Consider the following 53,823-nt stretch of genomic DNA (forward strand, 5'->3'; position numbering starts at 1 on the left):
GTCTTCTTTTTCGTGGTTTAGGAAAGAGAAGAATTCGTTAAGTCCTTGGGTGATTTTTGATAAAGGTTTTAAATAAAAATTAATAATTAAACTTAAAAATCCTATTACTATTATTAAAAATATTAAAAAGCTTATTAAAGTAGCATTTCTAGCATCATTTACACTATTATTTATTACATCTTCTAAAATAATGGTGCAAATACTAAATCCACTTATATCATTAATAATACAATAAGCTAAGTAATTTTTATTATCCTTTGTAAAAACAATATGATTTAAATTCTTATTAGTTTTTAGCGTAGATAATTTTTGATTTAGACTATCAAGCCATTCAGGTTTGCCTAATTCGTTTGCGTTTTCACTAGCTATTATCTCATTATTTTTATCAAGAATTAAAGTGCTAATATCATTATGAGATTTAATTTTTGTAATGGTATCGCTAAAATCATTTATTAGTATATTTCCACCAATTACAGCTACGATTTTATCATTTTTAAACACAGGTGCAAAAATAGTTGTGGCTGATTTTTTGCTTGAGACATCTTGATAAATTGATGAATTACTAGCCTTTTTTAAAGCTACTGCTTCTTTATACCAAGCTCTAGTTCTACCATCAAAATTAGGGATTAATCTAAAAGTTAAATCAGGTTCAGCCTTATAAACATTTCCATTTGCTAAGCCTATAAATAATCCTTGAAAATCTAAAACCCTATTATCACTACTAATGATTTGTTTGATAAATTCTGGGCTTAAATCATCAGCATCTTCAAAAGTTTTTGCAATTTTTTCAATTTGCTCAATACGGGTTTTGATATATTCATCAACATAAGCATTTCTTAATTGCAATTCTCCTGCTATTGAAGAATCGTAATTATTTATGATTATATCTTCTGTCTTATTGCTTTGCATATAAGATAAAGCTAAAAGTAAAACTACAAATAAACTTGCAGTTGTTAATGAAATTTTGAAAGAAAGTTTCATTTGGTAATCCTTTTTTTAATTGAAATCGAATACCAATTTTACCCCCCCCAACCTTAAATAAAAATAAAATTATAAAATAAATTATTAGATGATAAAAATTATTTACATTAATTTAAATTCTTATTTTAAATATCTTAAAAAAATACAAAAAAGTTTTTAAGCTTAAAAATTAATAAATTTAATAAATCATTAAGCTAAAAAAGAGATAATCAAACTTATTTTTTTTAAAGGACGAAAAGATGAAAATTATAGATTTAATCAAGCACAACAAATATCTTACTATCCGTCATCATCTTCGTCATCTACATAATACTCATTAATTTATAATCGTTTTTTTAGTTGTGTTTTTACACTTTTTATTATTTTGTTTAAAGGAAAAAAATTGAAGAATTTAGAAAATATTTTTAAAGTAATTTTTCCACTTGCAATAGTGATTATTACTACTTATTATTGTTATCCATTTAAAGAACTTAGCGAAGCAGAGCATTTAGCTTATCTTAAAAGTTATGGCACTACTTTAGGACTTACTTCACTTGGTTTGATTATTGGTCTTACTGGTGGATTTTTATTAGCGTTTTTATTAGTGCTTAGGAATAGATTTTTAACAATGTTAATCAATGAATATTTAGATTTAATTAGGGGTATGCCATTAATGCTGCTTTTAATGATATTTGCATTTGTGGTTTTTGCTCAAGTTGAAAATGTATTTTTTGTAGCTGTTATTGCTTTAGGACTTAATTCTAGTGCTTATGTTGCAGAGATTATTAGAAGTGGGATTGAAAGCGTTGATAAAGGTCAAATGGAAGCAGCAAGGTCTATGGGTTTATCGCACTTTCAAGCTATGAAAATGATAGTTTTTCCACAAGCTGTTAAAAATATCATTCCTGCTTTAGCAAATGAGTTTATATCGTTGTTTAAAGAAACTTCAGTAGTTGCGTTTATAAGTGTTGTTGATTTGACTTTTCAAAGCAAGATTTTTCAATCACTTTTATACGACCCTAAGCCTTATATTTTCGCAGGTGTTGTGTATTATGCTAGTGTTAAAGTATTTACTTGTTTTGTAAGATTATTAGAAATGAGGCTAAAAAGAAATGATTAAGATATCTAATTTATGCAAAAATTACGGGAATTTAGAAGTATTAAAAGATATTAGTGTAGAGATTAATAAAGGCGATATTATTGCTATTATTGGACCTAGTGGCGGTGGAAAAAGCACATTTTTAAGATGTTTAAATAAACTTGAAGTTGCAAGTAGTGGAGAGATTTTAATCAATAATGAAAATATCTTAGATGAAAAAATTGATATTAATAAGCACAGACAAAAAGTATCAATGGTATTTCAACATTTTAATCTATTTGCAAATAAAAATGTATTGGATAATTTGATTTTAGCCCCTGTTAGTTTAAATATTTTAAGCAAAGATGAAGCTATTAAAAAAGCTAGAAATCTTTTAGCTAAAGTTGGTTTAGCTGATAAAGAAGAGTTCTTTCCACACAAATTAAGCGGCGGTCAAAAACAAAGAATAGCAATAGCAAGAAGCCTTATGATGGAGCCTGAAGTTATATTATTTGATGAGCCAACTAGTGCGCTTGACCCTGAAATGGTAGGAGAAGTTTTAGGACTTATTAAAGAAATAGCAAGTGGAGATAATGCTCCTATTATGATATTAGTAACTCACGAAATGGGTTTTGCAAAAAATGTAGCTAATAGGGTATTTTTTATGGAAAGTGGCAAAATAGCAGTAGATGATACGCCACAAGTTGTATTTAACTCTAGCACAAATGCTAGATTAAATGAGTTTTTAAACAAAGTTTTAAATCATTAGGATTAGATATGAAAAAGATTTTTTTAGCTTTATTTATAACTTTATTTGCTTATGCAAATGAAGTTGTTAAGGTTGGTATTTCGGCAAATTACGCTCCATTTGATATGATGGTTGATGGTAAATTGAGTGGTTTTGATGTTGATTTAGTAAATGAGATTTCAAAGGTTGCTAATCTTAAGATTGAATTTGTTAATATGAGTTTTGATGGGCTTATTCCATCTTTAGTAGCTGGTAAAATCAATATGATAGCTTCAGGAATGAGTATTAGCGAAAGAAGAATGAAGAATTGTGATTTTTCTAATCCTTATTTTTTTGGAAAAACTATGTATCTTAAAAGAAAGGGCGATATTTTCACTACAAAAGAAGATTTAAAAGGTGTTAAAACAGGAGTTAAACTTGGCACAATTCAAGAAAATACTGCAAGAAATTTAGGTGCTAATGTGATTTTACACGAAGATTCAGCAGTGGTTGTTATGAGCCTTGTGAATAAGCAAATAGATGCGGTTGTTTTTGATTCTTTTGTGGCTAAGAAATTTATGGCAAAAAATCCTGAAATTGAGAGTTTTTATGAAGAAAATGACGGGGCTTTAGGTTTTGCATTTGCATTTGCAAAGGATAAAAATAAAGACTTAATTGATATAATTAATAAAGCCCTTGAAGAAGTAAAAGCAAGTGGTAAGTATGATGAGCTTATCAAAAAATACGGGCTATAAGGAGTAGTTATGAAAAAGTTTTTATTAGTAGTGTTTGCACTGATTTTTAGTGCTTGTTTATATGCAAATGACAAGGTTTATAAAGTTGGGATTTCTCCTGATTATCCTCCATTTGATATGTTAGTTGATGATAAGATTAGTGGTTTTGATGCTGAATTATTTGATAATTTAGCAAAAATTGCTGGTATAAAATATGAGTTTAAAGCTATGAGTTTTGATGGACTTATTGCAGCACTTAAAGCAGGTAAGATTGATGCTATTATGAGTGCTATGAGTTCAAGCGAACAAAGAAAAAAAGCTTGTGATTTTAGCAATGTTTATTATAAAGCTAAGACAATTTATCTAAAGCATAAAGATAGCAGTATCGCAACCAAAGATGATATAAAAGGTAAAAAAGTAGGAGTGCAATTAGGCACGGTTCAAGAAGCAGCAGTAAAACAAGTAGGTGCATTAGTACAACCTAATGAAAATCCTGTTGTTTTAGTAATGGCTTTAAATGATAAAAAATTAGACGCTTTAGCATTTGATGCACTTGTGGCAAGAGAATATTTAGCAAAATATCCTAATTTAGCTGAATTTTATAATGAAGATGATGGCACAGAAGGATTTTCTATAGCGTTTAGCAAAAATGAAAATGTAGAGCTAAGAGAGAAATTAAATAAAGCTTTAGAAGAATTTATAAAAACTAGCGAATATGAAGCTTTACTTAAAAAATACAATATAAATTAATATGAGAAGTGATTTTTTTAAGCCTAGATTTAAAACTAGGCAAATTAGTGTAGGCGGGGTTAAAATCGGTGGCGATGCTCCAATTAGCGTTCAATCAATGCTATTTACAAAAACTCAAGATATTAATGGATGTTTAGAGCAATTAATTGAGTTAAAATTAGCAGGTGCTGATATAGTAAGAGTTGCGTGTTTGGATATAAAAGATGCAAGGGCTTTAGCAGAACTTAAAAAGCAAAGCCCACTGCCGCTAATTGTAGATATTCATTTTAATCACAAATTAGCTTTATATTGTGCTGAATTTATAGATGGTATTAGAATAAATCCAGGAAATATCGGTGGCAAAGAAAATATAAAAGAAGTAGTAAATGCTTGTAAGCAAAGAAATATTCCTATAAGAATTGGTGTAAATCACGGAAGTATTGAAAAACAATTTGAAAATAAATATGGCAGAAGTGTAAAAGCCTTGCTTGAGAGTGCTGTTTATAATATTAAATTACTTGAAGATTTTGATTTTAGGGATATTAAAATAAGCATTAAAACTTCAGACGCACAAAGCACAATAGAAAGTTATACGAGATTAAGAGAATTGTGTGATTATCCGTTTCATTTAGGAGTAACTGAAGCAGGAACTAAGTTTCATAGCACGATAAAAAGCTCAATTGCTATAGGTCAGTTATTATTAAATGGCATAGGCGATACTATTCGTGTTTCTATGACAGGAGAGCTTAGCGAAGAAATAAGAGTCGCTAAAGCGATTTTGCAAGATAGCGGAGTGCAAAAAAGCGGTATAAATATAATCTCTTGTCCAACCTGTGGAAGAATTCAAAGCGATTTGTTAAGTGCTGTTAAAGTGGTTGAAGAAAAGACAAAACACATTAAAGCACCATTAAATATAAGTGTAATGGGTTGTGTTGTAAATGCTTTAGGAGAAGCTAAAGGAGCTGATGTAGCGATTGCATTTGGCAAAAATGAAGGCTTAGTAATAAGACACGGCGAAGTGGTTGCAAAATGCAAATATGATACTTTAGTAGATAGATTTTTAGATGAAGTATTAGACGAAGCAAAACTTTATGAAGAATAGAATTTGAAATTCCTATTTCAAATTCTTATTTTAATTTCTTTAATTTTTAAGAGAGATTAAAATAAGAATTAAGGAAGAATTATGAGTAAGTATTTTGATATTGAATTAGAGCAAAGTATTTTATTAGCTTGTATAGAAAATAATGAAAATATAGATATAGCCGCAAGTATTATTAAGCCAAGTGATTTTTCATATAGATTACACGCTGATATATTTGAGTTTATATTAAATAAAAGAAGACTTAGAGAGAGTGTGGATTTAAAATTAGTAAAAATCTCTTTTGCAAGTGCAAAGGATAGTTTTTGGACTGCACTTGAGCAGCAAAATTCTTTCATAGAAGTTGATGAATATTCAAAAATGTTAAGGAATTTAAGTGTAAAAGACCAGCTTAATTCTTTAATGAATACAAGCACACAAGAGCTAAGCAGTGTGCAAGATAGTATTGATTATACGCATAATTTAAATGCTAAGATTTATTCTTTAGTATCAGGCGTTAGTGATAATACTTTAAAAAGCTCAAGAACTGCTGTTAATGAGTTTTATGAAGAATTAAATAGGGTTAGTAAGATAATTGATAAAGATGTAATCGGAGTTGATACAGGTTTTTCTTTATTAAATCATTATACAAAGGGCTTTAAAGCAGGGGAGTTAATAATTCTTGCAGCTCGTCCTGGTATGGGTAAGACTACATTTGCTTTAAATATTTTATTAAATGCACTTAAAAAAGATGTTGGAGTGGTGTTTTATAGTCTTGAAACAGAAGCTTATAAGATAATGGCTAAATTAATAGCACAAGATACAGGAATAGGTTTGCAAAATATCTTAACAGGAGATAGATTAACAGAAGATGAGATAAATAATATGCAAATGAGTGCGAATATGCTTAGTGAAAAGACTTTATATATTTATGATAAGGGTAATTTAAATATAGAATTTCTTCGCTCATCTTTAAGAAGATTAAAAGAAGAGCATAACAATATAGGTTTATGTGTATTAGACTATATTCAGCTTATGAACTCACTAAATACAAGGGCTGATAGACATATTCAAGTAAGTGAGATTAGTAGGGGGTTAAAATTACTTGCATTAGAATTAAAAATCCCTATTTTAGCACTTTCTCAAGTTAATCGTTCGGTAGATTCTAGAATGAATAAAAAACTTATGCTCTCAGACATTCGTGAGAGTGGTAGTATAGAACAAGATGCTGATTTGATATTATTTATTAATAAAGCTGATGATGATCCGACTATTTTAGCAGAACGCCACGCTATACTTGATATTGCTAAGAATAGAAGTGGGGAATTAAAAGAAATTCATTTTGATTTTAAAGCTTCTAAAGCGAAATTTTTACAACTTGAGTTTAGAAAAGACAACGAACCAAGCGAGACTGAAGAATTTTAATTTAGGAAATAAATTCCTAAATTATTCAAGTATTTTTAGATTTTCACAAGCTATATTATTTCCTAAATCACAAGATTTTTTATAATACAATTTAGCCATATTTTTATCTTTTTTATGATACATAACGCCTAAATTATTACACGCATATGCGTCTTTATTATCGCAAGATTGATTCCACAAACTAGCTACTTTATCATAATCTTTTAATTCATAATATACATTACCTAAATTATAACAAGCATTATAATCTTTAGCAGAACAAGCAATTGATAGATATTTAATAGCTAAGTTATTATTTTTTTCATTAGCATATAAATTGCCTAAGCCATAACAAGCTGGGATTAAATTATCATCACAAGCTTTTTTTAGATATATTTTTGCATTATCAAATTCTTGATTTTTCTTAAATAATATTCCTAAATTATAGCAAGCGTCTTTATGGCTATTTTCACAAGCTCTTGCTAAATATTCTTTTGATTTATTAAAATCTTGAGTATTAATCCCTGCATAAAAGCAAGCTTCATAATTTCCATTATCGCAAGATTTTTCATAATATTTACTTGCTTTATCTTTTTCGTTATTTTTACTATAAATTACCCCTAAATTGTAGCAAGCATTATAAATATCGCCATCACAAGCTAGGGTAAAATGTCTTATAGCAAGACCTAAATTATCTTGATTATATTCAACTACACCTTGATTATAACAAGCAGCAGGGATTTTGCTATTTTCACAATCACTTAAATAATCAGCCATTGATACTAAACTCATACTAATTAAAAATAATATCTTTTTCATGTTCTAAACTCTTGTAATTTTTTATTTAGCTCTTCAGTCATTTCACTAAGGTGATTTGCTGCACCAGCTATTTCTTCAACGCTTCTTGCGTTTTCGTTCGTTATTGTATTCATATTGTTTAAATTATTTAGAATTTCTTCCATATCTTTACTTGTATTTATATAATCATTCACGGTTTTTTCACTTGAGCTAATAGCTTCTGCTACGCTATTTTTCATAATATTCATATTATCTTTAGTAGAATTTGCAATATTACTTAAATCTTGCATTTGGTTTGAGTTAATACTCATTTGCTCGCTTGCGTCTTTTATACCTTGAACTATAATGCTTATAGTAGCATTTACCTCGCTAAGACTTCTTTGTGTTTTTTCAGCTAATTGTCTAACCTCATCAGCTACTACGGCAAATCCACGACCTTGCTCTCCTGCACGTGCAGCTTCAATAGCAGCATTTAGTGCAAGAAGATTTGTTTGGTCTGCAATTTCGTTAATGATTTCTAATACTGATTTTACATTATCAGCATCTGTGCTAAGCTTTTCTATTTTCATAGCAAGTTCGCTTTCAATACTTGCACTATTTATAATTTTATTACTTAATATATTAATTTCTTTATTTGAAGTTTCCATCATATTTAAAGCTTCATCTAATTTTATAGTAGCTTCTTTAGCCTTTTGAACTCCTATTTCTAAGCTTTCTTTGGTATTTTGTCCTTTTTTAGCTATTTGATTTACTATTTCACTGCCTTCTTCAGCGCGTTTTCCTGTTTGAAGACTAGTATTGCCTAATTCACTTGCTATTGAAGCATTTTCGTTAGAAATATTTTTAGCTTGTTTGATTAAAATTCTTATTTTTTCTAAAAATTCATTAATAGCACTTGAAGCGTGAGCTATTTCATCATTTCCTTTTACTTCTAATTTATTAGTTAAATCCCCATCTCCACTGCTTAAATCTCTTGCTTTAATCTCTAATATTTTTAAAGGTTTTGATATAAATAAAGTTGCGAAAATATATGCAATAAGCATTAAAACTATGAAAATAATTGCACTAATAATTATAAATTTTATTAATTCTTTAAATTGTTCTTCGCCTAATTCTTTTGCGTTTTTATCTAAAAATGTATAAACACTATCTAAATCAACTGCAGTGCTAAATATCAAGCCACTTGCTTTATCTTGTAATGAATATGCTAAGAATTTCTTAGTAGTTTTATCTTTATATTTAAACTCATATTCGCTAAAGCCACCACCATTTTTTCCAGCATTGATTATATCTTGTATGAAAGCTTTATTATTGGTATCAACTGAATTAATTTTATTAGTTCCAATCCAATCTTTTAGTGTGTGATACACAACTAAACCATCTTCTTGAAATACTAAAAATCCTTTAGTATTGTTATCGTATCTTACTTCATCTAATTTGTTTTTTAATATGTCATTAAATTCTTTTAATTTGTTTTGATTTTCTAAATCTTTATATGTTGTTTTTGTATATTGAACCATACTTTCTACTAAAGTTTTTACTTGTTCTTTTCTAAGATATATGCTTTCGTTTTCAATTTCAGTTAGCATTTTGTTTTCTAACTTATCAAACATTAAACTAGAATTAAAGCTAAGTGATACTACTAATAGCAATAATGAACAAAATACCAATATACTAATCTTAAGTGAAATTTTCATTCTAAATCCTTTTAATTTTTTGTAAATAATAAATATATTAGATAAATTTTTATTAATTAAATTTTATTTTTTTTACATTTTTCATTCTTTTTAATTTGTATTAATTATTAAATAAGCAAAATTTGATTAAATCCTAAGAAAAAACCTAATGGAGGCAGTATGATTACAGGTGCAAAGATGATTTGTGAAGCTTTAAAGCTAGAAGGTGTTGAAGTAGTTTTTGGTTATCCTGGTGGAGCAGCTTTAAATATTTATGATGAAGTTTATAAGCAAAATGATTTTAAACATGTTTTAGTTCGTCACGAACAAGGTGCAGCTCACGCAGCAGATGGCTATGCAAGGGCTAGTGGTAAAGTTGGAGTTGCTATTGTTACAAGTGGTCCAGGATTTACAAATACTTTAACAGGGATTGCTACAGCTTATGCTGATAGTATTCCTATGGTTTTAATTTCAGCTCAAGTTGCAAATTCACTAATAGGAACTGATGCGTTCCAAGAAATTGATGCAGTTGGAATGAGTAGGCCTTGTGTAAAGCATTCTTATTTAGTAAAAACTATTGAAGAATTACCAAGAGTTTTAAAAGAAGCTTTTTTCATAGCAAGAAGTGGTCGTCCAGGGCCTGTTCATATTGATATTCCAAAGGATATTACAGCTATTAAAGGCGAATTTAAATATCCTAGTGAAGTAAATATGAAAACATATAAGCCAACTTATAAAGGCAATCCAAGACAAATTAAACGCCTAGCAAGTGCTTTAATGGAAGCTAAAAAACCACTTTTATATATAGGTGGTGGTTGTATTAGTTCAAATTCTAGTGAGGCTATCCGTAAATTTGTAGAAAAAACTAAAGTTCCTGCGGTTTGCACTTTAATGGGTTTAGGGGTATTAGAACACGATAATCCGTATAATCTAAGAATGGCAGGAATGCACGGAAGTTATAGAGCTAATATGGCTATGAGTGAATGTGATTTATTAATTTCATTAGGTGCTAGATTTGATGATAGAATTACAGGTAAAACTAGCGAGTTTGCAAAATTAGCAAAAATTGCTCATATTGATATTGACCCAACTTCAATTTCTAAAATCATTAAAGCTGATTTTCCTATAGTTGGAGATGTTGGTAGTGTTATTAGCGATCTTTTAGATGAGGTAAAAGAATTTGAATTTGATTTATCAACTTGGCATAGTGTTTTAGATAGACACGAGAGTTTATATCCATCATTTAGCTATGAAGATAGCGATGAAATCTTAAAACCACAATGGGTAATTAATGAATGTGCGAAAATTACTCCTAATGCAAATATTATTACCGATGTAGGGCAACACCAAATGTGGGTAGCACAATTTTTTAAATTTAGTGAGCCAAGAAGACTTAGTACAAGTGGTGGTTTAGGAACTATGGGATATTCAATTCCTGCTGCTTTAGGAGTTGCATTTGCAAAAAATAATGAAGTAGTTCTTAATTTTGCTGGCGATGGTTCGTTTTTGATGAATATTCAAGAATTAATGACGCTAACTGCAGAGCGTAAAAAAGTAATTAATATTATTTTAAATAATGCTTATTTAGGAATGGTTCGCCAATGGCAAACTAGATTTTATAATGAAAGATATTCAGAAACTAATCTTGAAGATGTGCAACCTGATTATGAAATGTTAGCAAGAAGTTTTGGCTGTGATAGCTTTAGAGTAAAGAGTAAAGATGAATTTATTAAAGCATATCACGAATGTTTAAAAAGCCCTAGAACTTGCGTGATTGATGTTGTTATTTCAAGATTTGAAGATGTTTTACCAATGGTTCCAGCAGGTGCTGCAATTTATAATATGATATTACCACAAAAATTAATCACAAAGGATAGCAAATGAGAAGGGCGTTAAGCGTTATTGTAGAAAACCAACACGGGGTTTTAAGTAGAGTAGTAGGGTTATTTTCTGGTCGTGGTTATAATATAGATAGCTTAACTGTTGCTCCTATTGCAGGGACAGAGTTTTCAAGAATTAATATAATTACAAGTGGAGATGAAGCTGTGTTTGAGCAAATTACTAAACAACTTCACAAATTAATTTCTACTTATAAAGTTTTTGAAGATTGCGAATTTGTTGAGCGTGAATGTGTTTTGGTAAAAATCAATATAGACCAAAATCTAGCTGGTCTTGATAGTTTATTAAAAGGCTATAATGGAACAATAGCTCACTCAAATGATGAATATATGACAATTTGCGTAAATGATACTAGCGATAGAGTGGATAATTTTTTAAAGACGATTAAAAAATACAATCCTAAAGATTGTGCTAGAAGCGGCGTTGTTTTGATGGAAAATTAATATGAAAAGTTTAAAAGAATTATGTGAAAATATAGGAATTAAAATAGAATTTGAAATGCAAATTTCAAATCTAAATTCCTTAGAAGATGCAAATGAAAACGAGCTTAGTTTTTGTATAAAAGAATGTGATGCTTTAAAAACTACTAAAGCAGGTGCAGTATTAATTAGTGAAAAATTAGCAAATCTTTTACCAACAAATGTAAAAGCAGTTATTTGCGAAGACCCAAAATATATTTTTGCATTGTTTAGTAAGGTATTTTCTAAGGATTTAATTAGAGTTGGTAAAGACGCAATCATAGGCGAAAATACAACAATAATGCCAAATGTTTATATAGGTAAAGATGTTAGCATAGGAAGTAATTGCACTATTTTAGCAGGTGCTTATATTGGCGATGGAGTTTGTATTAAAGATAATGTAATAATATACCCAAATGTTACAATTTACAATGATAGTGTAATAGGAAATCATTGTATAATTCATGCTGGAAGTGTTATTGGAAGCGATGGTTTTGGCTATGCAAGTAATAGCAAAGGACATTTTAAAATCTATCATAATGGTTATGTAGAATTACAAGATTTTGTTGAGATTGGCTCTTGCGTTTGTATTGATAGAGCAGTGTTTTCAAAAACACTTATAAAAACAGGCACTAAAATTGATAATTTAGTTCAAATAGGACATAATTGTGTTTTAGGTCAAGGTTGCTTAGTAGTATCTCAAACAGGACTTGCGGGTTCAAGTGAGCTTGGAAATGCTGTCGTAATGGGCGGTCAGAGTGCAACGAGTGGGCATTTAAAAATTGGCGATGGTGCTATTATTGCTGCTAGGGGCGGAGTTAGTAAAGATTTAGCTGGTGGTAAGGTTTATGGTGGATTTCCTATAATGGAGCAAAGTGAGTGGCTAAAAATGCAAGCAAAATTAAAAAGGATTAATAAATGAAGGCTGAACTAATTAGTTCAATTTTACTCAAAGGCACTCAAAGTGGCAAAATATCATTAGCTAATATTAAAAACCCTTATGGAGATGGTAGCAATGATGTTTTAAGCATAGCTGTGTGTTTAAAAGAAAATATTCCAGAATGGAAAGTTCATATTCCTTATGAAAATTTAGATGAATTAATAATAGCTTTACAATCAATTAGTGGCAAAAGGCAATAAAATTGATTAAAACCCATTTAAGAATTTTTGAAATAGTGCTAATACTTATGATGTTTAGCATAGTTTTTGTTTTTTCTATGGGTTTTTTTAACTATGGGGGACAAAAATCTCCTTATGGTTTTTTATTTTCTCAAACCCTTTTTGCGATTGTTGGAGTGCTTATTATTTTTACCTTTCAATTAATTAGCGAAAAGGCTTGTTATAGAATTTTATATGTTATTTTAGGTTGCAGTGTTTTAGCTTGTTTTGTCTTACCATTTTTACCTGCTTCGTTAGTTGTTGAAACTAAAGGAGCTAGAAGATGGATTAGGCTTTTTGGTTTTTCCATTGCACCATTAGAATTTGTAAAAATTTCTTTTATAGCTTTTTTGGCTTTTACATATTCAAGAAAGATTGATGAAAATAAAAGAAAATTTTTACAAGATTTGCGATTATTAGCTCCAACTATAGCTATATATTGTTTTATTTTTGGCTATGCTTATATTACTCAAAATGACTTAGGACAATGTGTTGTAACTGCTGTTACATTGTTTATTATGGCATTAGCTGCTGGGGTTAGGTTTAGAAATATTTTATATTTATTTTTAGCTGCAATTGCTGCTGGAATTTCATTAATAGCTTATAATCCTAGAAGACTTGAAAGAGGGCTTGAGTGGTGGGGTAGTATTCAAGATTTTGTTTTACCAATTTTCCCTGAAAGCATTCAAGAAAGTCTTAAAATAGCCCATTCAAGTGAGCCTTATCAAATATCACATAGTTTAAATGCTATTACAAATGGAGATTTATTAGGGCAAGGATTTGGATTAGGGGTTTTTAAATTAGGATTTTTAAGTGAGGTTCATACTGACTTTATCCTATCAGGCATTGCCGAAGAAATAGGATTTTTAGGATTTTTGTTTGTTTCTTTATTGTTTGGTTTTTTAATAGCTTCGGTATTAAAACTATCAACTTATATGAAAAATAAGCAAAATTATTTGTTTTGTATAGGCTATGGTGTTTGTATTATGGCTACTTTTTTAATGAATATTGGTGGAATTATTTCTTTAATTCCTTTAAAAGGAATTGCAGTGCCGTTTTTAAGCTACGGGGGTAGCTCTATGTTGGCTAATTCTATAGCTATTGGAATATTATTAAGTATTTTTAAAAATACAGGAGAAAATATTAATTTGGAAAATAAAGAATGATAGCAATTACTGGTGGTGGAACAGGCGGGCATTTAGCAGTAGCTAAAGCTGTGTCAAAAGAATTAGATGAGTTTGTTTATATAGGTAGCACTAAAGGACAAGATAGTTTATGGTTTGAAGGTAGCAATTGCTATTTTTTAAAAAGTAGTGGTTTCGTAAATCAAGGAATTTTAGGCAAGATTAAAGTTTTATTTTCTTTAATAGCTTTAGTATTTGAATGCCTTAAAATATTTAAAAAGCATAAAATTACTTGTGTTTTAAGCGTTGGTGGATATTCAAGTGTGCCTGCTAGTATAGCTGCAATTATTAGTTTTAAAGCACTAATAATTCACGAACAAAACTCAAAAATGGGTCTTGCAAATCGCCTTACAAAACCATTTGCTAAAAGGTTTTTTTCAGCTTATGAAAAAGAGTTTTGCCCTTACCCTGTGCAAGAAAAATTTGCACTCAATAAAAGAAAAAGAACCGAAATTAAAACGATTTTAATAATAGGTGGCTCTCAAGGAGCTAGATTTTTGAATGATTTTGCATTAGAGCTTTATCCTGAATTATTAAAATTAAATATTAAATTAATTCATCAATGTGGTGCTAAAGAGTATGATAAATACGAAAAAGCGTATGAGAAATACGAAATTAAACCAACACTAATAGGTTTTTCAAAAGAGATTGATAAATATATGCAAGAAGCTGATTTTGCTATTAGTAGAGCAGGTGCTAGTGCTAGTTTTGAGCTAATAAACATAGCTTTACCAACACTTTTTGTGCCGTATAAATATGCTTATAAAAATCATCAATATTTTAATGCCTTGCATTTAGTAGAAAACAAACTAGCATTTATTTGTGAAGAAAAGAATTTAAATAAAGAATTTGTATTGAATTTGCTTAAAACAAATGCCTTAGAATACGCTAATAATTTATATGAATATGAAAATGTAAATGGTGCTAAATTCTTAGCAAATGTTTTAAAGGAATATTGATTTGAGCTTTTTTTCTGTTGAGTTTTTAATATTAATATTTATATTTTTCATTGTATTTAATTTGCTAGGCAAAAATAAGCAAAATGCTTTATTGTTAGGGTTTAATATACTAATACTATATTTATTTAATCCTTATTGCTTATTAGTAGTGCTTGTTTTTAGCTTTTTTATTCATTTTTTTGCTTTGAGCGTTTATGTTAGAAATACTAAAAATATCTTTTATACTGCTATATTTTTTATAGTGTTGAATCTATGTATATTCAAATATTATTCAAGTATTAAAGATAGTGTTGATTATGTTCTAAGCTATTTTGATATTATGATTGCTGATATAATTTTTCCTTTAGGGCTTAGTTTTTATACTTTTAATGCAATTACTTATATTGTTTGGGTTTATAAAGAAAAACAAGAGCCAGTTGGTTATTTAACGCTTTTTACTTATCTTAGTTTTTTTGCTACTTTTGTTAGTGGTCCTATATTTAGATATGTTGATTTTATTAAGCAATTTAATACTTTAAAACGCTTTAAACACAAGGATTTAATACTAGCTAATTTATTGTTTGCTTTAGTAAAAGTATTTTTGATTTTACCTATTGTGGATAAGTATTTTTACGCATTTTTAAATGATTTAAATAATTTAAGTTTTTTAGGTTTATTAAATTGTTTTTACTTGTATTCAATCAAATTATATTTAGATTTTAGTGCTTATATTAATTTAGTTTCTGCATTTGCTTTAATGATTGGCTTTAAATTGCCTAAGAATTTTAATAATCCATTTAAAGCTAGAAACATTCAAGATTTTTGGAAAAGATGGCATATTAGTTTATCAAGTTTTATTCGCGATTATATTTATATTCCACTTGGTGGAAATAGGGTAAATAGAACAAGTTTAAATATTATTATTGCCTTTGTTATTTCGGGTATTTGGCACGGAAATTCGTATAATTTTGCTTTATGGGGTTTAGCTCACGCTTTAGGGCTGATTTTTATTTCTTTATTTTCTTATAGGTTTAATAAATTTGTAGCTTCATTTATAACTTTTACTTATATTAGCATTGTTTGGAGCTTTTTTTATTTTGTGAGTTTTGATGAGGTTAGAGAATATTTTTCATTTTTCTTGAAATTTAATTTCATTGATAAAAGAGAAATTTATATATTTTTAGTAGTATTTGTTTTATTTATAATTAATTTTTATTCTAAAAACCACTTAGCATTGGTTGTAAATATTTTAAGACATTTAAATATTTTTATAAAAATTATTGTAATTAATCTAGTTTTATTAATTGTGTTTATTTATATGCCAAGTGGAATTCCTAACTTTATATATGCAGGGTTTTAATGAGAGAATTTGTTTTAATAATTATTAGTTCAAGCATTATTTTTATTAGCTTATTTAACGACTCTTTAAAAGAATATTATGAAGTAAATTATCATAAAAATATAGATTTAGATTTTGCATTTTTTAAAAAAAGCAATGAATTTAAAGAATATCTAGAATACAATGTGTTTTTTACAAAGGTAAAAGAAATAAAACCACAAATAAGCAATGAAAATAATAATAAAATAAAGGTATTTCATAAATGCTATCTTGATACTTTATATATGATTAAGCTAATTGCTAAGCAAGAAATTCACAATAATCAAAAATTAGTTTTAAGTAAAGATAATGGAGTAATTTTATTAGGCGATAGTCTAATGCAAGGTGTTGGGCTAAGTATATGCAATTCTTTAAAAAAACAAAATATTAAATGTGAGAATTTAGCAAAGCAAAGCACAGGATTACTTAGGAAAAAATACTATGATTATGCAAAGGTTTTAAAATCTTCTTTACAAGAAAGTGCAATTAAAAATGTAGTAATTTTAGTAGGTGTAAATGATTTATGGAACGCTAATGAAAACAACAAGGTATTAAAATTTGGCGATAGTGAATGGAAGAGTTTTTATACAAAAAGAATTGATGAACTTGTAAAAATTACAAGAGATTATAACGCTAATATTTTTTGGTATGAATTACCTGTAGTTAAAAACGATGAGCAAAATGAAAAAATAAAAATATTAAATGAAGTATTTTATGAATTGGCTAAAAAAAATAATTATCAATTTATAAAATTAGATTCTGTATTAACCGAGCATTTTGATTTTTATATCAAGATAGATGGCAAAAGCAAAAGGATTAGGTCAAATGATGGCATACACTTTACTCCACTTGGGTATGAGTTGATTTCACAAGATTTTTTTAAAACAGTTGAAATACAATGAGAATTATTATTTATCTTAGTATAGTTATATTTTTTTCATCTTGTAGTTATGTGGATAGTTTATTTATAAAAGAGATAAAAACAGATAAGATTTATAAATCCCCTAAAATATCTCAAAAAAGCCAAAATGAAATTCTTGTAAGCAAAGAAGCAAAAGTTAAAACAAATTTAGTTAATTTTCAGTCTGATAAACCAAAAGAAATCCAAGTAAAACCTAAAAGCAATCTTTTAATTCCTTATAAAAAAATAGCATTTATAGGAGATTCTCATTTAGCAAGTGATTATATTCCCGAATATTTTAGAAAGGCTTTAAATATTCACTCTTTAGGATTTGTTCCTGCGATTTTACCTAAATGGCACAATCAGTATTTAGCAGATTATAATAATTTAGGATTTAATGTAGAGTATTTGATAAATACAAAAACTAATTTAAGTTTTGGTGGAATTAATGCAAATTGCAATGCAAAATGTGAAATTAATATAAATCTTAAATTCAAGGCTAATAATGTTGAGTATTTAGAATTTAAATCAGGAATTTGGAATATAAAAAATTATCAAAAAAATACAAATCAGATTAATTTTTCTACAACGGCAAATAAAATCGGTGGTTTTATTACTAATAATTCTAGTTATATTGATAATTTAGGTATTAATGGAGCTAGTATTTTTAATTATTCAAGAATAGATTATAACTTAGCTAAAAGTGTTGCTAAGAAATTAGATTATGATTTAATAATATTTTCTTTTGGCACAAATGAGAGTGTGTCAAATAAGATTAATCAAGAGAATTTCATTAATAACTATTTAAATATTATAGAACTTTTCAAAACAAAAAAATCAAAAATAATATTATTAATCCCGCCAGAACCAACATTATTTGTGAATAAAAACTATGTTAAAGGAGAGAATAATGCTTTAGTAAAAACTTTAATCAAACAAGTGGCAAAGACAAGTGGTGTTTATATTTTTGATATAGATAATTTAATGCAAAAAGAAGGGGGAAAAATTGCTTGGATAAATGATAAAAAATCATTAAAAAATACACATCTTACTAAGTCGGGCTATGAGTATGTAGCATTTAGGTTATTAGAGTTTTTAAAGATTACAAAGGAATAAAATGAAAGATGAATTAATATATAAATTAGAAGATAGGCCTCCGTTTGTGCGTGCTGTTTTAGCTGCACTTGTTCATTTATTAGCTATGTTTGTAGCAGTAATAACTCCTTCATTATTAATAGGAAAAGAATTAGGACTTAGCCCTGAAAATGCTACTAGGATTATTTCTATGTCATTATTTGCTAGTGGGGTAGCTGGATTTATTCAAATGATGACTTTAAAGGTCGGAAAATTTCAAATTGGTTCAGGATTATTAAGTGTTCAAGGAACAAGCTTTAATTTCGTTTCAGCAATCATTACAGGTGGTTTAGTATTAAGAAATCAAAACCTAAGTGATGCAGAGATTTTAGCAGCAATTTTTGGAACTCTTATGTTATGTAGTATCACTGAAATGCTAGTATCTATCAGTTTAAAATATGTAAAAAGAATTATTTCAAATCTAGTTTGTGGCATTGTTGTAATGATAATAGGTCTTACTTTAATTAGTGCAGGGCTTATTAGTGCAGGCGGTGGATTTGCTAGTATGAGCAAGGATATTCCTGCGAATTTACAATTTGCAAGTTTAGAAAACTTAGCTTTAAGTGGGGTAGTATTATTATCAATTGTAGTATTTAACTCTTTTAAAAAGCCTATTTTTAGAGTTGGAGCTTTATTTTTCTCAATTATTATTGGTTTAATACTTGCTACATTTTTAGGTAGATTTGATTTAAGTAATGTGCATTCAGCTAATTTATTTATAGTTCCTGAACCATTGTTTTATGGTCTTAGCATAGAAACTAGCCTAATTTTGCCATTTGCGATAATATTTTTAGTTACTTCACTAGAAACCATTGGCGATATTAGTGCTACAAGTGAGCTAAGTCATCAGCCAATGAAAGGCGAAATATATGAAAGAAGATTAAGGGGTGGGGTATTTGCTAATGGGTTTAACTCTTTAGTATCAGCATTTTTTAATACCTTTCCAAATTCTTGTTTTGGTCAAAACAACGCAGTAATTGCACTAAGCGGGGTTGCAAGTCGTTATGTTGGATATATTGTTTGTATTATGCTTATGATTTGCGGGATTTTTCCTATTGTTGCAGAGTTTGCTTTAAGAATACCTGAACCTGTAATTGGCGGTGCTATTTTAGTAATGTTTGGAACAATTGCTGCAACTGGAATTAAAATAATTTCAAGAGAAGAATTAAATAAGCGTTCTGTTATGATACTTTCAATTTCACTTGCTCTAGGTTTAGGAGTAAGCACTCAACCACTTATTTTAGAGCATTTACCTGATGTGTTTAAAAATCTATTTGGCTCAGCAGTTGCGACTGCAGGATTTAGTGCTATATTGCTTGAGATTTTATTACCTAAGGATAATAAATGAGAAAACTACTAATATTATTAATTCCTAGCTTTATTTTTGCTAGGATTTTAATTCAAGGTGCAATGCCTATTGAGATTGATACTTTAGTAAATGCTATGAGTGATAAAAAGGTAGTTAAAATAGGTAGCTATATATTTTATGAAGGCAAAATTAAAGGAAAAGATATTGTAGTATCAAGGACTTTAATAGGTCTTGTAAATGCTTCAGCAGCCACAACTTTAGGCATAACTTATTTTAAGCCTGATATTATTATAAATCAAGGCACAGCAGGTGCTATTGTAGAAGGTCTTAAATTAGGAGATATAGTTGTAGGAGATAGAATTTATAATGCAAATTCTTACAAAACTCCTAAGAGTTTATATACTATCAACCCTTTAGCAAAAGAGCCAATGATAGCTCCACTAACTTTGCTAGATACAAATAATGAAGATTTAAAAAATGAGTATTTTACAAGTGATGAAACTTTAGTAAATAAATTTATAAGCCTAGCTCCTAAAGGGGTTTTAAAGGTAAATATAGCTAGTGCTGATGCGTTTAATAAAGAAATCTTAATGCTTCATCTTTGGAATAAAACCTATAATGCAAGCGTTGAAGAGATGGAAAGTGTAGCTGCTGCTCAAGTTGCTAAAGCTTTTAATGTGCCGTTTTTAGCTATTAGAATTGTATCTGATAATTTGATTGAAGATATTGATTATACTCCTAGTATTGCTATTAAATTACAAGAATTATTAATAAAGATTATTGATAAGTTTTGATATTTAATTTTTATCCTAGCAAAAACTAGGATAAAAATCTTTTTATATTTTAAAATATTTTATATGTTGTGTTAAGGTATTTGCAATTTCTTTTAAGCTATTTGCTGCGTGTGTGTTTTCTTGCATAGATTTATTGGTATTTTCAGAGCTTTTTGTGATACTTATCATATCGTTATTTAGGCTTTGAAGTTTTTCTACTTGTGCGTTAGCAGCATTACTTACTTCATTAGCTTTTAATAATGAATCATTTGCTTGATGGCTGATTTGCTCTAAAATCAAATTAGCTTCATTAGCTAGTCTCATTCCGCTTTCTACTTGTGGAACTGCTGTTTGAATAGCATCAACCGTTGCTTGAGTTTCGCTTTGTATTATTGAAATCATATTTGATATTTCATTTGTTGCTGTGTCAGTTTTTTCTGCTAATTTTCTAATCTCATCAGCTACAACTGCAAATCCACGCCCATGCTCTCCTGCACGAGCTGCTTCAATTGCAGCATTTAATGCAAGAAGATTTGTTTGCTCTGTGATTTCTTTAATTAATTCTGCACTATTGCTAATTTCGGTTGAGTGTTTATCTAGCATTTTGATTTGCTCTGAAGAATAATGCACGGTTTCTGTGATTTTTTCTATTTCTTTAATTGTAGTTCTCATAGAATTAATTCCATTATTTGATAATTCAACCGTTTTTTGAGAATTTTCTTTAGTTTGATTTGCTATATTTAATACATCTTGCATAGCTATTCTAGCATTGTTTATATTTTCTAAAGATTCTCTTGATTTGTTTTGTTGTTCGTTTGATAATTTGCTAGCATTATTTGAAGCATTTGTTACTTCTTTTGCACTATTTTCTAATTCTTTTGAAGAATGAATTACTTCTCCTACAATATCTTTTAATTTATTTTCCATTTCTTTTAAAGCATATAGCATACTATCTTTATACTTAGTATCAATTTTAGTATCTAAATTCCCGTGTGATATGCTAATTACTGCTTTAACTGCGTCTTTTACTTCTCCACCAAGTGAGCTAATAATCAATCTTGTTATATAAAGTGCTAAGAAAATCGCTACTAAAAATGCAACTATGCTAATTGCTATACTACTACTTAAAAAGCTGCTAATTGTCCCTCTTGCTTGTTTTGTTAATGCTTGATTTTTTGCTTCTTGATAATCAATAAATTCATTAATAACATTTAGCCAAGTAACAAAACTATCTCTTGCTTGAGATAATAATATTTCGTGAGCTTTGTTTGTATCATTATTGTTTTTATATTGAATTATTTCTTTTATTAAAGGAAGAGTTTTTGCTTCTACGCCTTTAATTTTTTCTAAAATCAATCTATCTTTATCATCTACCAAATTAGCATTTGCGAATATTTTTGCCATATTATTAGCTGCTATATTGTAATTGTTTTCTAATTTATCAATTAAAGATATAGCATTATTTATCTCGTTTTTATCACTTAATAAAACAACATCTCTAATAGCTATTGCTCTATCATGCACACTACCTCTAAAATCAACTGCATACCTTTGTTTTACAGCATTTACATCGCTAATTTCGTTTAAATCATTATTTACGCTATTAATTTTAATATATCCGCTAAAAAATATGATTAAAATAAATGCAAGAATACTAGCAAAACCAATGAATAATTGAGCTTTTAAAGAAAGATTTTTCCCTAACATTTTATTTCCTTTTAAATTAAATTTATTTTATTATAATAAAAATTATTAATTAGCAAAATAAAAATTAGAAAAATTATAATGATAATTTAATATATGAATTAATTAAGTTTTATTTAAGCATATAAACTAGAAATTTTAGTTGAAATTCAATCTTGTGATGATTTTATATTTTAAAATTAAAAGAATTTAAATTAGGAATTAATATGAAAGCTAGTGTTATAACAGCACTTAATATGGATTTAAAATCAAAAATCAGTTCAACAACTCATATTTTATCAAGTATAAATATCGTAATTTTGTGTCTTTTGTCTTTTTTCGTTTTAAAATGCACTGGGGTTTTTGTCCGTTTTATCTTAGCTAAATACACTATTTTTACATTTAATAATGACCCGTTTTTTAATCTTGCTAGTGATGTTTATTCTTGTTTGTATTTATATTTATCCTTTGTGATTAATTTATTTTTAACAATAACTAATATTCAGAGATTAAATGCGGTTATTGCTAATAAATATTTAAGGTTTTTTGTGATTTTTGGATTTATTATTTTTAATATTTGTAGTTTTATTTTATTCTTTATTTTAACTTTTGTTTTAAACATAATTTTTATGCTAATTTTATCGTGCTTTAAAGATAAAAACATAAGCGAAATACAAGCTTCAAGCTCATTTGCAAATGCATTTATGCTTAATTTTGATACTAAAATCAAGCCTAGATTTTTCATATTTTTTAATTTTTTTGCAATCTTGCTAATTTTGATAACATTGATTGAGAAGAAATATGGTTTTGCTATTTTCATATTAGCTTCACATTTATTCGTAGTTTTTACTCCGTTTTTGTATTGTGAGATTTTTTATATTTTTAATGATTTTTCTAAGCTAAATAAGAGATTTTTTAGATTTGTTTTTGTTATTTCAATTCTTTCTTATTATATTAGTTTTATTACCCTTGATAGGATTGGATTGTTTTATGATATTGTTAATGCAATAGCTGTTTTTAGCTTTTTGTTTTTATATTTTATAGCTTGTATTTATGTGATTATTGCTCTTTATTGTAAGAAATATAACTACTAGCTTAGAATTTAAATTAAAAAAATTATTTAATAGAGTATGGATTTTCCTAATTTATAGCTAAATTAGGAAAATTTATTAATTAGATAGTATCTCCGTTAAAGATTGAGTTTTTAACCACTACATAATCAACTTTTCTAATATCACGAAGTTCTTTTCCACCTGCATAAGAAATTGAGCTTTGCAAATCTTCTCTCATTTCATTTAAGGTATCAAAAATATTTCCCCTAAATGGAACATACATTTTTTTACCTTCTACATTTTTACGCTCACCTTTTTGAAATTCACTTGCCGAGCCATAATATTCTTTCATTTTTTTGCCATCAATTTCTATGGTTTTTCCAGGACTTTGCTCGTGTCCGCTAAATAATGAGCCTATCATTACAAAAGTAGCTCCAAAACGAATTGATTTTGCTATATCTCCGTGATTTCTAATACCACCATCAGCAATTATTGGCTTTTTAGCACTTTTAGCACACCAGCGAAGTGCTGCAAGCTGCCAACCGCCAGTCCCAAAACCGGTTTTAAGCTTAGTAATACACACCTTACCAGGTCCAATACCAACCTTAGTTGCATCAGCTCCAGCATTTTCTAAATCCCTAACAGCTTCAGGAGTTCCGACATTTCCTGCTATTACAAAGCTAGTTTTTAATGTGCTTTTAATGTATTTAATCATTTTAATTACATTGTCGCTATGTCCGTGAGCAATATCAATTGTAATATATTCAGGATATAGCTCATTTGCTTTTAATTCATCAATAAATTCGTATTCTTTTTGAGTAATGCCAACAGAAATTGACGCAAAAAGCCCTAATTCTTGCATTTTTTTTACAAAGTCTAATCTTTTTTCAGGCTCAAATCTATGCATAATGTAAAAATAATCACTTCTAGCAAATGAAATCGCTAATTCTTCATCAATGATTGTTTGCATATTTGCAGGAACTACAGGTAGTTTAAAAGTTCTATTACCAAGCCTTACGCTAGTATCGCATTCGCTTCTTGAATTGATTATACATTTTGCAGGGATTAATTGCACGTCTTCATAATCAAATACTAATAAATTATTTAACATCTCATCTCCTTAAATTAAAGAACTGATTTTATCTTATAAACAATTAATAAAATTAGCCATTTTATGTAAAAATAATTTTAATAATTTTAATTAAGATTTATTTAAAAATAAGTTTAATATTTTGTGTATTGAAAAATAAATTATTAATTTTTAATCCGGAATTTCACCGGAATTATTTTTTAGCTATCGCTTCTATTTCTATTCTTGATGCTTTTGGTAATGCTGCTACTGCAAATGCACTTCTAGCAGGGAAAGGCTCTTTAAAAAACTCAGCATAAGCTTCATTAACTGCTGCAAAATCATTTATATCAGCTAATAAAACCGTTGTTTTTATAACATTATTCATATCTAAACCTTGCTCGTTTAAGATAGCTTTTATATTTCTTAAACTTTGTCTTGTAAGCTCTTTAATATCGCCTTTTACAAACTCTCCTGTACTAGGGTCAATTGGTAGCTGACCACTAACAAATACTAAATCATCTGATTTACCACACACACTATAAGGTCCAATAGCCTTTGGATAATTCATTTTTTCTCCTTTTTTGAAAAATTTTGCAAAAATATTAGCAAAAAAATATTAAAAATTATTAAAACTATAAAAAATAGTTATAATTAAGGATTTTTTAATAATTTTTTTGCAAAAATTATAAAAATTAATAAAAAAATCTTAAAAAAGGAGAAAAAATGAGAAAATTTTTAGATGAGAATTTAATCTCTAGAAAAAATACAGATTGTTTAAAATGGGATAAATTGCAAGAACGTTTCGGTGATTCTGATTTACTTGCAATGTGGGTTGCTGATATGGAATTTTCTGCTCCAAAAGCAGTTTTAGATGGACTTTCAGCAAGAATACAACATGGGGCTTTTGGTTATGCTTACACTACAAATGAATATTATGATGAGTTTATTCTTTGGATGAAAGATATTCATAATGTAGAATTAAAAAGGGATTGGATTAGATTTAATTTTGGTGTAGTAAATAGTATATATCAATTAGTGAATTTATTTACAAAAGAAAATGATAGTATTTTAATAATGGCTCCTGTATATTATCCATTTTGGAATAGTATAAGAGATAATAATAGAAAAATAGTTGCAAACGAGCTTGTTTATAATAATAAAACAGGTGAATTTAGTATTGATTTTAATTTGCTTGAAGAAGATATTAAAAACAATAATGTAAAAATGGTTATTTTTTGCTCTCCTCATAATCCTGCAGGTAGAATTTGGAGTAAAGAAGAATTAAAAAAATGTTTTGATTTATTTAAAAAATATAATGTTTTAATTATAAGTGATGAAATTCATCAAGATTTACAAATTAGTGATAAGAAATTTATCTCTGCATTAGCACTAGATAACGCTAAAGATTATTTTGATAGCTTAATAGTTTTAAATGCTGCATCAAAAACATTTAATCTAGCTTGTTTGCTAAACTCTCACATAATAATTCCTGATGAAAAATTAAGAAAAAGCTACGATAATTTTGCTAAAAAATACAATCAAATTGAAACAAATATATTAGGTTTATTGGCTACTCAATTAGCTTATAAACATGGTAGAGAATGGAGAAAAGGACTTTTAAATGTTTTAAAACATAATTATAATTATTTAAAGGAAGAATTAAGTAAAAATGATAAAACTAAAAATATTATAATAACTCCTTTAGAGGGTACTTATTTGACTCTACTTAATTTAAATCCTGTAGTAAACAAGGAAAGAACAAAAGAATTTATTCAAGATGATTGTAAAATTGCTATTGATTTTGGTGAATGGTTTGGTGCAAACTATAAAGGCTTTGTAAGAATCAATTTAGCAACTGATCCTAAATACATAAAAGAATGTGTAAATAGAATGATTGATAATTTAAGTAAGAAAGATTATAGGTGATTGTTATGGAAATTTTAAAAAATTATAAATCGTCTTTTATTTTATTAGGGGCTATTTTATTAGGTTCTTTAATAGGTAATGCTATGGGAGAAGGAGCTAAAATTTTTGAGCCTATCGCTAATTTATTTTTAAATCTTCTTTATTGTTTAGTAGTTCCTATGATTTTTATATCATTAGTTAGTTCAATAACTAATGCTCAAAGTAATTCAAAGTTAGGAAAAATAATATTTGTTATGATGGTTATTTTTGCTTTAAGTGAAATTATAGCTGCATTATTTATGTTATTTTTTACTCAATTTTATGAAGTTGCTAATACATATAATTTTGGTACTGCTAGTGAATTTAGCAAAGGCAATAGTGATTTCTTATCAATGTTTAGTGTTGGTAATTTTTATGAATTATTTTCAAGGTCAAATCTTACAGCACTAATTGTATTTAGTTTAATTTTTGGCGTTGCATTATTAAAATTAAAAGATACTTCAGATATTGTAATTAATTTCTTTGCACAGTTAAATGAAGTTATTGTAAAGATGGTTTCTTTTGTAATGTTTTTTGCACCACTTGGATTGGGTTGTTTTTTTGCAGTTCTGATTGGAACTAGCAAAGGTATGGTAACTGCAGATTTATCAAAAGCAATATTTGTATATTTTATAGCTGCGATTATTTATTATTTTATTTCTAATTTCATTCTTGCATATTTAGCAGGAGGATTTAGTGGGACTAAAAAATATTTTAAATATATAATTACTCCAACATTGGTTTCTCTTGGAACATGCTCAAGTGCAGCTACTATTCCTTCAAATTTAATTGCAGGAAAAAATATAGGAATTAGCGATGAAGTTAAAAATTTAGTTGTTCCTTTTGGTTGTAATTTACATAAAAGTGGAGCAGTATTAATTACTATATTGAAAATTACTTTTATGTGTTCTGTATTCGGTGTAGATTTATTTACTTTTGATAATTTAATTACGGCAATCTTTGTTTCTGTATTAGCTTCAAGTGTTATGGGTGCAATACCTGCAGGTGGATATGTTGGAGAGATATTTATAATTAGTGCATTTGGATTTCCACCAGAAGCAATACCGGTTATGGTTTTAATAGGAACTATAACAGATGCACCAGCAACTGCTATAAATGCTACAAATGATGTAAGTGCAGCTATGCTGGTAGATAAAATAGTTAATAAAACTAAATTTTAATAAGCCCTAAAATAGGGCTTATAATTACTTTACGCAACTATAATTTACAAAACATTTACCGAGGGCTTTATGAATCAACAAACAAGAACAGAATATATAAAATTAGTGCATTTTTTAGCACAAGCTTTAGGCAAGGATTATGAAATAGTTTTGCACGATATAAATGATGATGGAATGAGTATTGCAGAAATTGCTAATAATCACATAAGCGGAAGAAGTATTAATTCTCCTATTACAGGATTTGCACTTGAGCTTGTTAATAAAAAGATTTATGAAGAAAGAGATTTTTTAAGCAATTATAAAGCAAGTGCAGGTGGAAAAAATATAAGAGGTAGCACATTTTTTATCAAAGAAGGCAATAAATTAAGTGGAATGTTATGTATAAACTACGATAAAAGTAGAATGGAAAATATAGCAGCACAATTATTAGGTAGTGATATACCTGTAGAAGAAGCTGCTTATGAAGAAGTTTTGAGCCTTGATTTAAATGAGCTAATTCAAGAATTAACAGGGCTTAGCGTAAATGAGCTAAAAAATACTAATCTAAAACCAAAACAAAGGCAAATAATAGTAGATAAAATTTATGAAAAAGGTATTTTTAATATAAAAGGTTCAATTACAGAAATAGCTAATCTTTTAAATCTTTCAGAATCAAGCATATATCGTTGTATAAACAAATCTAAACAAAAATTTTAATCAAGCATAAACGCTTGATTAAGTTAAATTCCATTAGTATTTAGTGCTAAAATCTCAATAGTAATTAATATAAAGGTATTTTTATGAAAGTAATTTTTGGCCCAGTTAATTCAAGAAGATTTAAAAAATCTTTAGGTATAGATTTAAGCCCTAATGAGAAATGTTGTAATTTTGATTGTTTATATTGTGAACTTGGAAAAGCTAAATTAAAATATGAAAATAAATCAAATTTAAGTGTTGAATATATAATAAATGAGCTAAAAGAAGCTTTGAAAATACATAAAGATTGCGATTATATAAGTATTAGTGCAAATGGCGAACCTACTTTATATCCATATTTAGATGAATTGATTATAAAAATAAATGAAGTTAAAAAGAATGCAAAATCATTAATTTTGAGTAATGCAAGCACAATTTTTGATAAAAATATTCAAAAGGCATTATTAAATCTTGATAGCGTTAAACTAAGCATTGATAGTGTAAATCCTAAGGTATTTCGCAAAATTGATAGGACAAATATAGATATAAATAAAATAGTTCAAGGTATAAAAGAATTTAGTCAAATTTATAAAGGTGAGTTGATTTTAGAATGCTTGGTTTTAGATGGTATTAATGATGATGAAAAGGATTTTATTGCTTTAAATGATATTTTAAAGGATATTAAAGCAGCTAGACTTGATTTAGGAACTATTGATAGACCGAGTGATTATAATGTAAAGGCTGCAAGTTTTGAGAAATTAAGTAAATTGGCTAGTTTAATAACTAATATAAAAGTTAATATTATGAGTAGAAATACTAATATAAATAAATATGATGATTTGCTTAAAACTATTAGTTTAAGACCATTAAGCTCACAAGAAATTGATGAAAAAGATATAAAAATGTTAGATGAATTAGTAGATAAAAATATAATAAAATGTGTGAAAATAAATGATATTAATTTTTATAAATTAAACAAATCAAATTCTAATTAATATAAAAGCTATTGTGATTAATTTGCTTATTTTAAGTGTATTTATAAACTAAGTGCGTATGAAAGAAAAAGGGCTTGATTTTAACATCAAGCTTTGTTATATCAATATTAAAATTATTTAAAAAATATTCATACAAAAGCGAATAATTATATTTATTCATATAAATACAAATAATATTCTCATTATCTTCTATTAGTAAAGTATCATAAAATCTTTGATAATTTAAAGTAAAAATTTTATAAATATTTTTAAAAAATACTAAAAGTATAAAATTACAAACACTTATAAAAATATAAAATATACTTAAAAAATTATTTAATTTATATAATTGTTGTTTGCTTTGAATATTAAGACAGGTTTTATAGATTTTAGCATTTTTTAAATATATTGTTTTTTCTTCTTCATTAAGCTCATCTCTTTGCCTACAACTATGATTAACAAAATGAATAAAATCCTTATGAAAATATATAATATTAGGTTTTTTAAACTTATAATGCAAATATCTCTCATCAAAATATGCAGCAATAATAAATAAATTAATACTAGAAACCTTCATAGAAAAATTACCAATATACATAAAAACACAAAAGCAAATAAACAAAGCACTACAATGAACCAAGCTAGTAATATAAGCGTTTTTATCTTTTAAAGAAAATAAAGGCGTAAAATTACTAGAAGTTAAATATTCGCTCAAATTTTCTCCTTATTAATGTTTGCTTCTATCAACTTTAATTGCGATTTTTGTAAAATCACCCCTTATATTATCATCATCTATTAGATTTGTAATGACTGCTTTATATGTTTTATTTTCAGGTATAAAATAAAATCCAAGATATCTTATTGCTACATGAACCTTTTCATTTTTAATATTTATACTTATTCTACCACTTACTCTTGTATTTTCATTTGGTGTAGCGACTTTATCAAATACTAATATCTCATCACCATCTTTAGTAAGCTCATATATTTTAATATCGAGAGCAAGTGGATAATAAGGGTCTCGTATATTATCTTCTATTTTTTTATCATATAAATGAACTGAATAAAAATCCTTACCTATTTTACCATAGCAAAAATACATAGGATAAAAAGCATAAAACCCTAAATGCTCTCCTATATCTTTTCTTTGTGGCTTAAAGATTATTTCAATTTTAGATCCTTTTTTGCTTAAATCAAATAAAGTATATATAGGAGTTTTTGATATTTTATCTTTATGAAATATATCAAATAATCCAGCATTTAATAATGAAACTAACATAAGTGATAATCCAAGTTTCTTAAACATTTAAACTCCATTGTTTTTTCATATCATAGCATTATTTAAGAATATTTCTTGGTTTGCAAGTGTGTTTAAAAGTTAAAATATGATTTTTAAATTCTTAGAATTTAAAATGGATAATTAAATATTTTTTATTGTTTAACATTTGCCTTTATTAGGAGTTTTATAAGTTGAATATTTGTAAAATTTTAATACAGATTATTTTAACTCATTTTTTCTCCTTTTTTAAATTTGTTTCACAATGTAAAGATTCTAATTCAGTAAATGTATAAGGGTATGCCCTTGTGTAAAGATAATATGCGTTAGATACAATATTTGCAATACTATGTATATAAATTTCATATGTTGGATATGTATTATAATAGTAAATCTTATAAACCAAAAAATAATCTCTTTCTTTGTAATTTATCGTAAAAATTCTTTGTGTAAGCTCATGAAAATCTGTTGATATTTTTATTCTATTAGATTTTTTTATGACATCTAACAGATTTTTATTTTTAATAGGATGATTGCAAAAATCTTTTTCTATAAACAATATATTTCCAAATTCTCCTGATAAGGCTAAATAATTTTTATCATCTAAAACTACATCGCCAATAGTTATATTTTTGTGTTTTTTTATGTATTTTTTACCCTTAATTTTACTTGCAAAATAGAGCTCTCCATTTTTATCAACTTCATAAAAAGAATAACTCACATCATTATCAACACCATAGATATTATCACGCCCTATATCTTTATAAACTTTTCTATCAAGCCCTAAATCCCAGCAGTATTTAAGAGTATCTTTTACTTCTTGGCTTGTGTAAGGCTTAGCATCTATAATTTTTGGCTTAATTTTTATATATTTGTATCTAAAAAAATCTTGCCAAAAATTATTTATTGATATCTCTTCACAATCTACTGTGCATTTACGCTTATAACAATCAGTTGAGTTTTCTTGAATTATTTTTATATGTTCTATTAATTCTTTAGGATAGGTTTTTGAGTTTTCAAGACTAGTGCTAAGCTCTTTTATTCTAGTTTTATAAGAATTTATAATGCAATTATTATCATCTTTACAATTACTAATGTTTTTTAAAAATTCATCTTGGTCTTGCTTTATCTCTTTTGTAATATAAGGAAAGCTTTTATAAATACTATCTAGCTCTATTTTTAACTTATTTATTTTATATGAATAAATATTTGTAATTAGTAAAATCATTAATATTTTAAACATAACTCTCCTTTATTTTTCATATCATAGCATTATTTAAGAATATTTCTTGGTTTGCAAGTGTGTTTAAAAGTTAAAATATGATTTTTAAATTCTTAGAATTTAAAATGGATAATTAAATATTTTTAATACTTTTAATGCGTTTTTATGAATATGAGTAGTTATAGTGAAATTAAGCTAGGAAAACCTAGCTTAATTTTTTAATGTAGTTCTTTCCAGATTGCGTTTTTCCAAGCATAAGCTAATATTGCTAATAATGCAAAATAAGCCATTATTTTGTATCCTAAATCTTCGCGTTCAGCTTTTTTACTATCTCCAACGCTAGTTAAATAAGCAACAACATCATTTTGAGCTTGTTCGTTAAGTCCAACTCTAGGCATTGCAGTTCCTGGAAGTTGTTTTTGAGTATCGTTTATAAATTTATGTAAATACTCATCTCCTTTAGCACGAATTATTATTGATAAATCAGGTGGCGTTGAACCCATATAATCTTTTAAATCTCCGCCATTTACTTTAGCAATAAAACCATCATATTTAACATCATGACATCTTCCGCAAGCTTCTTCAAAGATAACTTTTTTGTTCTCAAAATTAATTTTTGCAACTTTTTCGTTATCGCTTAATTTACTTGCATTTATTTCATTAGCAATTTTTGCTTTTTTTGCTTCAAGAGCAGCTTTTCCGATACTATTTAAATATCCTACTATATTAGCAACTGATTGAGCATTTTCATCACTTATACTGCCATCATCTTCTAAAAACGCTGTCATCATAGGATGTGGATTTTCATCATTATATTTTTTGTTATTTTTCATAGCAAGTGCAGGATTAAGAGAAATTGCCATTAAGAATTTACTATCATAAATAGCTCCTGCTGTGCTTAAATCAGGATAAATAATACCTTGAGCGCTAATTCCATCATCAGCAGCTACTAATTCATCAAATTCAACTCTATGACAGCTAGCACAATTAGCTTCAAAATCAGCCTTTCCAGCTTCAACATCAGTTTTTAAACTAGCTATTTTATTAACATTAGCCCAAAGTTTTTTAGTATCTTCTAATTTTTTTGTAGCAAAATCAATATCATCTTTTTTACCACTTTCATTAGCTTTTTTTAATTCAACTTCAGCTTGAGCTATATCGCCTGCTTTAAAATCAAAATTAACTTCGCTAGTATGTTCGTGCATTTGTGAATGAGCGTAAGGCTCAACTCCCCAATAAACAATACCTGTGAATACAACTAATATTGCAAATATTTTTAACTCTTTCATTACTTAGCCTTTCTTTCCATAAGAGTAATTACTGGTAAAACTACTATTAATAATGCTAAAAATGTAACAGAAGCAATAGTTGCTATTGTATTATTAATTCCAACAGGAGGTAATTTACCATAAATAGTAAGAACAATCATATCAATTACTAATAGCCAAAACCATACAAAAAATGCTCCACGCTTATGTGCAGGTGCTACTACATTTGAGCGGTCTAGGAATGGTAATACAAAGAAAATTACTTGAGCTATACCAAAGCAAGCAAGACCAACTTCATAAGAAAATCCTCTTAAGATTTCATAACTCCATAAGAAATACCATTCAGGATAAATATGTGGTGGAGTTTTAAGTGCATTTGCTGGTTCAAAGTTAATTGGATCCATAGCAAAATCATAGTGAAAGCATACTAGATAAAAATAGAAAATCATAAATAAGCAAACATAAAAAATATCTTTACATAAGAAATCAGGCCAAAACGATATAACTTTAGCTTCTTTTTTCTTGCCAGCTAAATATTTTTCAGCTTCTAAATCAAAATCAATTTCTTCAGCAATTTCGTTATTTACATGTGGAAATCTTAAAGCATAAAAGTGAATTGCAACAAATGCAATAACAACTATTGGTAATAAGCAAACATGTAGCATAAAAAATCTATTTAATGTAGCATCTCCAACAGCGTAATCACCTCTAATCCATTCAACTAATTCAGGTCCTATGAAAGGAATACCACCAAAAAGATTAGTAATAACCATAGCAGCCCAATAGCTCATTTGTCCCCAAGGTAGCATATAACCACTAAATGCTTCAGCAGAGAATAATACGAATAATACCATACCGCTTATCCAAATGATTTCACGACCTTTTTTATAAGAGCCATAATAAATACCTGTTAATAAGTGTATATACATTACTAAAAATACTACCGACGCAGCAACCCCGTGCATATGTCTCCATAGCCAACCATATTCAACTTCTTGCATAATAGTTTTATTTACACTATCAAAAGCAAGTGCAACATCAGGTTTATAATACATTACAAGTAAAAGTCCTGTAATAAATAGTATTGCAAACATAGTAAGTAAAATTACCCCCATTGCCCATAAAAAGTTAATTTTCTTAGGAATCCAGTATTGTGTCATCATAACTTGCATAAATTTTTTGATAGCAAGTCTTTGATCTAGCCAATCAACAATTCCATTTGATTTTTCAAAATGTGCCATGATTAAGCCTTTCCTACATTTTTCATAATTTCTTCATACTCTTTGCCAACTTCTCCTAAAACTAATTTAGTTCCATCAATTGAAAAAGGTGGAATTTCAAGTGGTTTAGGAGGTGGTCCTGACATATTTTTTCCGCTTACATTAAATTTTCCACCATGACAGGCACAAACAAATTCTTTATCAGCTGAATGATATGCTGGAATACAACCTAAATGAGTGCATAGTCCAATTACTACCGTATATCTTGCATCTCCTGCTATTATATCTGTATTGCTTTGTTCCATATCACTTGATTTTTTTAGAATGAATATTGGTTTTTTTCTCCATTCAACAGTTCTTAGCTCTCCATCAGCTAAAGGCGATAAATCAACGGTTGTAAAACCTGCTGCTTTTACACTAGGAAGTGGATCCCAAGTTTTTTTCATACCCACTAGTGTAAAAACACCACCAACAGCCGCAGCAGCGCCTAATGTAAAGCCCATAAAGCTTCTTCTACTAGCCATACTTATCCTTTCATAAAATTTGAAAATAAATAGCTAGTTTAGTGAAAATTGGGTAAATATTACAAGAGTATATTATTATTAATAGTTTTGGAATATTATTTGCTACGGGATTTTTGCATTTTAATTTAAGGAGAGAAAATGGAATTTTATAAATCTAAACCATTGATTGTAAGTGCCTTAGCCGGTAGAGATTTAAGAAATAAATTAATTAGCTCAAACATAGCTAATATTGATACTCCTTTTTATAAATCAAGAGATATTGATTTTGAAACAGCCTTAAATGAAAATGCAAATAAACTTTACAAAACTACACAAAATGCACAAATTGCAGCTACAAATTTTATGCATTTTGGAAAAGGTATGAGTAATAAACTAGCAGTTACTAATGAAAGGCATTTACAACCATTAGAATTTGAAAATAGCGAAAATGGAACTATTTTTGCTAGAGATGGACATTTGCAAAGAAATGATGCAAATACCGTTGATTTAGATGTAGAAACAAGTGAATTAAGCAAAAACGCAATTATGATTAGTGCGCTTGATTCTGTGCTAAAAAAACAAAGTGAAGTTGTAAGAACTATAATTGAGAGTAGTTCTAAATTAAGTTAAGGGATAATTTATGGCATTTTTAAGCGATTTTGATATTAGTGGATATGGACTAAGCGCTCAAAGATTTAGAATGAATTTAATTAGCTCAAATATAGCTAATGCAAATACTACTAGAACAAATGAAGGTGGTCCTTATAGAAGGCAAGATGTAGTATTTAAAGCCGTTAATTTTGATGATGTTTTAAATGAAGAAATTAATTCTAAAAATAGTTTTTTTGAGTATGAAAATCCTTTAAATGACCCTGTAAATTTTCCTGAAGCAAAGCCTGCTGTTATGGGTGTAGTAGTAGATAAAGTAGTAAGAGATGATAAGGATTTTATATTAAAATACGAGCCAAATCATCCCGATGCAAATGCTAAAGGATATGTAGCATATCCTAATATAAATCCTGTTGTAGAAATGAGTAATTTAATTGAGGCAACAAGGGCTTATCAAGCAAATGTGGCAGCATTTACAAGTGCTAAAACAATAGCTCAAAGTGCTATTGATTTATTAAGATAGGAATTTAAAATATGAATAATATTAAAATCAATCCAAGTTTGATTCAAAGTATTGAAAATACCAAATCAAATTCTAATAAAGTTGATAATGGTTTTTCATTTGCAGATGCTTTAAAACAAGAATTAGAAGAGCTAAATAAAGAACAAATTGTATCAGATAAAGCTATGGCTGATGTAGCTACTGGAAATGTGAAAGATTTACATCAAGCAGCTATTGCTATTAACAAGGCTGAAACAAGTATGAAATTTATGTTAGAAGTTAGAAATAAAGCTATTAACGCATACAAAGAGATAAGTAGAACTCAAATATAAAAAATGCAAACACCTTACGAGCCTAGTAAAAAGACTTTTATAGTATTGTTTTTTTTGTTGCTCGCTTCTTTTTTTATTATTTTTTCTTTTGTTAGAAGCAAAACTAATGAAAGGAATGTAGGTAGTATTGAAAGAGGTGAGCGAGTAGGTGCTTTAAATGGAGATATTATTAGTGCTGATGGATATACATTAGTAACTAGTAGAAGAATTTATAGAGCTGAAATTGATATTAGAAGTATTAATTTAGATAAATTAGATTATTTTTTAAAATTATTTCAGATTTATGCCTTTATTGATGATAAAGAAATGAAAGATATTAAAGCAAGATTATTAAAAGCTTTAAAGCAAAAAAAGGTTTATAATTTTGTTTTATCAAAAGATATTGATTCAAAAGCCGCAAGTTATTTACAAGAATTATCTAAAAAACTTTATGTTTCAGGATTTTTTAAATCCTTTAAAAATGCAAATGGAAAAGTAAGTACAAGAAGACTTGAGATAATTGAACATAAAGAAGAAAGAGTTTTTTCTAAAGGAGATATTTTAACCCCAATTCTTGGTTATTCTCAACTAAGTTTAGAAGATGGAATATATTCAAATATTCCAAAAAAGGGTTTGGAAAAATATTATGAGCAGTATTTAAGTCCTAAAAGTGATTATAAAATAACAGGTAGTAAGGATATTGGTGGAAATATAATCATAAATTCTGATAGTTTTTTAAGTGATAGAATTAATGGTAGTAATGTATATTTAAATGTAAATTTAAAGCTTCAAAAAGGGTTAGAAAATATAGCAAGTGTTGCTAGAAAAAATTTTGGTGCTAAGCAAGTAATAATAGGCATTTTAGATAGCAAAGACGCAAGTGTAATTGCACTAGCAACTAGCAAAAGGTATGACCCATATCATAGAAAAAGTGATTTATCGTATTTAAATACCGACGCTGTAGAATTTGAATACGAACCAGGCTCGGTAATTAAACCAATTGCTTTTGCTAATTTATTAAAACTAAATCGTATAACCCCTTTTGAATGGGTAAAGACTTATGGCGGAAGAATGAAGCTTGATAAGTTTTACATAACAGATACACATCCTATGGATAGTATGATTGCTGAAGATATTATAGTTCATTCATCAAATATAGGAATGGTTCAAATTTCTAATAAAGAAAATGTAAAAGAATTAATTAATGGTTATTTGGAATTTAATTTAGGAAATTTAACTGGTATTGACTTGCCTTATGAAAAAGCAGGTTTTATAAAAGATGCTAAAAAAACTTATGAAGTAGAAAAAAATACTATGGCTTATGGATATGGTTTTAGAACCACCTTTATACAACTTTTAGCAGCTTATAATGTATTTAACAATCGTGGAATTTGGATTAGTCCTAAAATTGCTAAATATTATAATGAAGATAAGGAATTAAAAGAAATATATACTAAAACAGAAAAAGAAGTCTTGCCACTTGAAATTGCAAAGCAGATGAATAGGATATTAATAAAAACTGCAAATCAAAAATCTTTAGCAAAATATTGGCCTTTAGGAATTAGCGTAGGTGGTAAAACAGGAACAGCAAGAATTAGCGTTAGTGGAAAATATGAAAGAGAATATAATGCAAATTTCTTCGGTTTTGCAAATGATGAAAACAATAGATACACAATTGGTGTTTTAGTAATGAGTCCTGATAAAGATAAAGAAGGATATTATGCAGCCCAAACAGCTTTACCTGTTGCAGCACTTGCTATTAATCAATTAATAGAAGATGGTTTTTTAAAGCCAAGTTATAATAGAATTGATTAATATTTATTTTATAAAATGCCCCTAAAAACGGATAAATAATGCAAAATATTAAAAATCAAATGATTTCATTTGCTAATGAAATATTAAAAAATTTTAATGGTGCTGTTTTAGGGCTTAGTGGTGGGCTTGATAGTGCTATTGTATTAAGAATATTAAGCGAGTGCGAAAAAAAGCCACATTGTCTTATAATGCCTACTAATATTTCAAATAAAACAAATCTTGATGACGCTATTAATTTAGCAAATAAATATGCTTTAAAATATGAAATTATAAATATTCAAAACATTTTAGATGAATTTATTAAAGCAAGTGGTTCTAATGATAAGGTATTAATAGGAAATTTTGCAGCTAGGATTAGAATGACTTTATTATATGATTATTCAGCTAAGCATAATTTATTAGTAGCAGGGACAAGCAATAAGAGTGAATTAATGTTAGGATATGGCACTATTTGGGGAGATTTAGCCTGTGCTTTTAATATTTTAGGTGATTTTTACAAGAGTGAATTATTTGAGTTTGCTAAATTTTTAGAACTACCTAATAATATAATTAGTAAAAAACCAAGCGCAGACCTTTATGAAGGTCAAGATGATGAGAGCGATATTGGTTTTACTTATACAGAAATTGATAAGTTTTTAAAAAATTATGAAAAAAATATAATTGATAATAATTATATAAAACTATTAGATAGAATAAATAAAAATAAGTTCAAAAGAGAAAATATAAAAATATTTAAAAGGTCATAAATATGAAAGAAATTTCTTGTTTTTTAAATGTAATTACAGAAGATGATAAAGAGTTTTTAATTAAATCATTAGATAATGATATAAATAGTATTAAATTATTAGAAGATAGTTTAAGTGAAATTTATAAAGGTTCTCGTATAGTTTTAACCAATAATCACACAGCAGCACACCATTTGGCTTTAAGTGCGATTGATTTAAAGCGTGGAGATAAGGTAATTTGCTCTGTAAATTCATTTCCAACAATTGCTCAAAGTATTAGATATTTTGATGCTGAACCTATTTTTGTAGATGTTGAGCTTGATAGTTTTAATATTGATATAAAGAGTTTAGAAGAAGCACTAATTAAACATAATCACAAGAAATTAAGAGCAGTTTTTGTAAATCATACCGCAGGACTTGCAGCAAAACTTGATGAAATTAGAGCTTTATGTGAAAAATACAATGTATCTGTAATAAATGATTGTGGTTTTGCACTTGGTATGGAGTATAAAGGCGAATTAGTAGGAACTAAGGATTTAATATCTTCTTTTGGGTTTAATGCTATGAGAAAAGACCCTGTGTTTGCAGGCGGATTTTTAGTAATTAATGATGAAAAAGTTTATGAAAGAGCAAAATTATTAAACTCAAATGGAATTTCATCAAATGCTTGGGGAGATGATGGCAATCTTGGATATTTTTATGATGTAACAGATATTGGACATGAGTATGAAATCACTAAAGTATGTGCGTCTTTAGCTTTATCTAAAGTAAAAAATTATAAATATTACTTAAAAAGAAGAAGAGAAATAGCAAATATTTATAATGAAGAGCTAAAAGGTTTAAAACATATTAAATTGCCTACAACAACCCCAGAACACACATTTTTAAGATACATAATAAAGGTTGATAAAAATAGAGATAATTTTGCTAAAAAACTAAAAGAAATGGGGATAAATACAGGAATTCATTTCATACCTTTAAATTTCTTAAGCTACTATAAACAAAAATATAATCTAAAAATCAATGATTTTCCAAATGCTTTAGCAAACTATGCTCAGATTTTATCAATACCAATTCACATAAATCTTAGCGATGAAGATGTAAAAAGAGTTTGTGATGCTATAAAAACTCTTGATTCAAGCTGGATTTAATGGGTTTTATTGATAGATATTTTTTTAATCCTAATTTATGGCAAAAGATTTTAATTTTCACTCTTTTGCCGTTTTCTTATATATATTCTTTTATTGCTAGTAAAAACTTTAAATCTACAAAGAAAAATGATTTTAAAATTCCAATAATTAGCGTAGGAAATATCAGTGTAGGCGGTAATGGTAAAACCCCATTTTGCAAGGCTTTAAGCGATATGCTTTATCCTATTTATAACGATGATATTTTTATTATTCTTCGTGGTTATAAACGCAAAAGCAAAGGTTTGCTTGTAGTAAAATTGCATAATCAAATTCTAAGTGATTATTTAAACGCAGGTGATGAAGCATTAGAACACGCTTTATTTACAAAAGCAAATGTGATAGTTAGTGAAGATAGAATTAAAGGCATTCAAAAGGCTATTAGTTTGGGTGCAAAATGTATTATTTTAGATGATGCTTTTTCTAAGACAAATATAAAAAAATTTGATATTTTATTAAACTCAAATATAAAATATAAATATAATTTTACCCTTCCAAGTGGAGCTTATAGACTTCCTAAAAGTTATGAAAAATTTGCAGATTTTAATGCTTATCAAGATTTACATTTTAAAAGGACTTCTTTTATTAAAGACATTAAAGAAGATATGATTTTAATATCAGCTATTGCAAAGCCTTTTAGATTATTGCAATATAAAGATTTAGTAAAAGCTTATTATTTTTATAACGACCATTCAAGCTTTAATAAAGAAGAGCTAATAAATCTTATGCAAAAGCACAATGCAAAATATATTTTGCTAACCAAAAAAGATTATGTAAAAATAAAAGATTTTAATTTAGAAACTATATTAATTGATGAAGAATTAATAATTTTTGATGAGTTAAAAACAGCTATATTTAATTATTTAAAGGAATTTAATGTATCTTATAAAGACAACCAGCAATGATTTAGAATTGCTTAAAAAAATTGCAAATAAAATAATCAAAAAAGAGCTTAGCAAGTGTATTCATATTGCTAAAATTACAAGTATTTATAAATGGGACGGAAAAATTATTAATGATGATGAGTTTAGTTTAGAAATAAAATCAAAAAATATAAAAAAGGTTTATAAAATAATCAAAAAACACCATAATTACGAATGTTTTGAGTTTGTGTATTATAAATTTAAAGCAAAAGATAAGTATTTAGAATTTTTAAAGGAGAAATAATGATATTTTATTCAAGTAGAGATGAAAACATTACGAGTGATTTTGCAAATGCACTTAAAAATCCACTCTCAAGTGATGGGGGATTGTTTTGTCCTAGTAAATTGCAAGTATTTAATAAAGATGAATTAAAAGGTTTGGGTTATAAAGAATTTGCTAAAAAGATTTTTTCAAGTTTGAGTGATGATTTGAGTAATTTTGAAAAGAGTTTAGATGAATATTTAGATTTTGATACTAAAGAGCCTTTTGTTATCAAAAAACTTGATAGTAAAACTGATATATGTGAATTATTTCACGGAAAAACTAGAGCTTTTAAGGACTTAGCATTAGCACCACTTGCAAGACTTATGGATAATGATAAACATTTAATTATCTGTGCTACTAGCGGAGATACAGGCCCAGCAACTCTTAGTGCATTTAGTAAAAACAAAAGCTCAAAAGTAGTTTGTATTTTCCCAAAAGGAAAAACAAGTGCTGTTCAAGAGCGTCAAATGGCTAATGTAGATTATGGTAATTCTTTAGTTTTAGCAATTGATGGTAATTTTGATGATGCTCAAAGCACATTAAAAAATCTATTAAATGATAAAGAATTTAAAGAAATTGTAAAAAATCAAGGCTTAAATCTAAGTGCTGCAAATTCACTTAATTTTGGAAGAATTACTTATCAATTGCTATATCATTATTATCTTAGTCTTCAATACAAAAACCCAATAAATGTGATAATTCCTAGTGGGAATTTCGGTAATGCACTTGCTTGTTTTTATGCTAAGCAAATGGGTGCAAATATAGATAAAATCAAAATCGTAAGCAATGAAAATACAATTCTTTATGATTTCTTTACTACAGGCGAATATGATTTAAGAAATCGTGAGTTTAAATGCACTTATTCTCCTGCTATGGATATTTTAAAATCATCAAATCTTGAACGCTTAATGTATTATTTCTTCGGAGCTAGTAGAACTAAACAATTATATTTAAGTCTTGAAAGTGATAAATATTTTAAAATTACTAAAGATGAACTTGCTAGATTAAAAGAACATTTTATAGCTTATAAATGCAGTGATACCGAAACTTTAGAAAATATTAAAGCTTATAAAAATTATTTATTAGACCCACATACAGCAACAGCTATTAATGCTCTTGATGATAGTTTTAATGTGATTTGTTCTACTGCTGAATGGACTAAGTTTACCCCTAGTATTCAAAAAGCTTTAGGTATATTTAAAGATGAATTAAGTGGCATTAAAGATTTGGCTAAAAAGTATAATTATAAGCTTAATGATAGTCTTTTAAATGCTTTAAATTCAACTAATTATTATGCAAAAGATATAAAAGTAGATGAGATTAAAAAAACAATAATAGAATGGATAAAGCAATGATTATAATTCCTGCTAGACTTAAATCAAGTCGTTTTAGTGAAAAGATTTTAGTGCCAATCAAAGGCATTCCTATGTGTATTTACACAGCTTTAAATGCTAGTAAGGCTGATAGGGTTGTGATTGCCACTGATAGTTCTAAGGTATTAGAATTGGCAAAAGAATATAATTTAACAGCTATTTTGACAAAGCAAACTCACGAAAGTGGGACTGAAAGATTAGCTGAATGCGTTGATATTTTAGGTCTTAATGATGATGAATTAATTATAAATCTTCAAGCAGATGAGCCTTTATTTGAGCTTAGCAATTTAATTAAGTTTAAAGAATTTTGCAATGAATTTAAGAATGAATTTTTTATGGCGAGTTGCTATACTATAAAAGATACTCCAAGTGATGAAAATATGGTAAAAGTAGTCCTTGATACTAAGCAAAATGCTATATATTTTTCAAGAGCACCAATTCCTTATGATAGAGATAAAAAGGGTGTAAAATACAATCATCATTTAGGCATATACGCTTATACAGCTAAGTCTTTAAAAGAATTTATAACTCTTAAATCAAGCTTAGAGCATATTGAAAAATTAGAGCAATTAAGAGCTATTGAAAATGGCAAAATCATTAAAATGTGCGAGATTAATACAAAGTCTTTTGGTATTGATACAAAGGCTGATTATGAAAGATTATTGCAGGTTTTAGAAAATGACAAATGAGCTAATTTTAGCCATTATTAGTATTGTATTTTTTATAGTTTGCATTATTTTTTATATTCGTTATATAAATATTTTTAAGAGTGAGAGCTCGCTTAAAAACGAGTTTTTATCTCTTGCTAAAGATAAAGAATATTTGAGTGTTTTGAGTGAGAATTTAAAACAAGAATTAAATAATTATAAAAATAATTTAGTGCAAATTGAAAATGAAAGAAATAATTTAAATATTCAAAACTCGGCTTTAAGCGAAAAAATAAGTAATCTTGAAAATGATTATAAAGAATTAAAAAACGAGAATAATTTTATAAATGCTGAAATAGCAAACAAGCGTAATCAAAATGAAATTCTAAATACAGAACTTTCAAGGCTAAATGAAGAGCTTAAAAATACTAAAGAGCAATTTGAAAAAGAGTGCGAAAACTTAAAAAATACAAAAGATATTTTAGATAATTTATCTTCTAAATACCATTTAGAAAATGCTAAAAACGAAGCTTTAAACGAAAAAGTAAAATTGTATGAAAACAATTTAAAATCTTTAGAAGAAAAATATGAAAATACTTTAAAAACCTTAGAAAATAACCTAAAAGAGCAAAATGAAAAAAGCTCAAAATTAATTTATGAAGAAAACACAAAAGTATTATTAAATAATTCAAATGAGCTTTTAAACAAGATTTTTAGCCCTTTAAAGGAGCAAATTAGCGAATATGAAAAAGCTTTATTAAAGCAAAATACAAGTATAGAAAACAATATAAAAACAATGTTTGAAACAAGTCAGAATTTGGGTAAAAAGGCTGATGAATTTGCTAATATTTTAAAAGGTGATAAAAAGGCTCGCGGGGATTTTGGAGAGATTATGCTTAAGCAGTGTTTATTATCTAGTGGGCTTATTGAGAACGAGCATTTTTTTATGCAAGAAAGCTTTAAAGATAGTGATAATAATACAAAAAGACCAGATGCGATTGTGTATTTTGAACCTAACAAATGCGTTATTATTGATTCTAAGTTTTCTTTACCAAGTAGTGATAATTTAGAAGTTTATAAAGATGAAATTGCAAATAATTTAAACGCTAGGATAAATGAACTTGCGAAAAAAGATTATGAATTAGCAGTTGATTTTGCAAATGAATATGTGATTTTATTTGTGCCTTATCAAAATATTTTAGATTTAGCCTTAGAAAGTGATTCGCAGATTTTTAAAAAAGCCGAAGCTAAAAAGATATTTTTAGTAAGTCCTACTACGCTTTTTATGGGACTTAAAATGATTTATTTTGGCTGGAAAAACTATGAAGTAAATCAAAACGCTTTAAAAGTCTTTAATGAATTTGGTAAATTTTATGATAAATACGCTAGTTTTTATGAAGATTATGAAAAATTAAAAAAACAATGCGAAAATGGTTTTTTAAAAATTGATACTCATTTATATGGTAAAGGTAGTATTAGTTCTCGTTTAGAAAATCTAAAAGCCTTAGGTATTAAAAACAAAAAAGAATTAAGCGAATTAGCAAAAGATTTAAAAGATAGTGAAATTACTAGATTGATTGATGAAAAATAATTAAAGTATTAATTATTTTTAAAAGTTTTATGAATTAAATAATAAATTATAAATCCTTTTAAAAGTTCTATTTTAAGGGGATTTTTTTAAAATTTTTGAATTGTTTTTTTAAAAAAATTTGTTATTATTTATAAGCATACATTTAGGAGAGAAAATGATTTTTTTAATACCATTAATTATATTTATAGGAATACTTTTTGGGATTGATTACATATATTTTCAAGATGATGATAATAATGTAAAACAAGAAAAAGTTATAAAAAAACAAGAAGTAAGCAATGTAGATGAATATATCAAAAAGTATACAAAATGATAAAACAAGCTTTAATTGATACTTTTGCCGTTGCTGTTGCTTATATAGTAATTGGTATTGCATTTGGCATTCTTGCTTATTCAAATTCTTTTAGTTTTTTTGAAGTTTTTGTGGCTGCTGTTTTTGTTTTTTCTGCGTCATTGCAATTTTTATTATTATCTTTACTTAGCTCGGGTGCTAGTTTAGTAGAGATTTTAATAGCTTCAAGTTTGCTAAATCTTAGACATTTTTTCTATGTTTTAGGAGCTTTAAAATATTTTAGAGATTTAGGCTTTATAAAATACTATGCGATTTTTACTTTAACTGATGAGAGTTTTGCCTTACTTAGTGCAAAAGATTATGATAAAAAAACTGCCGTATTAATTCTAACTTTTAATCATTTTTATTGGATTTTTGGTTGTATTGTAGGGTATTTTATAGCAAGTTTTGCTAAGGCTGATTATAGTGCTTTAGGATTTTCTTTAAATGCTTTATTTATAGTTTTAGCTTACGAACTTTACATAAAACATAAAGAAAATAAAGTATTTTTCATAGCCTTAACTCTTGGGCTTATAGGTTTATTTTTCATAGATAAACAATATATGATGTTAAGTTGTATTTTTTCAGGAATTTTTATATTGATTTTAGGAAAGAAATTATGTCTTATACGATGAGTGCTTTATTAATTGCTGGTTTTAGTGCTGTTGTTTTAAAGGCTTTAGCTTATATATTTTTTGGGACAAAAAAACCAAATGAGCTTTTAATGTATCTTGAAAAACATATGCCACTTTTGATTATGGTTATCTTAGTTTGTTTTTTATATAAAGGATTAGATTATGAAAACCCACCTTATGCAAGTGATTATTTGGTGGCTGGGCTTGTTGCCTTAATCTCTCATATAATGTTTAAAAAAGGTTTTATTAGCATTATTTTAGCAACTTGTGTTTTTTATGTTTTACACGAAATTATTTTTTAGGAATTTACATTGAGATATAGTGTTTTATTACTTAGTTTATTGTTTTTGAGTGCTTGTGGTGGTGGCGGTGGTGCTGCTAGTGTAGAGCCAAATAATTCAAATAATCAAAGCACAATTAATAAAGATTATACAAATTATTTGCCTACTGCTAATTTTAATTTAGAAGATAGTTTATATAATAGTAGTTATTTAAAATTCACACCGCAAAATTCTTCATCAATCTATGTTACAAATATAGGCTTTAGCTCTAATTGGAATCAAGGTTTTTTAGGAACAGGAATAATCTTAGCTATCCTAGATACAGGGACAAGTGATTTAAGCAAATTAGCTTTTAATAATCATTATGAATATAAAGAAGTAGATAGAAAACATTGGAAATCACTAGATTATAGATTAAAAAATACTAATTTTACTGCTAACACTTACAAAAGCTCTGTTTTGATTAATGAAAAAACAAAAGCAAAAGCAACTCATGGAATGCTAGTAATGAATACAGCAAATCATTTAGCAAAGGATATAAGATTTGCTAATGTGCCTTTACCTTTACTTGATGCATATAAAAATAAGTTAAGTTCAGGAGATGATATAAATCTTGCCGCTACAATTGATTATTTATCAAATAGTGGGATAAGGTTTTTTAATCGTTCTTTTGCAGAAATAGGCGAAATTAATAAAAGCGAAGAATTAGTTGGGAATTTTTATCCAGCAATTATGCAAAATAATGCTCTTATAGTTAGTTCAGCGGGAAATGAGGAAACAACAGGAGATTTTTCAGCTCATGCTTTACCTATTAATAGCCCACTTAGAAAAGGTTGGATAATTGCACTTGGTTATTATGATGAAAAACCAAAAAAAGATTACAAAAATATTTATTATATTATGGATAATGGGGTTAAAAAATATGTATATTCTGCAGGAAATACTTGCAAAAAATATGGTTGGGATGATTGTATAGCAGCTCCTTTTTTAATAAATAATAATGCAGGAACTAGCTTTAGTGCCCCAGCTATTTTAACTCTTGGTGCTTTAATTTATGAAAAATATCCTTGGATGAGTAATGATAATATTAAAGAGAGTATTTTTACAACAGCTTATAAGGTTTATGGAGCAAGTGCAAGTGATATTAAAGCTCATTTTGGAGAAGGCATTATAAATCCAGCAAAAGCAATGAATGGAGTTGCAAGTTTAAGGCATGATTTTAATGCTAATGTAGATATAGATAATTTATATGTATTCTCAAATGATATTAGTGGTAATGCAGGGCTTATTAAAGATGGGATTGGAACTCTTGCTTTAAGTGGAAAAAACACTTTTACAGGAGATATAAGTATTAAAAAAGGTGTTTTGTGGCTTAGTAATTCAAATAAAGCTAGTATCACTAATAATTCTATATTAAGAATGAGTAATGCTAGTGCTGCAAATTTAACCAATAATGGAATTTTAGTTAATGAAGGAATGGAAGTTAATAACCTAAAATTAGCTAATACAAGCGTAGTTTATACAAATATAGGCGAAAAATTTAATGTAATTAATAAAGCTATACTTAATGGGGATTTAAATGTAGTTGGGGTTAAATACGGCTATACTTTAAATAAAGAAAGAGAAAATATCTTAACAGCAGGAAGTATTGAAGGTGAGTTTAAAAATATAAAACCAAATTCTACATTTTTGAAATTAAGCGAACCAATATATGATAAAAATAATTTAAGTATTAAGGTAGATAAAATTGATGATTTAAATACTTTACCTGAATTAAATGCTTATGCTAAGAAAAATTACACAAGTTTATTTTCAAAATTTGATAGATTGCTTTATGAAACAAAAAAGCCTGATTTACCATTGGATAAGGCAAATTATAAAGAAGTGAATTTAAATGGTGGTTTAAGCGAAAGCGAGTTTTTAAAATATAATATGATTGCAAATGCGATAATAAATACAACAAAAGATGAATTAGCATCTACTACGAAATTATTATTTGCAGAAGATATTTATACAAACTCAATTTTAAATATCGCAAGGATAAAATCACTAAATAAAATAAATTTTGATAATTTCGGAGTAAGTTATAATTACAATAAAATTAGTGATTTAAAAGAAAGTTCAAGTGAATATAAAATAGCTAATAATTTTGATAATTTAGGTCTTGCTTTTGTTTATAATGACGCTAGGATTTATAATGATAATTTTAAAAACAATTCAAGAACTTTAGGCTTTTTAGCAGGTTATAAAATAGATTTAGATGATTATTATTCTAAGAATTTGATTTCGTATTTTGATATTAAAAATAATGCAAATAGATTTGATTTAAGCTCAAAATTTAAAAATAAAGCCTTTTTAATCTCAAGTGAATTAGGATTAAATAATAATATTAGTCCTTATTTTAGGTTAAATTATTTGAAGTATTTTCAAGATAGCTTTAATGAAAATAGCAATCTATTAGCTTTATCGTTTAATAAGTTTAATAAAGACTTTTATTATGCTAATTTAGGAATTAATTCTAATTTTGCTTTTAAAAAGCTAAATCTTAAAACTTATGCTGATTTAGAATATAATTTCAATAAAGATTATTATTTTTTAGCTAAATATGATTTTTCTGATGAATTAAAAATATCAAATGGCTTTTATAAACAATATTTATTTAATTTAGGTATTAATTTATCTTATCGTTTAAATAGTAAAATTAATTTTAATTTTGATTATAATAATTCATTTGCTAAGAATTATTTTGCAAATAAATTTAATTTAGGATTTTTATATGAATTTTAAACTATCATTAATTGCTTCTATATTTTTATTAAGTGCTTGTGGCGGTGGCGGTGGCGGAGCTAATACTCAAACTCCTAATATAAAATCTTCACAAGATACTTCTATTTCAAGGCCACATAAACCTACAGCTAAAGTATCAACTAATGAGAATTTTCAAAATATAGTTGAAAATGCCAAAATAATTTCGGATTATTCTAATTTGCCTGTAATTAATATACCTAAAAAAACCAATATAGCCACTAAGTTAAACACTAAAACTGATACTGCTACTATTAGTGTTTTTGCTAAGCTTTATGATACAAATTTAGCTACTTTTCAAAGTGCAAATAATCCATCAGGCTATTCAAACAAAGAAGTTGCAAGGTCAAATAATAATCAAACTAGCTATGGATTTAGCCCTAATTGGAATCAAGGCTTTTTAGGAAAAGGAATAATTATTGGGGTAAATGATTCGGGGACTGATGATTTAAAAAATGTCTTAGTAAATAAGTATTTTGATTATAAAAAGACAAATCACACTAAATGGAATTCATTGGCAAATAGGATAGATGATGATAATTTTATAAGTAAAAACTATTCAAATTCTTTTTTAAAAGATAGCAATAATAGTCCTATTTTACACGGCAAAAATGTGATGAATACTGCAAATACAATTGCAAGTGAGATTAAATTTGCAAATATAGTAAATCCTATTAGTAAAAGTGAAATTGGCGATGATATTAATTTAGCCGCTACAATTGATGCTTTATCAAATAGTGGAGTTAGGTTTTTTAATCAATCTTATGAATATAGTAATTTAGATTATTCAAGTCCAAATACAGGCATATTTTATACAGCAATTATGAAAAATAATGCTTTAGTTTTTAATGCAGCAGGTAATATTACTGATAATATTAATAAGCCTTTTACAACCCACGCAATCCCACTTGATAGTCCTTTAAGAAAAGGTTGGGTAATTGTTTTAGGATATAAAACCAATGCTGCAAGAGTAGATGAATATGGTAAGCATTTTTACATACAAGATAATGATGGAGCAATTAAAGAAGTTTTTCATCACGGAAATACTTGCAAGAAAAATGGTTGGGATGATTGTATTTCAGCTCCTTTTGAAATAAATGGAATTGAAGGCACAAGTTATAGCACCCCAATAACTGCTAGTGTGGCGGCTTTAATTTATGAAAAATACCCTTGGATGAGTAATGATAATATTAAAGAGAGTTTATTTACAACCGCATTTAAGGTTACAAGCACTACAAATAATGCTGATGATATTAAGGCTCGTTTTGGGGTAGGGATTTTAAATCCTACTCGTGCTATGAATGGGGTTGCTGAGTTTAGAAAAGACTTTTATGCTAATGTGGATTTAGATAATTTATATGTATTTTCAAATAATATTAAAGGTGATTTTGGTCTTATTAAAGATGGAATTGGGACTTTAGTATTAAGTGGGGATAATACTTTTAAAGGTAATAGCGAGATTAAAAACGGCACATTGTGGCTAACTGGTAAGAAAAATCAAGCACATTTTACAAATACAAATGGTGTTTTAAGAGTAAGCAATACAACTGCAAGTGGTATTACAAATAATAGTGTTTTAATAAACGAAGGTTTAACTTTAGGTAGCCTTGAATTAGGTGCAAATAGCAAGATTTATTCTAATTTAGGCGAGAGTTTTAGAGTTTTAGGTAATGCTAAATTAGACGGGGAATTTAATTTAGTAGGTGTTAAATCAGGTGCAAATATAACTCAAGGTCAAAATGTAGATATTCTAACGGCAAAAAGCATTGAAAATAGATTTAAATCAGTGCAATCATTAGTAACCTTTTTAGAAATTAATGAGCCAATTTATACTAATGATAAAGTAAGCGTTATGGTTAAAAGAATTGATTTGAATAAAATTAATAATTTAAATGATTTTGCAAGCAAAAATTATCAATTATTGTTTAATCAACTTGATAATTATTTAGAATACGAAGTTGGTAAAAGAGATAAAACAAGCGATGATTTAGCTTATAATAATATTAATTTAGATGGGCATTTAAGCGAAGCTGAATACAATTTAAGAAGAGCTGATTTGTTTTATGCTAGTATTTTAAATACTACCCAAGACGAATTAGCAAAAAATACAAATAAGCTTTTTGCTAATGATTTATACGATAATAGTTTAATGAATATTGCAAAGGTTAAAAGTATTCAAGCAAATGATTTAAAAGATGATTTTAATATAGAACAAAGCTATAAATATAATAAAATTAATTATTTAAAAGAAAGCTCAAATGAGACTTTAATTAGCAATGCTTTAATAAAAGATGATTTTAAATTCGCTTTAGGTTTTGTTTATAATAATTCAAATATTTATAATGATGATTTTAAAAACAATGCAAGAACTCTTGGCTTAATTGCTAATGCGAATTTTAATTTAGATGATTTTTATATCAATAATAAATTAAGTTATATTAATACTTTAAATAAGACAGAAAGATTTGGCAATTATGCGAAATTTTATGATAATTCTTTAGCATATACTTTAAAATTTGCTTATAAATTGAATGATTTTTATCCTTTTGTCGCTTTAAATGGTATTTTTTATAAACAAAATTCTTTTAATGAATTAGGTAATGATTTTAGCGTAAGTGTTAATAGCTTTAAAAAGTTTTTTACTTATTCAAATATAGGACTTGAGTATAAGAAAAATTTAAATTATTTAAACTTGTTAGCTAGTGTTGATTTAGAATATAATTTTTACAAACATTATTTATTAAAGGCAAAAAATATAAGCTATCAAAATAGCATTGATATTAGTAATGGTTTTTCAAAAAAACTATTAACTAATATTAATTTAGGTTTAGGTTATTCTTTTAACGATAGGCTTAATCTTGGGATAAATTATAAGTTAAATTATGCTAAAGATTATTTTGCTAATAAGTTTATGTTGGGTATTAATTATAATTTTTAAGGAGCTTTAATGAGAGTTTTTAAGTTTGGCGATAATATAGATACAGATTTAATCATAGCCGCAAGATATTTAAATACAAGTGATGAAAAAGTATTAGCTAGTTATGTTATGGAAGATGCTAGACCTGGATTTTTTAAAGAAATTAAAGAAAATGATTGCATAGTTGCAGGAGAGAATTTTGGCTGTGGTTCTAGTCGTGAGCACGCACCAATTGCTATTAAAGCTGCAAATATTAAATGTGTAATCGCAAAAACTTATGCGAGAATTTTTTATAGAAACGCATATAATACTGGGCTTTTAATATTAGAGTGTAACGATACTGATAAAATTGCAGAAAATGATGAATTAGATATAGATATTACAAATGGAATTATTAAAAATATCACAAAAAACGAAAGCTATAAAATAAATCCAATCCCTGTATTTATGCAAGAATTATTAAATGCGGGTGGTTTGATTGAATACGCTAGTAAGGTTGCAAAATGAATAAAATTTGTGTAATTAAAGGCGATGGAATAGGCCCTGAAATAATCAATGAAGCTATAAGAGTTTTAAAAGTAGTTCGCCCTGATTTAGAATATACTGAATGCTTAATGGGTGGGGCTGCGATTGATGAGGTTGGAGTTCCTTTACCACAAGAAACTATTGATGTAGCATTAAATTCTAATGCAGTTTTATTTGGTGCAATTGGTGGAGAAAAATGGGATAAGCTAGAACGCCATTTAAGACCTGAGAGTGGATTATTAGCACTTAGAAAAGCTTTAGGAGTATTTGCAAATCTTCGTCCTGCTTTTGTATATGATGGACTTGAAGAGCTTAGCACTATTAAAGCTAGTGTTGTAAAAGGCGTTGATTTACTTGTAGTAAGAGAATTAACGGGTGGAATTTATTTTGGACAACCTAGAGAAAAACTAGAAGATAGAGCTTATAATACAATGGTTTATACTCGTGATGAGATAATTAGAATTGCAAAAATTGGTTTTGAAAGTGCAATGAAACGCCGCAAAAAATTATGTATGGTAGATAAGGCTAATGTGCTTGAAACTTCAGCTTTATGGAGAGAAGTTTGCGATGAGTTGGCTGTAAATTATCCTGAAGTTGAATTAAGCTATATGTATGTAGATAATGCTGCTATGCAACTTATTAAAAATCCAAAGCAATTTGATGTGATTTTAACAGAGAATTTATTCGGAGATATTTTAAGCGATGAAGCTAGTATGGTAGTTGGCTCAATCGGACTACTTGCAAGTGCTAGTATAGGTGGAAAAGTTGGACTTTATGAGCCAATTCACGGAAGTGCTCCTGATATTGCTGGTCAAGGCATAGCAAATCCAATTGCTACAATTTTGAGTGCTGCTATGATGCTAAGATTTGCATTAAACGATGAAGTATCAGCATCAAAAATAGAAAACGCAGTAAAAAGAGTAATAAGCGAAGGCTATGGATGTGCTGATTTAGCTAATGCAAAAATTAAATTAAATACCCAAGAAATGGGCGAATTAGTAGCGAAGTATTGCTAATGCAAACAATTACCGCAGCAAAGATTTATGAAGAACAAGGGCTAAGAGAAGAAGCCCTTGAAATATATAAAAATATTTTAAAGCGTGATAAAAACAATCAAGCAGCTAAAGAAGGTATTTATAGATTAAGTGGTGCTAAGGTGCATAAACTTGAACTTAATTTATTAATGTATGATTTTTTTATGAATGCTAAAAGCGAACAAGAATATAATGAGTTTAAAAGGTGGCTAATAAATATATGAATAATGAAGAATTATCACAAATGATTGATAGATTATCTCAAGTAGCAGCAGAAGAGATTAAAAAAGAATATGAAAAAACTGAAGAAGAGCAAATAAATGAAGTAAAAGCAGTAAATGAAATCAGTAGCGAAGAAGAGATAATAGCTAAGATTGAAGATATTCAAAGAGCTAAAGAAACTACTAGCACAGCTATGCTATCAACTTATGAAAAGCAATATTTATTGAAAATTAAAGAAAGAATTTTAGTTCTTTTTGAAGCTTTAAACACCAAGCAAAATGAAGAAGATTTACAAAAAAGATTAGAAATAACAATATCTTTTATTGAATTTTTACTAGCAAGTATTGAAGAGCGTTTAAAAAATTAATGCTTCCTTGGGATGATGAGACTTTTTTAACAATACAATCAATTTTATCAAAATACACAAAAAGAGCTTATTTTGTGGGTGGTTGTGTTAGAGATATTTATCTAAGTAATAATACAAATGATTATGATATAGAGATTTATGATGTAAGTCCTAGTAAAATGGAGCAGGTTGCTAAAGAATTAAACGCTTTAGGTGTAGGCAAAAGTTTTTTTGTATATAAAAAAGCAAATTATGATTTAGCACTTGCAAGAACAGAGAAAAAAACAGGCAATTTACATACGGATTTTCGTGTAAAAGTTGAAAAAAGCATATACAAAGGCTCGCTTAGAAGAGATTTTCGTATGAATACAATAATGATTAATATTTTTACAC

Annotated in this window: 54 protein-coding genes and 1 pseudogene; 43 read left to right on the forward strand and 12 right to left on the reverse strand. The window is 27.4% G+C overall.

The genetic code is table 11. From position 1 onward, the window contains the following. On the reverse strand, nucleotides 1-981 hold a 981-nt coding region (locus AVBRAN9334_RS06355; RefSeq protein ID WP_336607299.1), incomplete at its 3' end, for a cache domain-containing protein. A 382-nt stretch (nucleotides 982-1,363) separates the two neighbouring features. On the opposite strand from AVBRAN9334_RS06355, the gene AVBRAN9334_RS06360 reads away from it, so the two are divergent. From AVBRAN9334_RS06360 to AVBRAN9334_RS06385, 6 genes are all read left to right on the forward strand, one after another. Further along, complete coding sequence (locus AVBRAN9334_RS06360; protein ID WP_250325159.1) at nucleotides 1,364-2,080, forward strand: amino acid ABC transporter permease; 717 nt, start codon at nucleotides 1,364-1,366, stop codon at nucleotides 2,078-2,080. Continuing rightward, entirely contained in the window at nucleotides 2,073-2,807 is a 735-nt protein-coding gene (locus tag AVBRAN9334_RS06365) for an amino acid ABC transporter ATP-binding protein (RefSeq protein WP_214117900.1), read from the forward strand. Before AVBRAN9334_RS06360 ends, AVBRAN9334_RS06365 begins: the two co-directional genes overlap by 8 nt. Nucleotides 2,808-2,815: 8 nt before the next feature. Continuing rightward, nucleotides 2,816-3,520: a transporter substrate-binding domain-containing protein gene (locus tag AVBRAN9334_RS06370; protein ID WP_336607300.1), complete on the forward strand. Its 705-nt coding sequence runs from the start codon at nucleotides 2,816-2,818 to the stop codon at nucleotides 3,518-3,520. Between the two features lie 9 nt (nucleotides 3,521-3,529). Next, nucleotides 3,530-4,249: a transporter substrate-binding domain-containing protein gene (locus tag AVBRAN9334_RS06375; RefSeq protein ID WP_214117898.1), complete on the forward strand. Its 720-nt coding sequence runs from the start codon at nucleotides 3,530-3,532 to the stop codon at nucleotides 4,247-4,249. Between the two features lies 1 nt (nucleotide 4,250). Then, the gene (ispG, locus tag AVBRAN9334_RS06380; RefSeq protein WP_214119995.1) at nucleotides 4,251-5,330 is read left to right on the forward strand and encodes a flavodoxin-dependent (E)-4-hydroxy-3-methylbut-2-enyl-diphosphate synthase; all 1,080 of its coding nucleotides are present in this window, start codon (nucleotides 4,251-4,253) and stop codon (nucleotides 5,328-5,330) included. Between the two features lie 81 nt (nucleotides 5,331-5,411). Beyond that, nucleotides 5,412-6,731: a DnaB-like helicase C-terminal domain-containing protein gene (locus AVBRAN9334_RS06385; protein WP_214117896.1), complete on the forward strand. Its 1,320-nt coding sequence runs from the start codon at nucleotides 5,412-5,414 to the stop codon at nucleotides 6,729-6,731. 21 nt (nucleotides 6,732-6,752) lie between these two features. On the opposite strand, the gene AVBRAN9334_RS06390 is transcribed toward AVBRAN9334_RS06385, so the two are convergent. Further along, complete coding sequence (locus AVBRAN9334_RS06390) at nucleotides 6,753-7,529, reverse strand: tetratricopeptide repeat protein (RefSeq protein WP_336607301.1); 777 nt, start codon at nucleotides 7,527-7,529, stop codon at nucleotides 6,753-6,755. Next, nucleotides 7,526-9,205 (reverse strand): methyl-accepting chemotaxis protein, encoded by a 1,680-nt coding sequence (locus AVBRAN9334_RS06395; RefSeq protein ID WP_336607302.1) that lies wholly within the window; start codon nucleotides 9,203-9,205, stop codon nucleotides 7,526-7,528. Before AVBRAN9334_RS06395 ends, AVBRAN9334_RS06390 begins: the two co-directional genes overlap by 4 nt. 159 nt (nucleotides 9,206-9,364) lie before the next feature. Here AVBRAN9334_RS06395 and AVBRAN9334_RS06400 point away from each other — a divergent pair, with 159 nt between their 5' ends. Genes AVBRAN9334_RS06400 through AVBRAN9334_RS06450 form a run of 11 tightly spaced genes read left to right on the forward strand, consistent with a single transcriptional unit; the run spans nucleotide 9,365 to nucleotide 20,337 of the window. Further along, complete coding sequence (locus tag AVBRAN9334_RS06400; protein ID WP_336607303.1) at nucleotides 9,365-11,068, forward strand: acetolactate synthase large subunit; 1,704 nt, start codon at nucleotides 9,365-9,367, stop codon at nucleotides 11,066-11,068. Then, the gene (gene ilvN, locus AVBRAN9334_RS06405) at nucleotides 11,065-11,526 is read left to right on the forward strand and encodes an acetolactate synthase small subunit (protein WP_214117892.1); all 462 of its coding nucleotides are present in this window, start codon (nucleotides 11,065-11,067) and stop codon (nucleotides 11,524-11,526) included. The genes AVBRAN9334_RS06400 and ilvN overlap by 4 nt, the downstream gene beginning before the upstream one ends. 1 nt (nucleotide 11,527) lies before the next feature. Beyond that, complete coding sequence (gene lpxD, locus AVBRAN9334_RS06410; RefSeq protein WP_267524846.1) at nucleotides 11,528-12,463, forward strand: UDP-3-O-(3-hydroxymyristoyl)glucosamine N-acyltransferase; 936 nt, start codon at nucleotides 11,528-11,530, stop codon at nucleotides 12,461-12,463. Then, nucleotides 12,460-12,681, forward strand: a complete 222-nt coding sequence (locus AVBRAN9334_RS06415; protein WP_214117890.1) for a hypothetical protein — start codon at nucleotides 12,460-12,462, stop codon at nucleotides 12,679-12,681. Before lpxD ends, AVBRAN9334_RS06415 begins: the two co-directional genes overlap by 4 nt. Before the next feature lie 2 nt (nucleotides 12,682-12,683). Beyond that, nucleotides 12,684-13,865 (forward strand): FtsW/RodA/SpoVE family cell cycle protein, encoded by a 1,182-nt coding sequence (locus tag AVBRAN9334_RS06420; RefSeq protein ID WP_214117889.1) that lies wholly within the window; start codon nucleotides 12,684-12,686, stop codon nucleotides 13,863-13,865. Continuing rightward, the gene (locus tag AVBRAN9334_RS06425) at nucleotides 13,862-14,842 is read left to right on the forward strand and encodes a UDP-N-acetylglucosamine--N-acetylmuramyl-(pentapeptide) pyrophosphoryl-undecaprenol N-acetylglucosamine transferase (RefSeq protein WP_214149782.1); all 981 of its coding nucleotides are present in this window, start codon (nucleotides 13,862-13,864) and stop codon (nucleotides 14,840-14,842) included. The genes AVBRAN9334_RS06420 and AVBRAN9334_RS06425 overlap by 4 nt, the downstream gene beginning before the upstream one ends. A 1-nt stretch (nucleotide 14,843) precedes the next feature. Then, complete coding sequence (locus tag AVBRAN9334_RS06430) at nucleotides 14,844-16,181, forward strand: MBOAT family O-acyltransferase (RefSeq protein WP_336607304.1); 1,338 nt, start codon at nucleotides 14,844-14,846, stop codon at nucleotides 16,179-16,181. Further along, nucleotides 16,181-17,101, forward strand: coding sequence for a DUF459 domain-containing protein (locus AVBRAN9334_RS06435; protein ID WP_336607305.1), 921 nt, complete (start codon nucleotides 16,181-16,183; stop codon nucleotides 17,099-17,101). The genes AVBRAN9334_RS06430 and AVBRAN9334_RS06435 overlap by 1 nt, the downstream gene beginning before the upstream one ends. Further along, entirely contained in the window at nucleotides 17,098-18,216 is a 1,119-nt protein-coding gene (locus tag AVBRAN9334_RS06440; RefSeq protein ID WP_214117885.1) for a GDSL-type esterase/lipase family protein, read from the forward strand. The genes AVBRAN9334_RS06435 and AVBRAN9334_RS06440 overlap by 4 nt, the downstream gene beginning before the upstream one ends. Before the next feature lies 1 nt (nucleotide 18,217). Next, complete coding sequence (locus AVBRAN9334_RS06445; RefSeq protein WP_214117884.1) at nucleotides 18,218-19,582, forward strand: uracil-xanthine permease family protein; 1,365 nt, start codon at nucleotides 18,218-18,220, stop codon at nucleotides 19,580-19,582. Beyond that, complete coding sequence (locus tag AVBRAN9334_RS06450) at nucleotides 19,579-20,337, forward strand: 5'-methylthioadenosine/S-adenosylhomocysteine nucleosidase (protein WP_336607306.1); 759 nt, start codon at nucleotides 19,579-19,581, stop codon at nucleotides 20,335-20,337. Before AVBRAN9334_RS06445 ends, AVBRAN9334_RS06450 begins: the two co-directional genes overlap by 4 nt. 42 nt (nucleotides 20,338-20,379) lie before the next feature. On the opposite strand, the gene AVBRAN9334_RS06455 is transcribed toward AVBRAN9334_RS06450, so the two are convergent. Next, the gene (locus AVBRAN9334_RS06455) at nucleotides 20,380-22,023 is read right to left on the reverse strand and encodes a methyl-accepting chemotaxis protein (RefSeq protein ID WP_336607307.1); all 1,644 of its coding nucleotides are present in this window, start codon (nucleotides 22,021-22,023) and stop codon (nucleotides 20,380-20,382) included. A gap of 203 nt (nucleotides 22,024-22,226) precedes the next feature. On the opposite strand from AVBRAN9334_RS06455, the gene AVBRAN9334_RS06460 reads away from it, so the two are divergent. Next, nucleotides 22,227-23,093, forward strand: a complete 867-nt coding sequence (locus AVBRAN9334_RS06460; protein ID WP_336607308.1) for a hypothetical protein — start codon at nucleotides 22,227-22,229, stop codon at nucleotides 23,091-23,093. A gap of 79 nt (nucleotides 23,094-23,172) precedes the next feature. Here AVBRAN9334_RS06460 and AVBRAN9334_RS06465 read toward each other — a convergent pair whose 3' ends face one another. Continuing rightward, nucleotides 23,173-24,162, reverse strand: a complete 990-nt coding sequence (locus AVBRAN9334_RS06465; protein WP_214117880.1) for a GMP reductase — start codon at nucleotides 24,160-24,162, stop codon at nucleotides 23,173-23,175. A 172-nt stretch (nucleotides 24,163-24,334) separates the two neighbouring features. Next, the gene (locus AVBRAN9334_RS06470) at nucleotides 24,335-24,691 is read right to left on the reverse strand and encodes a RidA family protein (protein WP_336607309.1); all 357 of its coding nucleotides are present in this window, start codon (nucleotides 24,689-24,691) and stop codon (nucleotides 24,335-24,337) included. 155 nt (nucleotides 24,692-24,846) lie between these two features. Here AVBRAN9334_RS06470 and AVBRAN9334_RS06475 point away from each other — a divergent pair, with 155 nt between their 5' ends. The 4 genes from AVBRAN9334_RS06475 (at nucleotide 24,847) to AVBRAN9334_RS06490 (ending at nucleotide 28,918) form a co-directional block, all read left to right on the forward strand. Then, entirely contained in the window at nucleotides 24,847-26,049 is a 1,203-nt protein-coding gene (locus tag AVBRAN9334_RS06475) for a MalY/PatB family protein (RefSeq protein WP_336607310.1), read from the forward strand. 5 nt (nucleotides 26,050-26,054) lie between these two features. After that, complete coding sequence (locus AVBRAN9334_RS06480; protein ID WP_336607311.1) at nucleotides 26,055-27,248, forward strand: dicarboxylate/amino acid:cation symporter; 1,194 nt, start codon at nucleotides 26,055-26,057, stop codon at nucleotides 27,246-27,248. Nucleotides 27,249-27,317: 69 nt separating this feature from the next. Further along, nucleotides 27,318-27,944, forward strand: coding sequence for a helix-turn-helix transcriptional regulator (locus AVBRAN9334_RS06485; protein ID WP_214117868.1), 627 nt, complete (start codon nucleotides 27,318-27,320; stop codon nucleotides 27,942-27,944). An 83-nt stretch (nucleotides 27,945-28,027) separates the two neighbouring features. Next, the gene (locus AVBRAN9334_RS06490) at nucleotides 28,028-28,918 is read left to right on the forward strand and encodes a radical SAM protein (protein ID WP_214117867.1); all 891 of its coding nucleotides are present in this window, start codon (nucleotides 28,028-28,030) and stop codon (nucleotides 28,916-28,918) included. A 31-nt stretch (nucleotides 28,919-28,949) separates the two neighbouring features. On the opposite strand, the gene AVBRAN9334_RS06495 is transcribed toward AVBRAN9334_RS06490, so the two are convergent. The 6 genes from AVBRAN9334_RS06495 to AVBRAN9334_RS06520 form a co-directional block, all read right to left on the reverse strand. Then, a complete protein-coding gene (locus AVBRAN9334_RS06495) occupies nucleotides 28,950-29,612 on the reverse strand; it encodes a hypothetical protein (protein ID WP_336607312.1) in 663 nt (220 codons plus the stop codon). Between the two features lie 12 nt (nucleotides 29,613-29,624). Continuing rightward, entirely contained in the window at nucleotides 29,625-30,203 is a 579-nt protein-coding gene (locus tag AVBRAN9334_RS06500) for a hypothetical protein (RefSeq protein WP_336607313.1), read from the reverse strand. 202 nt (nucleotides 30,204-30,405) lie between these two features. Continuing rightward, entirely contained in the window at nucleotides 30,406-31,416 is a 1,011-nt protein-coding gene (locus AVBRAN9334_RS06505; protein WP_336607314.1) for a hypothetical protein, read from the reverse strand. Nucleotides 31,417-31,613: 197 nt separating this feature from the next. After that, entirely contained in the window at nucleotides 31,614-32,684 is a 1,071-nt protein-coding gene (locus AVBRAN9334_RS06510; protein WP_336607315.1) for a c-type cytochrome, read from the reverse strand. Then, nucleotides 32,684-33,904: a cytochrome b gene (locus tag AVBRAN9334_RS06515; protein WP_214142682.1), complete on the reverse strand. Its 1,221-nt coding sequence runs from the start codon at nucleotides 33,902-33,904 to the stop codon at nucleotides 32,684-32,686. The genes AVBRAN9334_RS06510 and AVBRAN9334_RS06515 overlap by 1 nt, the downstream gene beginning before the upstream one ends. A 2-nt stretch (nucleotides 33,905-33,906) precedes the next feature. Next, nucleotides 33,907-34,407: a Rieske 2Fe-2S domain-containing protein gene (locus AVBRAN9334_RS06520; protein ID WP_214117862.1), complete on the reverse strand. Its 501-nt coding sequence runs from the start codon at nucleotides 34,405-34,407 to the stop codon at nucleotides 33,907-33,909. Nucleotides 34,408-34,545: 138 nt separating this feature from the next. Between AVBRAN9334_RS06520 and AVBRAN9334_RS06525 the strand changes: the two genes are divergently transcribed. From AVBRAN9334_RS06525 to AVBRAN9334_RS06625, 21 genes and pseudogenes are all read left to right on the forward strand, one after another. Then, entirely contained in the window at nucleotides 34,546-35,016 is a 471-nt protein-coding gene (locus AVBRAN9334_RS06525; RefSeq protein ID WP_214117861.1) for a flagellar basal body rod protein FlgB, read from the forward strand. A gap of 10 nt (nucleotides 35,017-35,026) precedes the next feature. Then, a complete protein-coding gene (gene flgC, locus AVBRAN9334_RS06530) occupies nucleotides 35,027-35,518 on the forward strand; it encodes a flagellar basal body rod protein FlgC (protein ID WP_214117860.1) in 492 nt (163 codons plus the stop codon). 11 nt (nucleotides 35,519-35,529) lie between these two features. After that, nucleotides 35,530-35,829, forward strand: coding sequence for a flagellar hook-basal body complex protein FliE (fliE, locus tag AVBRAN9334_RS06535; protein ID WP_214117859.1), 300 nt, complete (start codon nucleotides 35,530-35,532; stop codon nucleotides 35,827-35,829). Between the two features lie 3 nt (nucleotides 35,830-35,832). Then, entirely contained in the window at nucleotides 35,833-37,623 is a 1,791-nt protein-coding gene (locus AVBRAN9334_RS06540; protein WP_214150324.1) for a penicillin-binding transpeptidase domain-containing protein, read from the forward strand. A 38-nt stretch (nucleotides 37,624-37,661) separates the two neighbouring features. Next, nucleotides 37,662-38,369, forward strand: a complete 708-nt coding sequence (nadE, locus tag AVBRAN9334_RS06545; RefSeq protein WP_214117857.1) for an NAD(+) synthase — start codon at nucleotides 37,662-37,664, stop codon at nucleotides 38,367-38,369. A 2-nt stretch (nucleotides 38,370-38,371) separates the two neighbouring features. Beyond that, nucleotides 38,372-39,499, forward strand: coding sequence for a DegT/DnrJ/EryC1/StrS family aminotransferase (locus tag AVBRAN9334_RS06550; protein ID WP_214117856.1), 1,128 nt, complete (start codon nucleotides 38,372-38,374; stop codon nucleotides 39,497-39,499). Next, complete coding sequence (locus AVBRAN9334_RS06555) at nucleotides 39,499-40,440, forward strand: tetraacyldisaccharide 4'-kinase (protein WP_214150325.1); 942 nt, start codon at nucleotides 39,499-39,501, stop codon at nucleotides 40,438-40,440. The genes AVBRAN9334_RS06550 and AVBRAN9334_RS06555 overlap by 1 nt, the downstream gene beginning before the upstream one ends. Next, complete coding sequence (cutA, locus tag AVBRAN9334_RS06560; RefSeq protein WP_214120292.1) at nucleotides 40,412-40,702, forward strand: divalent cation tolerance protein CutA; 291 nt, start codon at nucleotides 40,412-40,414, stop codon at nucleotides 40,700-40,702. Before AVBRAN9334_RS06555 ends, cutA begins: the two co-directional genes overlap by 29 nt. Next, nucleotides 40,702-42,078: a threonine synthase gene (gene thrC / locus AVBRAN9334_RS06565; RefSeq protein WP_214117853.1), complete on the forward strand. Its 1,377-nt coding sequence runs from the start codon at nucleotides 40,702-40,704 to the stop codon at nucleotides 42,076-42,078. Before cutA ends, thrC begins: the two co-directional genes overlap by 1 nt. Continuing rightward, nucleotides 42,075-42,785: a 3-deoxy-manno-octulosonate cytidylyltransferase gene (kdsB, locus tag AVBRAN9334_RS06570; RefSeq protein WP_214120293.1), complete on the forward strand. Its 711-nt coding sequence runs from the start codon at nucleotides 42,075-42,077 to the stop codon at nucleotides 42,783-42,785. Before thrC ends, kdsB begins: the two co-directional genes overlap by 4 nt. Continuing rightward, on the forward strand, nucleotides 42,775-44,334 hold the full coding sequence (rmuC, locus tag AVBRAN9334_RS06575; protein WP_214117851.1) for a DNA recombination protein RmuC: 1,560 nt from the start codon (nucleotides 42,775-42,777) through the stop codon (nucleotides 44,332-44,334). Before kdsB ends, rmuC begins: the two co-directional genes overlap by 11 nt. Before the next feature lie 154 nt (nucleotides 44,335-44,488). Beyond that, a complete protein-coding gene (locus AVBRAN9334_RS06580) occupies nucleotides 44,489-44,647 on the forward strand; it encodes a hypothetical protein (RefSeq protein ID WP_214117850.1) in 159 nt (52 codons plus the stop codon). After that, nucleotides 44,644-45,300, forward strand: a complete 657-nt coding sequence (locus AVBRAN9334_RS06585; protein ID WP_214120295.1) for an AzlC family ABC transporter permease — start codon at nucleotides 44,644-44,646, stop codon at nucleotides 45,298-45,300. The genes AVBRAN9334_RS06580 and AVBRAN9334_RS06585 overlap by 4 nt, the downstream gene beginning before the upstream one ends. Continuing rightward, complete coding sequence (locus AVBRAN9334_RS06590) at nucleotides 45,285-45,602, forward strand: AzlD domain-containing protein (RefSeq protein WP_214117848.1); 318 nt, start codon at nucleotides 45,285-45,287, stop codon at nucleotides 45,600-45,602. The genes AVBRAN9334_RS06585 and AVBRAN9334_RS06590 overlap by 16 nt, the downstream gene beginning before the upstream one ends. A gap of 9 nt (nucleotides 45,603-45,611) precedes the next feature. Beyond that, a complete protein-coding gene (locus tag AVBRAN9334_RS06595; protein WP_336607316.1) occupies nucleotides 45,612-48,368 on the forward strand; it encodes a S8 family serine peptidase in 2,757 nt (918 codons plus the stop codon). After that, entirely contained in the window at nucleotides 48,358-51,324 is a 2,967-nt protein-coding gene (locus AVBRAN9334_RS06600; protein ID WP_336607317.1) for a S8 family serine peptidase, read from the forward strand. Before AVBRAN9334_RS06595 ends, AVBRAN9334_RS06600 begins: the two co-directional genes overlap by 11 nt. 9 nt (nucleotides 51,325-51,333) lie before the next feature. Next, nucleotides 51,334-51,810, forward strand: a complete 477-nt coding sequence (locus tag AVBRAN9334_RS06605) for a 3-isopropylmalate dehydratase small subunit (RefSeq protein ID WP_214117845.1) — start codon at nucleotides 51,334-51,336, stop codon at nucleotides 51,808-51,810. Continuing rightward, nucleotides 51,807-52,844, forward strand: a complete 1,038-nt coding sequence (leuB, locus tag AVBRAN9334_RS06610; RefSeq protein ID WP_336607318.1) for a 3-isopropylmalate dehydrogenase — start codon at nucleotides 51,807-51,809, stop codon at nucleotides 52,842-52,844. Before AVBRAN9334_RS06605 ends, leuB begins: the two co-directional genes overlap by 4 nt. Continuing rightward, entirely contained in the window at nucleotides 52,844-53,086 is a 243-nt protein-coding gene (locus tag AVBRAN9334_RS06615; protein ID WP_214117843.1) for a hypothetical protein, read from the forward strand. Before leuB ends, AVBRAN9334_RS06615 begins: the two co-directional genes overlap by 1 nt. Further along, the gene (locus AVBRAN9334_RS06620; protein ID WP_336607319.1) at nucleotides 53,068-53,451 is read left to right on the forward strand and encodes a CiaD-like domain-containing protein; all 384 of its coding nucleotides are present in this window, start codon (nucleotides 53,068-53,070) and stop codon (nucleotides 53,449-53,451) included. The genes AVBRAN9334_RS06615 and AVBRAN9334_RS06620 overlap by 19 nt, the downstream gene beginning before the upstream one ends. Continuing rightward, nucleotides 53,451-53,823, forward strand: a pseudogene (locus AVBRAN9334_RS06625) (CCA tRNA nucleotidyltransferase); the annotation flags it as partial. The gene AVBRAN9334_RS06620 and the pseudogene AVBRAN9334_RS06625, both read left to right, overlap by 1 nt.

It is taken from the genome of Campylobacter sp. RM9334, assembly GCF_020138145.1.
Lineage (GTDB): Bacteria > Campylobacterota > Campylobacteria > Campylobacterales > Campylobacteraceae > Campylobacter_E.

Excerpts from the sequence above, each read along its gene's own strand:
- AVBRAN9334_RS06365 (WP_214117900.1), top strand. The coding sequence starts at position 2,073 with ATGATTAAGATATCTAATTTATGCAAAAATTACGGGAATTTAGAAGTA.
- AVBRAN9334_RS06370 (WP_336607300.1), top strand. The coding sequence starts at position 2,816 with ATGAAAAAGATTTTTTTAGCTTTATTTATAACTTTATTTGCTTATGCA.
- AVBRAN9334_RS06375 (WP_214117898.1), top strand. The coding sequence starts at position 3,530 with ATGAAAAAGTTTTTATTAGTAGTGTTTGCACTGATTTTTAGTGCTTGT.
- ispG (WP_214119995.1), top strand. The coding sequence starts at position 4,251 with ATGAGAAGTGATTTTTTTAAGCCTAGATTTAAAACTAGGCAAATTAGT.
- AVBRAN9334_RS06385 (WP_214117896.1), top strand. The coding sequence starts at position 5,412 with ATGAGTAAGTATTTTGATATTGAATTAGAGCAAAGTATTTTATTAGCT.
- AVBRAN9334_RS06390 (WP_336607301.1), bottom strand. The coding sequence starts at position 7,529 with ATGAAAAAGATATTATTTTTAATTAGTATGAGTTTAGTATCAATGGCT.
- AVBRAN9334_RS06395 (WP_336607302.1), bottom strand. The coding sequence starts at position 9,205 with ATGAAAATTTCACTTAAGATTAGTATATTGGTATTTTGTTCATTATTG.
- AVBRAN9334_RS06400 (WP_336607303.1), top strand. The coding sequence starts at position 9,365 with ATGATTACAGGTGCAAAGATGATTTGTGAAGCTTTAAAGCTAGAAGGT.
- ilvN (WP_214117892.1), top strand. The coding sequence starts at position 11,065 with ATGAGAAGGGCGTTAAGCGTTATTGTAGAAAACCAACACGGGGTTTTA.
- lpxD (WP_267524846.1), top strand. The coding sequence starts at position 11,528 with ATGAAAAGTTTAAAAGAATTATGTGAAAATATAGGAATTAAAATAGAA.
- AVBRAN9334_RS06415 (WP_214117890.1), top strand. The coding sequence starts at position 12,460 with ATGAAGGCTGAACTAATTAGTTCAATTTTACTCAAAGGCACTCAAAGT.
- AVBRAN9334_RS06425 (WP_214149782.1), top strand. The coding sequence starts at position 13,862 with ATGATAGCAATTACTGGTGGTGGAACAGGCGGGCATTTAGCAGTAGCT.
- AVBRAN9334_RS06435 (WP_336607305.1), top strand. The coding sequence starts at position 16,181 with ATGAGAGAATTTGTTTTAATAATTATTAGTTCAAGCATTATTTTTATT.
- AVBRAN9334_RS06440 (WP_214117885.1), top strand. The coding sequence starts at position 17,098 with ATGAGAATTATTATTTATCTTAGTATAGTTATATTTTTTTCATCTTGT.
- AVBRAN9334_RS06445 (WP_214117884.1), top strand. The coding sequence starts at position 18,218 with ATGAAAGATGAATTAATATATAAATTAGAAGATAGGCCTCCGTTTGTG.
- AVBRAN9334_RS06450 (WP_336607306.1), top strand. The coding sequence starts at position 19,579 with ATGAGAAAACTACTAATATTATTAATTCCTAGCTTTATTTTTGCTAGG.
- AVBRAN9334_RS06455 (WP_336607307.1), bottom strand. The coding sequence starts at position 22,023 with ATGTTAGGGAAAAATCTTTCTTTAAAAGCTCAATTATTCATTGGTTTT.
- AVBRAN9334_RS06460 (WP_336607308.1), top strand. The coding sequence starts at position 22,227 with ATGAAAGCTAGTGTTATAACAGCACTTAATATGGATTTAAAATCAAAA.
- AVBRAN9334_RS06465 (WP_214117880.1), bottom strand. The coding sequence starts at position 24,162 with ATGTTAAATAATTTATTAGTATTTGATTATGAAGACGTGCAATTAATC.
- AVBRAN9334_RS06470 (WP_336607309.1), bottom strand. The coding sequence starts at position 24,691 with ATGAATTATCCAAAGGCTATTGGACCTTATAGTGTGTGTGGTAAATCA.
- AVBRAN9334_RS06475 (WP_336607310.1), top strand. The coding sequence starts at position 24,847 with ATGAGAAAATTTTTAGATGAGAATTTAATCTCTAGAAAAAATACAGAT.
- AVBRAN9334_RS06480 (WP_336607311.1), top strand. The coding sequence starts at position 26,055 with ATGGAAATTTTAAAAAATTATAAATCGTCTTTTATTTTATTAGGGGCT.
- AVBRAN9334_RS06485 (WP_214117868.1), top strand. The coding sequence starts at position 27,318 with ATGAATCAACAAACAAGAACAGAATATATAAAATTAGTGCATTTTTTA.
- AVBRAN9334_RS06490 (WP_214117867.1), top strand. The coding sequence starts at position 28,028 with ATGAAAGTAATTTTTGGCCCAGTTAATTCAAGAAGATTTAAAAAATCT.
- AVBRAN9334_RS06500 (WP_336607313.1), bottom strand. The coding sequence starts at position 30,203 with ATGTTTAAGAAACTTGGATTATCACTTATGTTAGTTTCATTATTAAAT.
- AVBRAN9334_RS06505 (WP_336607314.1), bottom strand. The coding sequence starts at position 31,416 with ATGTTTAAAATATTAATGATTTTACTAATTACAAATATTTATTCATAT.
- AVBRAN9334_RS06510 (WP_336607315.1), bottom strand. The coding sequence starts at position 32,684 with ATGAAAGAGTTAAAAATATTTGCAATATTAGTTGTATTCACAGGTATT.
- AVBRAN9334_RS06515 (WP_214142682.1), bottom strand. The coding sequence starts at position 33,904 with ATGGCACATTTTGAAAAATCAAATGGAATTGTTGATTGGCTAGATCAA.
- AVBRAN9334_RS06520 (WP_214117862.1), bottom strand. The coding sequence starts at position 34,407 with ATGGCTAGTAGAAGAAGCTTTATGGGCTTTACATTAGGCGCTGCTGCG.
- AVBRAN9334_RS06525 (WP_214117861.1), top strand. The coding sequence starts at position 34,546 with ATGGAATTTTATAAATCTAAACCATTGATTGTAAGTGCCTTAGCCGGT.
- flgC (WP_214117860.1), top strand. The coding sequence starts at position 35,027 with ATGGCATTTTTAAGCGATTTTGATATTAGTGGATATGGACTAAGCGCT.
- fliE (WP_214117859.1), top strand. The coding sequence starts at position 35,530 with ATGAATAATATTAAAATCAATCCAAGTTTGATTCAAAGTATTGAAAAT.
- AVBRAN9334_RS06540 (WP_214150324.1), top strand. The coding sequence starts at position 35,833 with ATGCAAACACCTTACGAGCCTAGTAAAAAGACTTTTATAGTATTGTTT.
- nadE (WP_214117857.1), top strand. The coding sequence starts at position 37,662 with ATGCAAAATATTAAAAATCAAATGATTTCATTTGCTAATGAAATATTA.
- AVBRAN9334_RS06550 (WP_214117856.1), top strand. The coding sequence starts at position 38,372 with ATGAAAGAAATTTCTTGTTTTTTAAATGTAATTACAGAAGATGATAAA.
- AVBRAN9334_RS06555 (WP_214150325.1), top strand. The coding sequence starts at position 39,499 with ATGGGTTTTATTGATAGATATTTTTTTAATCCTAATTTATGGCAAAAG.
- cutA (WP_214120292.1), top strand. The coding sequence starts at position 40,412 with ATGTATCTTATAAAGACAACCAGCAATGATTTAGAATTGCTTAAAAAA.
- thrC (WP_214117853.1), top strand. The coding sequence starts at position 40,702 with ATGATATTTTATTCAAGTAGAGATGAAAACATTACGAGTGATTTTGCA.
- kdsB (WP_214120293.1), top strand. The coding sequence starts at position 42,075 with ATGATTATAATTCCTGCTAGACTTAAATCAAGTCGTTTTAGTGAAAAG.
- rmuC (WP_214117851.1), top strand. The coding sequence starts at position 42,775 with ATGACAAATGAGCTAATTTTAGCCATTATTAGTATTGTATTTTTTATA.
- AVBRAN9334_RS06580 (WP_214117850.1), top strand. The coding sequence starts at position 44,489 with ATGATTTTTTTAATACCATTAATTATATTTATAGGAATACTTTTTGGG.
- AVBRAN9334_RS06585 (WP_214120295.1), top strand. The coding sequence starts at position 44,644 with ATGATAAAACAAGCTTTAATTGATACTTTTGCCGTTGCTGTTGCTTAT.
- AVBRAN9334_RS06590 (WP_214117848.1), top strand. The coding sequence starts at position 45,285 with ATGTCTTATACGATGAGTGCTTTATTAATTGCTGGTTTTAGTGCTGTT.
- AVBRAN9334_RS06600 (WP_336607317.1), top strand. The coding sequence starts at position 48,358 with ATGAATTTTAAACTATCATTAATTGCTTCTATATTTTTATTAAGTGCT.
- AVBRAN9334_RS06605 (WP_214117845.1), top strand. The coding sequence starts at position 51,334 with ATGAGAGTTTTTAAGTTTGGCGATAATATAGATACAGATTTAATCATA.
- leuB (WP_336607318.1), top strand. The coding sequence starts at position 51,807 with ATGAATAAAATTTGTGTAATTAAAGGCGATGGAATAGGCCCTGAAATA.
- AVBRAN9334_RS06615 (WP_214117843.1), top strand. The coding sequence starts at position 52,844 with ATGCAAACAATTACCGCAGCAAAGATTTATGAAGAACAAGGGCTAAGA.